At 32.7% G+C, this 57,671-nt stretch carries 57 protein-coding genes (1 of these 57 running past the window's edge); 35 read left to right on the top strand and 22 right to left on the bottom strand.

Features of this window, described 5'->3' with window-relative positions; genetic code table 11:
• From HNQ03_RS00280 to HNQ03_RS00240, 9 genes are all read right to left on the bottom strand, one after another.
• Positions 1-247: the start of a TonB-dependent receptor domain-containing protein gene (locus tag HNQ03_RS00280; RefSeq protein ID WP_382404965.1), read on the bottom strand. Its footprint begins 2,762 nt before the window's first position; the window shows 247 of its 3,009 coding nt (coding positions 1-247); it begins with the start codon at positions 245-247; the stop codon falls past the left edge of the window.
• Between the two features lie 93 nt (positions 248-340).
• Positions 341-706 (bottom strand): hypothetical protein, encoded by a 366-nt coding sequence (locus HNQ03_RS00275; RefSeq protein WP_173777636.1) that lies wholly within the window; start codon positions 704-706, stop codon positions 341-343.
• A gap of 3 nt (positions 707-709) precedes the next feature.
• Positions 710-1,174, bottom strand: coding sequence for a hypothetical protein (locus tag HNQ03_RS00270; RefSeq protein WP_173777635.1), 465 nt, complete (start codon positions 1,172-1,174; stop codon positions 710-712).
• 68 nt (positions 1,175-1,242) lie between these two features.
• The gene (locus tag HNQ03_RS00265; RefSeq protein WP_173777634.1) at positions 1,243-1,929 is read right to left on the bottom strand and encodes a response regulator transcription factor; all 687 of its coding nucleotides are present in this window, start codon (positions 1,927-1,929) and stop codon (positions 1,243-1,245) included.
• A gap of 96 nt (positions 1,930-2,025) precedes the next feature.
• Positions 2,026-3,570, bottom strand: coding sequence for a sensor histidine kinase (locus HNQ03_RS00260; RefSeq protein WP_173777633.1), 1,545 nt, complete (start codon positions 3,568-3,570; stop codon positions 2,026-2,028).
• A gap of 114 nt (positions 3,571-3,684) precedes the next feature.
• Complete coding sequence (locus tag HNQ03_RS00255; RefSeq protein WP_173777632.1) at positions 3,685-4,053, bottom strand: hypothetical protein; 369 nt, start codon at positions 4,051-4,053, stop codon at positions 3,685-3,687.
• 221 nt (positions 4,054-4,274) lie between these two features.
• Positions 4,275-6,323, bottom strand: a complete 2,049-nt coding sequence (locus HNQ03_RS00250; protein ID WP_173777631.1) for a S9 family peptidase — start codon at positions 6,321-6,323, stop codon at positions 4,275-4,277.
• A gap of 80 nt (positions 6,324-6,403) precedes the next feature.
• Positions 6,404-7,144, bottom strand: a complete 741-nt coding sequence (locus tag HNQ03_RS00245) for a uroporphyrinogen-III synthase (protein ID WP_173777630.1) — start codon at positions 7,142-7,144, stop codon at positions 6,404-6,406.
• A 12-nt stretch (positions 7,145-7,156) separates the two neighbouring features.
• Complete coding sequence (locus tag HNQ03_RS00240; protein WP_226927396.1) at positions 7,157-7,852, bottom strand: DUF4271 domain-containing protein; 696 nt, start codon at positions 7,850-7,852, stop codon at positions 7,157-7,159.
• A gap of 82 nt (positions 7,853-7,934) precedes the next feature.
• Between HNQ03_RS00240 and HNQ03_RS00235 the strand changes: the two genes are divergently transcribed.
• Genes HNQ03_RS00235 through HNQ03_RS00220 form a run of 4 tightly spaced genes read left to right on the top strand, consistent with a single transcriptional unit; the run spans position 7,935 to position 11,300 of the window.
• Positions 7,935-8,651: a polyprenol monophosphomannose synthase gene (locus HNQ03_RS00235; RefSeq protein WP_173777629.1), complete on the top strand. Its 717-nt coding sequence runs from the start codon at positions 7,935-7,937 to the stop codon at positions 8,649-8,651.
• Positions 8,648-9,016: a DUF4296 domain-containing protein gene (locus HNQ03_RS00230; RefSeq protein ID WP_226927395.1), complete on the top strand. Its 369-nt coding sequence runs from the start codon at positions 8,648-8,650 to the stop codon at positions 9,014-9,016. The genes HNQ03_RS00235 and HNQ03_RS00230 overlap by 4 nt, the downstream gene beginning before the upstream one ends.
• Positions 9,017-9,021: 5 nt before the next feature.
• A complete protein-coding gene (tgt, locus tag HNQ03_RS00225) occupies positions 9,022-10,155 on the top strand; it encodes a tRNA guanosine(34) transglycosylase Tgt (RefSeq protein WP_173777627.1) in 1,134 nt (377 codons plus the stop codon).
• A 50-nt stretch (positions 10,156-10,205) separates the two neighbouring features.
• The gene (locus HNQ03_RS00220) at positions 10,206-11,300 is read left to right on the top strand and encodes an LptF/LptG family permease (protein WP_173777626.1); all 1,095 of its coding nucleotides are present in this window, start codon (positions 10,206-10,208) and stop codon (positions 11,298-11,300) included.
• Here the strand turns inward: HNQ03_RS00220 and HNQ03_RS00215 are convergent.
• The gene (locus tag HNQ03_RS00215; RefSeq protein WP_173777625.1) at positions 11,294-12,010 is read right to left on the bottom strand and encodes a biotin--[acetyl-CoA-carboxylase] ligase; all 717 of its coding nucleotides are present in this window, start codon (positions 12,008-12,010) and stop codon (positions 11,294-11,296) included. The two genes, HNQ03_RS00220 and HNQ03_RS00215, sit on opposite strands and share 7 nt — an antisense overlap.
• Positions 12,011-12,089: 79 nt before the next feature.
• Here HNQ03_RS00215 and rsfS point away from each other — a divergent pair, with 79 nt between their 5' ends.
• From rsfS to HNQ03_RS00185, 6 genes are all read left to right on the top strand, one after another.
• Positions 12,090-12,455, top strand: coding sequence for a ribosome silencing factor (gene rsfS / locus HNQ03_RS00210; protein ID WP_173777624.1), 366 nt, complete (start codon positions 12,090-12,092; stop codon positions 12,453-12,455).
• Between the two features lie 21 nt (positions 12,456-12,476).
• Positions 12,477-14,453, top strand: a complete 1,977-nt coding sequence (ftsH, locus tag HNQ03_RS00205) for an ATP-dependent zinc metalloprotease FtsH (protein WP_173777623.1) — start codon at positions 12,477-12,479, stop codon at positions 14,451-14,453.
• A 115-nt stretch (positions 14,454-14,568) separates the two neighbouring features.
• Positions 14,569-15,150: an LUD domain-containing protein gene (locus HNQ03_RS00200; RefSeq protein WP_173777622.1), complete on the top strand. Its 582-nt coding sequence runs from the start codon at positions 14,569-14,571 to the stop codon at positions 15,148-15,150.
• A gap of 26 nt (positions 15,151-15,176) precedes the next feature.
• Positions 15,177-16,049 (top strand): phosphatidate cytidylyltransferase, encoded by an 873-nt coding sequence (locus HNQ03_RS00195; protein WP_173777621.1) that lies wholly within the window; start codon positions 15,177-15,179, stop codon positions 16,047-16,049.
• 8 nt (positions 16,050-16,057) lie between these two features.
• Entirely contained in the window at positions 16,058-16,711 is a 654-nt protein-coding gene (locus HNQ03_RS00190) for a phosphatidylserine decarboxylase family protein (RefSeq protein WP_173777620.1), read from the top strand.
• A complete protein-coding gene (locus tag HNQ03_RS00185) occupies positions 16,708-18,033 on the top strand; it encodes a DUF389 domain-containing protein (RefSeq protein WP_173777619.1) in 1,326 nt (441 codons plus the stop codon). Before HNQ03_RS00190 ends, HNQ03_RS00185 begins: the two co-directional genes overlap by 4 nt.
• Before the next feature lies 1 nt (position 18,034).
• Here the strand turns inward: HNQ03_RS00185 and HNQ03_RS00180 are convergent, their stop codons facing one another.
• A complete protein-coding gene (locus HNQ03_RS00180; RefSeq protein WP_194305138.1) occupies positions 18,035-18,328 on the bottom strand; it encodes a DUF1801 domain-containing protein in 294 nt (97 codons plus the stop codon).
• Between the two features lie 227 nt (positions 18,329-18,555).
• Between HNQ03_RS00180 and HNQ03_RS00175 the strand changes: the two genes are divergently transcribed.
• The 4 genes from HNQ03_RS00175 to HNQ03_RS00160 all read left to right on the top strand — a co-directional run bounded on the left by HNQ03_RS00175 (position 18,556) and on the right by HNQ03_RS00160 (position 22,511).
• Positions 18,556-19,503, top strand: coding sequence for a LysR substrate-binding domain-containing protein (locus HNQ03_RS00175; RefSeq protein WP_173777617.1), 948 nt, complete (start codon positions 18,556-18,558; stop codon positions 19,501-19,503).
• A 189-nt stretch (positions 19,504-19,692) separates the two neighbouring features.
• Positions 19,693-20,973, top strand: coding sequence for a methionine adenosyltransferase (gene metK, locus HNQ03_RS00170; RefSeq protein WP_173777616.1), 1,281 nt, complete (start codon positions 19,693-19,695; stop codon positions 20,971-20,973).
• 201 nt (positions 20,974-21,174) lie between these two features.
• Positions 21,175-21,654, top strand: coding sequence for a hypothetical protein (locus HNQ03_RS00165; RefSeq protein WP_173777615.1), 480 nt, complete (start codon positions 21,175-21,177; stop codon positions 21,652-21,654).
• A gap of 23 nt (positions 21,655-21,677) precedes the next feature.
• Entirely contained in the window at positions 21,678-22,511 is an 834-nt protein-coding gene (locus HNQ03_RS00160; protein WP_173777614.1) for a GLPGLI family protein, read from the top strand.
• Between the two features lie 799 nt (positions 22,512-23,310).
• Here the strand turns inward: HNQ03_RS00160 and HNQ03_RS00155 are convergent.
• Positions 23,311-23,694 (bottom strand): DUF3037 domain-containing protein, encoded by a 384-nt coding sequence (locus HNQ03_RS00155; RefSeq protein ID WP_173777613.1) that lies wholly within the window; start codon positions 23,692-23,694, stop codon positions 23,311-23,313.
• Complete coding sequence (locus tag HNQ03_RS00150; RefSeq protein WP_173777612.1) at positions 23,681-24,460, bottom strand: HipA family kinase; 780 nt, start codon at positions 24,458-24,460, stop codon at positions 23,681-23,683. The genes HNQ03_RS00155 and HNQ03_RS00150 overlap by 14 nt, the downstream gene beginning before the upstream one ends.
• A gap of 298 nt (positions 24,461-24,758) precedes the next feature.
• On the opposite strand from HNQ03_RS00150, the gene HNQ03_RS00145 reads away from it, so the two are divergent.
• The 3 genes from HNQ03_RS00145 to HNQ03_RS00140 all read left to right on the top strand — a co-directional run bounded on the left by HNQ03_RS00145 (position 24,759) and on the right by HNQ03_RS00140 (position 26,293).
• Entirely contained in the window at positions 24,759-25,349 is a 591-nt protein-coding gene (locus HNQ03_RS00145; protein WP_173777611.1) for an RNA polymerase sigma factor, read from the top strand.
• 43 nt (positions 25,350-25,392) lie between these two features.
• Entirely contained in the window at positions 25,393-25,527 is a 135-nt protein-coding gene (locus HNQ03_RS16150; protein WP_262888531.1) for a hypothetical protein, read from the top strand.
• Between the two features lie 67 nt (positions 25,528-25,594).
• Positions 25,595-26,293: a YjjG family noncanonical pyrimidine nucleotidase gene (locus HNQ03_RS00140; protein ID WP_173777610.1), complete on the top strand. Its 699-nt coding sequence runs from the start codon at positions 25,595-25,597 to the stop codon at positions 26,291-26,293.
• A 194-nt stretch (positions 26,294-26,487) separates the two neighbouring features.
• Here the strand turns inward: HNQ03_RS00140 and trpS are convergent, their stop codons facing one another.
• The 4 genes from trpS to HNQ03_RS00120 form a co-directional block, all read right to left on the bottom strand.
• Entirely contained in the window at positions 26,488-27,456 is a 969-nt protein-coding gene (gene trpS / locus HNQ03_RS00135; RefSeq protein ID WP_173777609.1) for a tryptophan--tRNA ligase, read from the bottom strand.
• Between the two features lie 66 nt (positions 27,457-27,522).
• Complete coding sequence (locus HNQ03_RS00130) at positions 27,523-28,164, bottom strand: SanA/YdcF family protein (RefSeq protein WP_173777608.1); 642 nt, start codon at positions 28,162-28,164, stop codon at positions 27,523-27,525.
• Positions 28,165-28,445: 281 nt separating this feature from the next.
• Entirely contained in the window at positions 28,446-28,694 is a 249-nt protein-coding gene (locus tag HNQ03_RS00125; protein WP_173777607.1) for a hypothetical protein, read from the bottom strand.
• Positions 28,695-28,713: 19 nt separating this feature from the next.
• Positions 28,714-29,043, bottom strand: coding sequence for a DUF2085 domain-containing protein (locus HNQ03_RS00120; protein ID WP_317170334.1), 330 nt, complete (start codon positions 29,041-29,043; stop codon positions 28,714-28,716).
• A gap of 68 nt (positions 29,044-29,111) precedes the next feature.
• Between HNQ03_RS00120 and HNQ03_RS00115 the strand changes: the two genes are divergently transcribed.
• Both HNQ03_RS00115 and HNQ03_RS00110 read left to right on the top strand, forming a co-directional pair.
• Complete coding sequence (locus tag HNQ03_RS00115) at positions 29,112-29,399, top strand: transposase (protein ID WP_173777606.1); 288 nt, start codon at positions 29,112-29,114, stop codon at positions 29,397-29,399.
• Entirely contained in the window at positions 29,396-30,220 is an 825-nt protein-coding gene (locus tag HNQ03_RS00110; protein WP_173777605.1) for an IS3 family transposase, read from the top strand. Before HNQ03_RS00115 ends, HNQ03_RS00110 begins: the two co-directional genes overlap by 4 nt.
• A gap of 108 nt (positions 30,221-30,328) precedes the next feature.
• Here the strand turns inward: HNQ03_RS00110 and HNQ03_RS00105 are convergent, their stop codons facing one another.
• The 5 genes from HNQ03_RS00105 to ileS form a co-directional block, all read right to left on the bottom strand.
• A complete protein-coding gene (locus tag HNQ03_RS00105; RefSeq protein ID WP_173777604.1) occupies positions 30,329-30,976 on the bottom strand; it encodes a lipoprotein signal peptidase in 648 nt (215 codons plus the stop codon).
• 80 nt (positions 30,977-31,056) lie between these two features.
• Positions 31,057-31,236, bottom strand: a complete 180-nt coding sequence (locus HNQ03_RS00100) for a hypothetical protein (protein ID WP_173777603.1) — start codon at positions 31,234-31,236, stop codon at positions 31,057-31,059.
• A gap of 8 nt (positions 31,237-31,244) precedes the next feature.
• A complete protein-coding gene (locus HNQ03_RS00095; protein ID WP_173777602.1) occupies positions 31,245-31,487 on the bottom strand; it encodes a DUF6576 domain-containing protein in 243 nt (80 codons plus the stop codon).
• Between the two features lie 56 nt (positions 31,488-31,543).
• Complete coding sequence (locus tag HNQ03_RS00090) at positions 31,544-31,924, bottom strand: TraR/DksA family transcriptional regulator (RefSeq protein ID WP_173777601.1); 381 nt, start codon at positions 31,922-31,924, stop codon at positions 31,544-31,546.
• 64 nt (positions 31,925-31,988) lie between these two features.
• Positions 31,989-35,498 (bottom strand): isoleucine--tRNA ligase, encoded by a 3,510-nt coding sequence (gene ileS / locus HNQ03_RS00085; protein ID WP_173777600.1) that lies wholly within the window; start codon positions 35,496-35,498, stop codon positions 31,989-31,991.
• Between the two features lie 394 nt (positions 35,499-35,892).
• Here ileS and topA point away from each other — a divergent pair, with 394 nt between their 5' ends.
• The 16 genes from topA (at position 35,893) to HNQ03_RS00005 (ending at position 57,359) form a co-directional block, all read left to right on the top strand.
• A complete protein-coding gene (topA, locus tag HNQ03_RS00080; RefSeq protein ID WP_173777599.1) occupies positions 35,893-38,469 on the top strand; it encodes a type I DNA topoisomerase in 2,577 nt (858 codons plus the stop codon).
• 86 nt (positions 38,470-38,555) lie between these two features.
• Positions 38,556-39,638, top strand: coding sequence for an arginase family protein (locus HNQ03_RS00075; protein WP_173777598.1), 1,083 nt, complete (start codon positions 38,556-38,558; stop codon positions 39,636-39,638).
• A complete protein-coding gene (locus tag HNQ03_RS00070) occupies positions 39,635-40,624 on the top strand; it encodes a glycosyltransferase family 2 protein (RefSeq protein WP_173777597.1) in 990 nt (329 codons plus the stop codon). Before HNQ03_RS00075 ends, HNQ03_RS00070 begins: the two co-directional genes overlap by 4 nt.
• A gap of 42 nt (positions 40,625-40,666) precedes the next feature.
• Positions 40,667-43,954 carry a T9SS type A sorting domain-containing protein gene (locus tag HNQ03_RS00065; RefSeq protein WP_173777596.1) on the top strand — a complete coding sequence of 1,096 codons (3,288 nt, stop codon included), beginning with the start codon at positions 40,667-40,669 and terminating at the stop codon, positions 43,952-43,954.
• A 165-nt stretch (positions 43,955-44,119) separates the two neighbouring features.
• Positions 44,120-45,250, top strand: a complete 1,131-nt coding sequence (locus tag HNQ03_RS00060; protein WP_173777595.1) for an EpsG family protein — start codon at positions 44,120-44,122, stop codon at positions 45,248-45,250.
• Positions 45,251-45,252: 2 nt separating this feature from the next.
• Entirely contained in the window at positions 45,253-46,371 is a 1,119-nt protein-coding gene (locus tag HNQ03_RS00055; protein ID WP_173777594.1) for a glycosyltransferase family 4 protein, read from the top strand.
• 30 nt (positions 46,372-46,401) lie between these two features.
• Complete coding sequence (locus HNQ03_RS00050) at positions 46,402-47,229, top strand: polysaccharide biosynthesis/export family protein (RefSeq protein WP_173777593.1); 828 nt, start codon at positions 46,402-46,404, stop codon at positions 47,227-47,229.
• 3 nt (positions 47,230-47,232) lie between these two features.
• Entirely contained in the window at positions 47,233-49,737 is a 2,505-nt protein-coding gene (locus HNQ03_RS00045; protein WP_173777592.1) for an exopolysaccharide transport family protein, read from the top strand.
• A 169-nt stretch (positions 49,738-49,906) separates the two neighbouring features.
• Complete coding sequence (porG, locus tag HNQ03_RS00040) at positions 49,907-50,797, top strand: type IX secretion system protein PorG (protein ID WP_173777591.1); 891 nt, start codon at positions 49,907-49,909, stop codon at positions 50,795-50,797.
• A 1-nt stretch (position 50,798) separates the two neighbouring features.
• The gene (uppS, locus tag HNQ03_RS00035; RefSeq protein ID WP_173777590.1) at positions 50,799-51,554 is read left to right on the top strand and encodes a polyprenyl diphosphate synthase; all 756 of its coding nucleotides are present in this window, start codon (positions 50,799-50,801) and stop codon (positions 51,552-51,554) included.
• Positions 51,555-51,572: 18 nt separating this feature from the next.
• Positions 51,573-54,128, top strand: a complete 2,556-nt coding sequence (gene bamA, locus HNQ03_RS00030) for an outer membrane protein assembly factor BamA (protein WP_173777589.1) — start codon at positions 51,573-51,575, stop codon at positions 54,126-54,128.
• Positions 54,129-54,131: 3 nt separating this feature from the next.
• The gene (locus HNQ03_RS00025) at positions 54,132-54,689 is read left to right on the top strand and encodes an OmpH family outer membrane protein (RefSeq protein ID WP_173777588.1); all 558 of its coding nucleotides are present in this window, start codon (positions 54,132-54,134) and stop codon (positions 54,687-54,689) included.
• A 46-nt stretch (positions 54,690-54,735) separates the two neighbouring features.
• Positions 54,736-55,233 carry an OmpH family outer membrane protein gene (locus tag HNQ03_RS00020; RefSeq protein WP_173777587.1) on the top strand — a complete coding sequence of 166 codons (498 nt, stop codon included), beginning with the start codon at positions 54,736-54,738 and terminating at the stop codon, positions 55,231-55,233.
• Between the two features lie 63 nt (positions 55,234-55,296).
• Entirely contained in the window at positions 55,297-55,791 is a 495-nt protein-coding gene (locus HNQ03_RS00015; RefSeq protein WP_173777586.1) for an acyl-CoA thioesterase, read from the top strand.
• Between the two features lie 9 nt (positions 55,792-55,800).
• Positions 55,801-56,664, top strand: a complete 864-nt coding sequence (gene rfbD, locus HNQ03_RS00010; RefSeq protein ID WP_173777585.1) for a dTDP-4-dehydrorhamnose reductase — start codon at positions 55,801-55,803, stop codon at positions 56,662-56,664.
• A 2-nt stretch (positions 56,665-56,666) separates the two neighbouring features.
• Positions 56,667-57,359, top strand: coding sequence for a hypothetical protein (locus HNQ03_RS00005; protein WP_173777584.1), 693 nt, complete (start codon positions 56,667-56,669; stop codon positions 57,357-57,359).
• The last annotated feature ends 312 nt before the right edge of the window (positions 57,360-57,671 follow it).

The raw sequence follows: 57,671 nt of genomic DNA, 5'->3' as shown, positions 1-57,671 counted from the left end.
CGGCTATTTTTTGTAAAATTTTGGATTCGGAAGTTTTGGATGGATCAAATTCCATCTTGAGTTTTTGAGTTTCTGCGCTCCAATTTGCCATTTTCGCACCAGCATCTTTTGCTGCAGTTTCTATTCTAGCTTTGCACATTCCGCAATTTCCTTTCACCATTGCAGTTTCAGAAGTTGTTTTTTGGGCGAAAAGTAAATAGGTAAAGCACAGAGAAAAGAGAAGAATACTTTTTTGTAATATATTCATTATTAATAATTTAATTTAAAATTTTGTCTAAATAATTCATTTTCTACAAACTAAAAATAGCGTAGAAAAATAAACAATAATCGAAAATGATAATTAAATTATTTTGGGCGGTTGCCAAATCTTCGAAGCGAAATCTGAAAATTCTGGCGTGATATAAAATGAGATTTTTTGAGAAGAATTTTTAATTAAAATATTTTCTTCTAAGAAATTATCTTTTTGCAGATCTGCAAAGAAACCAACAGATGCGCAAGAATGACAATCTTGACAATCTTTGCTACTTTCTTTTTTGTCTTTGGAATGGCAAGGATCTTCTTTTTTACCAGATTCTCCGCCACAACTTTCTAGAGACATTTGTGAACAACAAGAATTTTTTAAAATAGGAGCAGCATTAAAATTTTTAGGAATTAAAAAAATTCCTAAAAATAGTATTAATGTTGATATTTTAAAAAATTGATGCATTTTTTATTTGAATGGAGCTCCAACTGCAATTGCACAACTATGTCCAGCTTCACCATGAGCAGGATTTACAGCCAAATTCATTGGGTTTGCAACGGGTGCAGATTGTGGTGTAGGATTTACAGTTTGTGGCATTACTTGTGGTGCAGCAGCAGGTGTTGCAACGGGAGAATTTAGAGGTGCTCCTACAGAAATATCACATCTATGTCCTGGTTCGCCGTGTGCGGGATTCATTCCTGGTGCCACTTTTTGTGGTTGAGGATTTGCTGCAGCAACGGGTGCGCTTACTTGTCCACCATTCACAACTGCTTCTGGATTAGTTGCAACTATCGATGGGGAGTTGGGCGCAACTTCTTGCGTATTTGCTGAAGCTTCTTCTATATATGTAGGTTTAATTTCCTTGTTCTGTGAGCAAGAAACTGCCAAAATAGATATAACTGCCGCTGAAAATATTTTAAATTGATTGATCATTTTGCGAATTTACGAAATATAAAATTTATCGTTTTGCACGAAACTTATGCGTTAGTTTTTAAAAAAAATTAGTTTTTCACCAACAATCTAAACCCTTCCCCGTGAACATTGATAATTTCTAAACCTTCGTCTTCTTTCAAATATTTACGCAATTTTGCGATGTAAACATCCATACTTCTTGCGGTAAAATAGTTTTCTTTTTTCCAGATTTTTCTTAAAGCTAAATCTCTTGGCATAAAATCATTTCTATGCTGACAAAGCAATTTCAATAATTCGTTTTCTTTTGGGGAAAGTTTGTAATTTTCATCATGTACTTTCAATTGACGAAGCATAGAATCAAAATAAATATTGCTCATTTTAAATTGCTCTTGCTCATCATCTTCAATAGTTGTGCTTCGCTGAAGAATTGCTTTTATTTTGTATAAAAGTAACTCTGTATCAAATGGTTTGGTGATGTAATCATCTGCTCCAAGCTGATAACCTTTCAAAATATCTTCGCGCATATTTCTTGCAGTTAAGAAAATAATTGGCGCATTCTTGTCAATTTTTTTCACATCTTCTGCTAGAGAAAATCCGTCTTTTTTTGGCATCATTACATCAAAAATACAAATATCGAAATCGTTTTCTGTAAATTCTTTCAAACCTTGTTCTCCATCTGTAGCAAGCGTAACTTCAAAGTTATTAATGCTTAAATAATCCTTTAAAACCGCACCAAAACTTTGATCGTCTTCTACTAATAATATTCTATTGCTCATGTTTTTTATTTTAATAATTTAATAATTGATTATAGATGATAGATTAAATTTAGCGCTCAATTTATCGCTTCTTGATAATCATTCATCATTTATATTTTAAGACATTGGTAATTTTACAATAAATTTACTTCCTTTTCCTTTTTCAGATTCTACAAAAATTTGTCCTTTATGGAGTTCTGTTATTTTTTTTACGTAAGATAATCCCAATCCTTGTCCTTTCGCATTGTGGATATTCCCCGTTTCTTCTCGGAAAAACTTCTCGAAAATTCTGGTTTTATTTTCAAGTTCCATTCCCATTCCCTTGTCTTCCACAGAAATTACATACCAATTCCCTTCGTTTTTTGTAGAAATTACAATTTCTGGCGATTCTGGCGAATATTTGTTGGCATTATCCAAAAGGTTGATCAGTAAATTTGAAATATGAAATTCATCAATTTTGAATTTGTACTTCTCCGCATTAAATTCTTGAACTAAAGAACCATTTCTTTGCGATAAAATTAAACTAAAAGAGGCACAAACTTCTTTTATTAAATCTCGTACGTTGGCTTCTTTTAAAAATAATTTTACCTCATTCCTCTCTAGTTTAGACATGTTTAGCACGTTTTCTACCTGCTTTTTCATGCGTAAATTTTCTTGTTTGATGAGGCCAGAATAGTATTTCACTTTCTCTGGGTTGGTCGCAATTTTATCATTCGCAAGAGAATCTGTAGCTACAGAAATTGTGGCGAGTGGAGTTTTAAATTCATGCGACATATTATTGATGAAATCCGTTTTCACTTCTGCAATTTTTTTCTGGCGCATCATATAATTGATGGAGATAATATAAATTCCCAAAATCGTGAGCAAAGACATAAAAGTTCCTAGCAACATTGGTAAATTTGTTTTTGCTAAAGAAGTGTCTTTACGTGGAAAAACGAGCGCCAAAGTATATAAGGTTTTGTCTTTATTGTCTACAAAAAGAGGGTAAGAATATTTTTCATTATCGCTTTCTTCCCGAAATAATTTATTGGAGACCTTAGTTTTCTTATTGTCTTTTCCGAAAACCCCAAATCCAAACCTCGTTTCTATACCAGCTAATTTTAGTTCCTTTTGCAAGATAGAGTCCAATACTTTTGAATCTACACGTTCTTCTGCAGACAAAGAAGAAGATAAGAAGTTCGCAAACTCTCGCGTTTGAAATTCACCACTTTCTATATCATTGCTAATTTCTGCCGTTAATGGTTCTGGTGTTTCTTTGTTTCTTTTAATATTAAAAAGCGCTTCATCTGTGAAAATTTTTGTCAATTTCAAACTATCACCTTTTTTAGAAACTGGAATATCTTTTTGATCTACAATGCTTTTATAGGCAGATATTTGTCTTTTTATACCAGAATCTACAACAGTTTGCATCATTGTAGATGAAGTCTTTTCTTTATTATTGATAAAATCTTTGTCAAAACCTCCGTATTTTGCGTAGTATTTTTCAACTTCTATAATACCTACTTTTTTAGCAGTATTTTCTAGAGCCTTGTGCACATTATTATTAAAATCTTGTTCTAATGCACCGTAATATCCCTTCAACCAATAGAATTGAAGTGCAACGAAAACGATTAGAGAAATCGTCATAAAAACGGAAATGACAGGAATAAATCTATTATTCATTTAAGGAAATATATTTGAATTGTTAAAATTAGTCATTTTAAGAATATAAAAACAAAAGATGCACCAAAAAATTGTGCATCTTTAACTAAAATCAATAAGTTTAACTAAAATTTATCATTCTAAAGCCTCCAAAACTTCATTGGAAAACATTTTTTCGTCTACAAAATATTGGATAATGGCTTTCTGCATTAAGATTTGCTGCTCATTGGGTTTTAATTCTGGCATTTCTTCTTCTACTTTAAAATGCGGATAACCTTCATCATCATAATGCGAAAAAGAAAAATATCCAAATGGTTGCAAAAGTCTGCAAACTGCGATGTGTAGAATGTTCAGTTTGTCGTCTTTTGTATATTTCTGTTTTCCACTTCCTAATTCTTGTAACCCAATTAGAAATAAAATAGTGTCTATATTGGGATTTTTTTCGGTATCAAATCTTTCTACAAAAAATTCTCCTATTAATTTCCAAAGTTCTGCGTCTTTCATATATTTATTATTGATAAATGATTATTATTAAATGATTTTGAAAATCATGTATTTTTTCCAACCACAAAAGGAACAAAGGTAAGGGTTTAAGTAGCTCTTCTTAAAAAGAAAATAAAATTTGAAAATGTTATTTTATCTTTAAACTGAATTAAATTTTCTTCTACTTTTGTTTATTTTGACTTCGTAGAATTTTCAATTTGTGGTTAAAATTTTATTAGATATTATTTAGTGATATTCTCCAATTTAAACAAAAACGCAAACTCCAAAGCGTCTTCTTTCAAACTTTCAAATCTTCCGGAAGCACCGCCATGTCCGGATGTCATGTCTGTTTTGAATAATAGTAAATTATTGTCTGTTTTTAATTCTCGCAATTTTGCGGTCCATTTTGCAGGTTCCCAATATTGCACTTGAGAATCATGAAAACCTGTGGTGATCAACATATTTGGATAATTTTTTGCTTCCACATTATCATACGGCGAATAAGATTTTATATAATGATAATATTCTTCATCATTCGGGTTTCCCCATTCGTCGTATTCTCCCGTTGTTAAAGGAATTGTATCATCCAACATTGTAGAAACTACATCTACGAAGGGAACTTGTGCTACAATTCCATTGTATAAATCTGGTGCCATATTTACAATTCCACCCATCAAAAGTCCACCTGCACTTCCTCCCATCGCGTAAAGATGAGGTTTTGACGTGTAATTTTCATCAATTAAAAACAGAGAAGCATCTATAAAATCGTAAAAGGTGTTTTTCTTTTCCAGCATTCTGCCTTCTTCATACCAATGTCTGCCCAAATATTCTCCACCGCGAATGTGCGCAATTGCATATATGAAGCCACGATCCAAAAGCGACAATCTTACATTAGAAAAGCTAGCATCTATCGTATGTCCGTAGCTTCCGTAACCATATATTAATAACGGTGTTTCTGCAGATTTTTTCGTGTTTTTGTGATAAACCAAAGAAATAGGAATTTCCGAATTTCCATCTCTGGATTTTGCCCATATTCTTTCGCTTATGTAGTTTTCTCTCGCGAATTTTCCTCCTAAAACGGGTTGTTCTTTTAATAATTCAGAAGATTTGTCCTTCATATTATATTCGAAAGTAGAACTTGGTTGTACCAATGAAGTGTAGCCAAAACGCAAAATTTCTGTGTTGAATTCTAAATTTACACCAATAAATGCGCTATAAGTTGGCTCTGAGAAATTTAAATAATGCGATGTTCTATCTAGATTGTTAATGATGTTTATCTGCAGAAGTCCTTCTTTTCGCTCTTCTACAACTAGAAAATTTTTAAAAATTTCAAATCCTTCAATCAAAACATCTTCTCTATGTGGAATTAAATCTACCCAATTTTCTACGCTGCAATTTATCACTTTCGTGGTGGAAATTTTAAAATTAAAAGCATCGTCTGTATTATTAATGATATAGAATTCATCTTCAAAATGTTCTACGGCATATTCTAAATCTTCGGTTCTGGGTTGAATTATTTTCCAATCTGCAAAAACATTGTTTGATGGTATAAATCTGTGCTCATCTGTATTGGTAGTAGAGCTAGAAATAAAAATAAAATCTTGAGATTTGCTTTTAGAAATGTCTACATCAAAAGTATCATCATCTTCATGAAAAACCAAAATATCTAGATCAGAGTTTGTTCCTAATTGATGTCTGTAAACTTGAAATGCTCGAAGATTAATGTCTTTTCTTATATAAAATATGTGCATATTGTCATTTGCCCACACTGTTTTGCCTGTCGTATTTGAAATAACGTCTTGAAAAAGCTCGCCAGTTTTCAAATTTTTGAAAAATATTGAATAAATTCTTCTGCTAACTAAGTCTGTTGAGAAAGATAGTAATTCGTTGTTTGGAGATACAGAAACACTTCCTATTTCTAGAAATTCCTGACCTTCTGCAAGTACGTTTACGTTCAGCATTATTTCTTCTTCTGCTTCTAAAGAGAGGTGTTTTCTACAAAAAATAGGGTATTCTTTCCCCTTTTCATACCGCACGATATACCAATATTCATTAAAAAAATAAGGTAGAGATTCATCGTCTTTTTTGTAACGCCCTTTCATTTCTTCATAGAGCATATTTTGCAGATCTTCTGTATCTTCCAACATGAAATCGCAAAATTTATTTTCGGCTTCTAGATGAGATATTACTTCGGGATTTTCTTTTTCATTCATCCAGAAATAAGGATCTACTCTTGTATCGTTGTGTACGGTTAATGTTTTATCTATTTTATTTGCAATTGGAGCGTTCATTAATTATAATTTTCATTTAAACTAAAAAAACCATCTTTTCAACTATAGAAAAGACGGTTTTGTTATAAATTTTTGGAATTTTATTTATTTAAATTCCGGATGTATTTCTCTATAGCCATCGTCATAGAAGGTGTTTCTTTACTTGGCGCCATAATATCTATACGAAATCCAGCTTCTTCTGCTGCTTTTTGTGTGGTGTTCCCAAAAACTGCAATTTTTATATCATTCTGTTTGAAATCAACAAAGTTTTCTTGCACGGATTTAATACCATTTGGCGAGAAAAAAACCAACATATTGTAATCTGCAATAGCGATATCAGATATATTAGAAGATACCGTTCTGTACATTACAGCTCTTTGCCATTCTACTTCAGATTTTGCCATAGTTTCTATAATGTCTGAACTAATGACTTCCGAAGATGGTAAAAGGTATTTTTCCGTTGGATATTTCTTGAATAATGGTAAAAGATCAGAAAATAGCTTATCTCCGAAACTTATTTTTCTTTTTCTGTAGATGATGTGTTTCTGCAAATAATTGGCAATAGCTTCCGATTGGCAGATGTACCGCATTGAATCTGGTACAGAGAATCGCATCTCTTCTGCTAATCTAAAATAATGATCTACTGCATTTCTGCTGGTAAAAATGATGCCAGAAAAATGAGAAAGATCTATTTTCTGTGTTCTCAATTCTTTACCGTCAACAGCTTCTACATGAATAAAAGGGCGGAAATCTATTTTTATTTTTTCCTTTCTTGCCATCTCCAAATAGGGAGAAGATTCATTAGGTGCCGGTTGAGAAACTAAAATTGACTTTATTTTCATAGAAATTTGTGCTTATATAAATAGTAGTTTCCAAAGAGCCAAAACAGGTGCAATTTGAAGGGTGCAAATATACAAAATTTTATAATACCATGGGAGGCCTAAAATATTGCTTTTGTGAAATAAATAGTAGATGTTCTTGAAAAGCAAGATTATAAAACCTATCAATACATAGATTGGAAATGATTCTTCAGAATTGATTTTATAGAAATTTCCTTTGTAATTTAACCCAAATAGGTAGTGTGCAAAATTTAAAACTACCAACAATAGCGTAACCAAGAAATAAAATTTCGTAGCAGAAAAGCAAAATAATTTCCACTTTCTACCTGCACCCAAACTTTGAAAAAATAGATACGAAATTGCAGATTTAAATAAATAAAAGATAGAAATTGAGAGCAAAGTGAACCCAAATTTATTTAATTCTAATCCAAAAATTTGTAGATTGCTGATGAATTTCGGGACTACAGGAATGTACTGTGATATTAATGTAGAAAGTAAAAAAGTATTGATAATACCTACAACCATCCAACTTTGAAAAACATTATTAGTTTCTGAATATTCTTGCAGTAAATAAGATTTCAAATTGGCATCTCTTTGCAAAGTATTCATTAAAAATAAATACAGAACTGTGCAGCCGAGAAGTACAAAAACAATCCAATCTTTGTTTTCGGTTAGCCTGATGTCATTAATGAAAAGTAGAGCGGGAAGCAATATTTATTTTTTTTGCAAAAGTAAAGAATATTTTAAAGATTTATAGAGCAATCAACAAATAAACTATCTTTGCAAATTATAAATGAAAAATCTAGTAATCATACCAACCTACAACGAAAAAGAGAACATAGAAATGATTATTTCTGCTGTTTTTCAACTGGAAGAAGGTTACCACATTCTTGTTGTAGACGATAGTTCGCCTGATGGAACTTCAGAAATTGTGAAAAGAATGCAAGCCGAATATCCACACTATTTGCATTTGAGTATTCGGAAAATAAAAGATGGTTTGGGCAAAGCTTATTTGCATGGTTTCCAATGGGCATTGCAAAATGGATACGATCGAATAATAGAAATGGATGCAGATTTTTCTCACAACCCGCAAGATTTGCCCAAGCTAGTAGAAGCATGTAAAAATGCAGACATAAGTATTGGTTCTAGATATTCTAGAGGTGTAAATGTTGTGAATTGGCCAATGGGAAGAGTTTTACTTTCTTATTTCGCATCAAAATATGTGCGCTTCATTTTAGGAGTGAATATTAGTGATACAACCGCAGGTTTTGTTTGTTTTAATAAACAAGTTTTGGAAGAAATAGGCTTGGAAAGAGTAAAACTTAAAGGATACGGTTTTCAAGTTGAAATGAAGTATCGTGCTTTCAAAAAAGGTTTTAAAATAGTAGAAGTACCTATTATTTTCACCAATAGAGAAAAAGGCGTGAGCAAAATGCATGGCGGAATAATAGGTGAAGCTATTTTTGGAGTATTAAATTTGCGTTGGAAATCTTTTATCAATAGATTATGAAGAAATTCTTTTTATTAATAATTTTAATGCTAGCTTTTTCTTGTGAAAATTACATCGACAAGCCAGAAAACCTATTGTCTGAAAACAAGATGGCAGAAATAATGGCAGATATGGCATTGAATGATTACTCTACCTACCTAAATCCGACGTCTAATGTAGAAATAGGAACTAGATTTATCTTAAAAAAGCACAATGTGAAAGCAGACAATTTTATGAGTAGTTACAAATATTATGTAGTGAAAAAAGAAATGTCGGCTATTACGGTAAAATCTCAGAATATTTTAAAAGAAAAAAATCCAGAAGCGGAAAACTTCATTAATAAAAAAATGAAAGAAAACACTCCACTTCCCACAACTACTGAATAAAAAATATGCAGCAATTTTTTGAAATAGAAAAAGTCAGCGAAGGAAAAGCTAGAGCAGGCCATTTATATACAGACCACGGGAGAATAGAAACTCCAATATTTATGCCTGTAGGAACTGTAGCTTCCGTAAAAACTGTGCATCAACATGAGCTGAAAGATGATATAAAAGCCCAAATAATACTTGGAAATACTTATCATCTCTATCTAAGACCTGGGATGGAAGTGATGCAAAATGCTGGTGGTCTGCACAAATTTATGAATTGGGATTTGCCAATACTCACAGATTCTGGTGGCTATCAAGTATTTTCTTTAGCCAAAACCAGAAAAATGTCTGAAGAAGGCGTGAAGTTTAAATCTCATATAGATGGTAGTTTTCACATGTTCTCGCCAGAAAAATCTATGGAAATTCAACGTCAGATTGGGGCAGATATTTTCATGGCTTTTGATGAGTGTACACCTTATCCTTGCGATTATAGATTGGCAAAAAAATCTATGAATCTTACGCACAGATGGCTAAAAAGATGCATCACTTGGTGCAACGAAAATGAAGAATTGTATGGTTACAAACAACATCTTTTCCCAATTGTACAAGGTTCTTGTTATTCAGATTTAAGAAAAATTTCTGCAGAAGTTATCGCAGAGTCCAATTGTGTAGGCAATGCAATCGGTGGTCTTTCTGTAGGAGAACCAGAAGATGAAATGTATAGAATTACCGATGAGGTTACGGATTTTCTACCTAAAGATAAACCGAGGTATTTAATGGGAGTAGGAACACCTTGGAATATTTTGGAAACAATAGGTTTGGGTATAGATATGCTAGATTGTGTGATGCCTACGAGAAATGCCAGAAATGGAATGCTCTTCACGTGGAATGGAGTGATGAACATGAAAAACGAAAAATGGAAACAAGATTTTTCACCGTTGGATGAGTTTGGGACGAGCTATGTAGATGCAGAATATTCTAAAGCTTATGTTCGCCATCTTTTTATTTCTAGAGAATATCTAGGCAAGCAAATTGCATCCATTCACAATCTTGCATTTTATCTAGATTTGGTAAAAGTTGCTAGAGAGCATATATTGAAAGGGGATTTTTATGAATGGAAAAAATCTATCGTTCCAATTCTAAAACAACGTTTGTAAATATTTGATTCTGATACTTTTAAATAAAAACTAAACTCGTAAATTTTTCTATGAAAATTCTGGATAAATATATTATCAAAAAGTATTTCGGCACTTTTTTATTTATGCTTTTGCTGCTCACTTTAGTAGTATTGGTAATAGATGTGCAAGCGAAAGCTCCCAGAATAAAAGAAAATGGTTTCACGGTTCTTTATGCGCTTTATGCCTATTATCCTTTTTGGATTATTTATTTAATCATGACATTCATGTCTATTCTGGTATTTATATCTGTTATATATTTCACTTCTAGGATGGCAAATAATACAGAAATTGTATCAATAATTAGTAGTGGTGCAAGTTTTCATCGGTTTGCAAAACCTTATTTTTTCGCCTCTTTATTTATCGCGATTGTTTCTTTGGGCGTCAATCATTATGTTTTGCCTTGGGCAAATATCCAAAAAAATGAATTTGAACCTTATACCTACAATGCCGGAAATAGAGAGAAAATTCTTGGTAGCAGTAGCGTTTCTGCGCAGCTTTCTCCGCTAGAATATATTTTTATATCCAGTTATAATAAAAAAGAAAGACGAGGTTCAGGCTTTAGCTATCAAAAATATGATAAAAATAAACGCCTGATTTATCTTCTAAATGCCACAGAAATTTCTTGGGATGCGAAAAAGAAAACCTTTATTTTTAATAATTTCTACGAAAAAACGATCTTAAAAGATGATACGGAAATTCTAAAAAATGGAGTAACGCTTAATAAAAGTTTTGGTCTACCGCCAGAAGAATTATTTCCAAGTGAACTTCTTGGCCAAAATAAGATAACTCCAGAGTTAATTTATTTTATCAAAAGAGAAAAAGAAAAGGGGAACTCGCACCTCAATATTTATTTAAATGATCTTCATCAACGTACTGCAATGCCAGTATCAATTGTTATTCTCACGTTTTTGGCGCTATCTTTATCTTCTCAAAAAAGACGTGGAGGTTTAGGTGCAAATCTCGCCATAGGAATATCGTTGGCGTTTGTATTCGTATTTTCTTTTGAAGCCTTAAAAGTAGTTTCAGAAAATCAAACTTTGCCGCCATTACTTGCGATGTGGTTGCCAAATTTGGTTTTTGGTCCACTTGCGGCTATTTTATATTTTAAAAGAGCTAATCAGTAAAGCAATTTTATTTCCTTGTTATTAAATTTTTTCAGACCATCCATTTCTAGATCAATTTCTAGAAATCCTTGAGCATCTACAGATTTTATAATGCCATTTTGTCGCATTTCATTAATTTCAAAAACGCTTATGGCATTTTTTCGAAACAGATGACTTTCATATTGTTGAAGCAGAGGTTTTCCCTCAATATTAGAAACGATATTTTCTAGCAAATAATCAAATAGATTTTCAGAAAGGCTATGCAAATCATAGTGAATAGCCGTTTCTTTTATCAAAGAACTTGCATTTGGAAAAGAATCAAAATCTTTTTGCAGCACATTCAAGCCAAAACCGATGATAAAATAATTTTCAGATTGATGAATGATTTTCTCGATTAAAATCCCTGCAATTTTTTTTTTGTTCAATATAAGATCGTTCGGCCATTTTATCATAACCGTATCCTTTGTCAAAGTGGCTATAAAATCTCGCAATTGAAGAGCGGTATAAAAATTGAATAACGAATCTGGAATATTTATAAAATTCGAAGGTACCGCAATTGAAAATGCAATATTTAAGTTCTTTTTACTTTCCCAAGAATTTCCATATTGTCCGCGTCCTTTTTTTTGATCAAAAGTATAGGCAGCAATTATTTTTTGCTTATCTTTTTTCAAAAGAAGCAAAATATCGTCATTCGTAGAGAAGCTTTCTTGTAAATAAGTGAGATTCTTCAAAATTGGTATATGATTTAAGTTTTATAGTCCCGTGAAAGTAAAGAAAAAAGAATAAATTTGCATATTATATTTAAAATTAATGAACAACAACGTAGATAAACAAGTTTTAATAGATCAAATAGTATCTTCTATACAAGATGTAAAAGGAGAAGACATCATGATTTTCGACCTTTCTGAAATAGAAAACTCCGTAGCAGAAACCTTCATCATTTGTACTGGTAACTCTAATACCCAAGTAAATGCAATCTCTGGTAGCGTAGAAAAAAAGGTGAGAAATGAACTTGGTGAAAGACCATGGCATGTGGAAGGTACAGAAAATGCCGTATGGATTTTGGTAGATTATATTTCTGTAGTATTACACATTTTTCAAAGAGACGTAAGATCATTTTATGATCTAGAAGAACTTTGGGGAGATGCAAAAATTACGGTTATAGAAAATCAATAACAATTTTTTTAAAAAAATTAAATGAATAATAAAGGATTCAACTGGTTTTTTCCAGTTATCATAATTTGTTTGATACTTTTTTTCGTATCAAATATTTTCATGTCATCTCAAAAAAAAGAAATTAGCGAAGATAAATTTTTCGCATTATTAGCACAAGAGAAAATTGAAGATGTGATGGTTTATAGAGATAACTTCTCTGCAGATGTATTTTTAAATCAATCTGCAAAAGCTGTAGCAAAAACCACCGAAAAGGAAAATAGCAATCCCTTTTCTTCTATAGATTCTGGTCCAAAGGCAGATTATACCATGAAATATGGTGAATTGCAACTTTTTCTTCAAAAAATTGATATTGAAAAAGCGAAAAACCCAAAAATTACAGCAACAGTTGATGTGGGGAATGCAACAAATGTTTTTGAGTCTATCTTAATTCAAATATTGATAGGATTGGTAATACTTTCCGTTATTTATTTCTTTTTGTTTAGAAAAATGGGATCTGGTGGAGGTCCTGGTGGACAAATATTTTCCATTGGAAAATCTAAAGCCAAACTTTTTGACGAGAAAGATAAGATGAACGTTACCTTTAAAGACGTTGCAGGTTTAGAAGGAGCAAAAGAAGAAGTACAAGAGGTTGTAGATTTCTTGAAGAATTCTGAAAAATACACAAAATTAGGTGGTAAAATTCCTAAAGGTGTACTTTTAGTAGGTCCTCCAGGAACGGGGAAAACTTTGCTAGCAAAAGCTGTAGCAGGTGAAGCAAAAGTACCATTCTTTTCACTTTCTGGTTCAGACTTTGTAGAGATGTTTGTAGGTGTTGGTGCAAGTAGAGTACGAGATTTATTTGCGCAAGCAAAGGCGAAATCTCCTGCAATTATTTTCATTGATGAGATAGATGCAATAGGTAGAGCAAGAGGAAAAGGCGGAATGCAAGGTGGAAATGATGAGAGAGAAAATACTCTTAACCAATTACTTACAGAAATGGACGGTTTTGGTACAGATGTAAATGTAATCATAATGGCAGCTACAAACAGAGCAGATATCCTAGATAAAGCTTTGATGAGAGCCGGAAGATTTGATCGTTCCATACACGTAGATTTACCAGAATTGCATGAAAGAAGAGCCATCTTTGATGTGCATCTTTCAAAAATAAAATTGGAAGAAAATATAGATAGAGAATTTCTTGCGAAGCAAACACCTGGTTTCAGTGGAGCAGATATTGCAAATTTGTGCAACGAAGCAGCCTTAATTGCAGCGAGAAACAGCCACGAATCTGTAATGAAACAAGATTTCTTGGATGCTGTAGATAGAATAATAGGTGGATTAGAAAAGAAAAATAGAGCCATAAAACCTTCTGAAAAGAAAAGAGTTGCCTATCATGAAGCAGGTCATGCTGCAATTTCTTGGTTGGTAGAGCATGCTGCACCACTTTTGAAAGTTACGATCGTACCAAGAGGTAGATCTTTGGGAGCTGCATGGTATTTGCCAGAAGAAAGACAATTGACGACTACAGACCAAATGTACGACGAACTTTGCGCCCTTCTTGGTGGTAGAGCTGCAGAACAAACCATGTTTGGCAACGTTTCTACAGGTGCACTATCAGATTTAGAAAGAGTAACAAAACAAGCGCAAGCGATGGTTACAATCTATGGTTTGAATGAAAAAGTAGGTAATATATCTTATTATGATAGTTCTGGCCAATCAGAATATAGTTTTAACAAACCGTATTCCGAAGAAACGGCGAAAATGATAGATCAGGAAATTTCTAAAATTGTAGAAGGTCAATATCAAAGAGCTTTGCATATTTTGCACGAAAATAGAGACAAGCTAGATGCTTTGGCAGGAAAACTGTTAGAAAAAGAAGTAATCTTCCGAGAAGATCTTGAAGATATTTTTGGAAAAAGAGCTTGGGATCCAGAATTAACAGAAAAACCTGTTAGTAATGCAACAAACGCAGTGGTAGAAGAGGTTGTACAAGCGCCAGACTCTGCAACACAACTTTAAATAATAAAATAGAAACCGACCAATAGATAAAGTTTTATCAATTGGTCGGTTTTTTTGTGCTATAAAAATTTATTTGTAGTATTAATTTTCTATTTTTGTAAAATATACAAAATAATTGAGCATTTTTAAAAAATTTGTAAACAAGTTAATGAACCAATCTGAAGACAGTCATCTTCAGAGTTTGGAGAAGTTGGGAGATTCGCTGAAAAATGCTGATCTAGACTACAAGTTTGCCCAATTGTTCACACATTCTGGCGGTATATTTAATTATTGTGCAGATGAAAGTGAAGCATTGCAAACATTAAATAAAATTGTAAAGATCGAAGGAATATCTAGTGCATTTTGCTGTGATCCGGATTTACAAAAATTCCTAGATGTTATCAATGTATCTTATGATGAAAATCTAGAATTATTTCATGATGTTGCATTTATTACCTGCGAATATTTGATTGCTTATGATGGCAGGATAATGCTATCGCATAACAATATAAAACATTTCCACTCCTCTAGATTGCCGGAGAAAGTAATCATCATGGCAAATCTTTCGCAAATTGCAACTAATTTGAACGAAGCAATGGCAAAAATTAAACGTAATGGAAATTTTAAAAATCTTACGTCCATTAGTGGTAGCCAAAATAAGCTAGACAGCAGTAGTGGAAACGCTACAAAACTTTTTCTTCTGCTTATCGAAGATTAATTTCTTTAAATTATTAATATAATATCTTGGACAAAAACCTCCTTTTAAGAAGCATTTCCGGTCTCGTTTATGTATTTGTGATACTATTTTGCACCCATCCAATTGGTGCGGAAACCATCAATAGAATATCTCCCAATCTTGTTCAGCAACAATATCTTTACTTTGGATTGATTGTTTTTTTAGCATTTATGGGTGCAAAAGAATGCTTTTCTATAATGAAATTTGGGATAGGTTACGAAAAATGGGTTGTATTTCCTTTAATAGGCTTTGTTTTTTACATCTACACAAAAAGATATTTCAACCACGATTTCTATTTTAATTACAGACTTACAGAAATTCTTGCATTATCTTTAATAGTGATCGCAGTGGTAACACTGTTTAAATTCACGAGTGAATTATATGCAGATAGCGGAAAGCTAATATTTACAGTTATTTATATTGCGCTTCCGTTTGGTTTTGCACTCGGTTTGCCCAAATATTCTAGAATAGAACACACTTTTTCTCTAGAAGTTTTTTTCTTATTTGTATTAATTTGGAGCAGTGATACTTTCGCTTATATTTGCGGTAGGCTTTTTGGAAAGCACAAAATGGCACCCAAAATTTCTCCGAAGAAAACTTGGGAAGGTCTTGCAGGAGGCATAATTTGTACGGTTATTTTGGGTTATTTCATAGAGATGTACAATCCAAGTATGCGCGGAAATTGGATGGTGGTTGGCTTTTTAGTTTCTATATTTGCGCCACTTGGAGATTTGGTAGAAAGCCAATTGAAAAGAAGTTTTGGCGTGAAGGATAGCGGAAACATCATCCCAGGACACGGTGGAGTATTAGATAGATTGGATAGTTTTATCATCTGCGTTCCCGCCGTTTATTTATATTTTATTTTAGATAAATTTATTTAATCAAAATTATGAAATTACACAAAGAATCTACAGGAACTATAATCGTTGCCAGCGTTTTATTTGTAATTATTGCGGCGCTTTCAGTTTATTTTTTAGAAATGTGGGCGTTATTGATTTTAATTCCAATATTAATTATTTATGGTTTGGTATTCTGGTTTTTTCGTGTGCCAACTAGAGATATTTTGGATCATGTAGAAAACGTAATTGCTCCAGTGGATGGTAAAGTAGTGATGATAAAAGAAGTTGAAGAAGATGAATTTTTGAAAGAAAAATGCATTCAAGTTTCTATATTTATGTCTCCTTTAAATGTGCACATCTGTAGATTTCCTGTTTCTGGTAAAGTTATTTACAAAAAATACCACCCTGGAAAATATTTGGTTGCTTGGCATGAAAAATCTTCCACAGAAAACGAAAGAACGAGTATTGCTGTAGAAAGTGCTACCAATCATAAAATTTTGTTTCGTCAGATAGCTGGTTATGTTGCCAGAAGAATTGTTTTCTACTGCAATGAAGGCGATGTGGCAAAAGCTGGACATGAATTTGGCTTTATTAAATTCGGGTCTAGAATGGATGTTTTTCTACCATTGGATACAGAAATTATCTGCAAAATTGGCGATAAAACAAAAGGTGGAATAGATGTGATTGCCAAAATGAAAGCATGATGGAAAGATTTGTAAAAAAACTAGACAGCGTTTTCAATCTTTTCTCACAGAAAGAAAATTTTGAGGAAGTTTTGGATAGTATCAAAGCAAGTGTACCCTTCAAAGGTACCAATCTTTGGATTTTAATTTTTGCAATTTTCATCGCGAGTCTTGGCTTGAATATCAATTCTACTGCAGTTATTATCGGTGCGATGCTTATATCTCCTTTGATGGGACCAATCATTGGTGTTGGTTTTGCAGTCGGCGTTAATCATCCAGCTTTGCTCAAATTATCTTTAAAAAATTATGCTTTCGCATTTTTTGTAGGTTTAGCTACATCTACTATTTATTTTCTAATTTCGCCATTAAGCGAGGCACATTCAGAAATTTTGGCGAGAACTTCTCCAAATATTTATGATGTTTTTATTGCTTTTTTTGGTGGTGCAGCAGGAATGCTAGCCAACGGAAGCAAACTGAAAGGCAACGTAATACCTGGTGTTGCAATTGCTACAGCTTTGATGCCACCACTTTGCACAGCAGGTTATGGTTTGGCAACAGGGCAATATTCTTATTTTTTCGGCGCAACTTATTTATTTTTAATTAATACCGTATATATTGCGCTTTCTACTTTTCTTGTAGTGAAAGTTCTCAACTTTTCTTCTTACAATTTTATGAAAGATGAAAAATTAGAAAAAAAATCTCAAGTGATCATGTGGGTTTTAGTTGGTCTTACCTTAATTCCAAGTATTTACTTTGGGTATGTAATGATAAAAAAGAACACTTTCGAAACCAATGCGAAATCTTTTATAGCCAATGAAGCTATATTTCCTAATAATTTTCTGCTTCAAAAAGATGTTAATTTTGAAGAAAGCGTCATCACTTTAACGTATGGCGGTCAAAAGTTGGAGAAAAAAGATTTAGAATTACTAAAAAAGCAATCTAGTATTTATCATTTGGAAAATGTAAAGTTAATCGTAAAACAAGGTTTTAATTTTGCCTTGCCCAATAGTAATAATTCAGATAAAGCAAAGTTAACTACCAACGAACAGCCAAGCGTGTCTACAGACAATTTTGCAAAAGTAGTAGCTTTCCAAGACAGCATTACGAAATCGCAAAAGTTATCTGCTCAAGTTTTCAAAGAATTAAAATCTCAAAACCCAAATATTTCAGAATTTTCGATCAGCTACGTGGTGGTCAATACAGATTCAACAAGTGCGAAGCAAAAAATAATTTTTGTGAAAACTGAAGATGAAATGAAAAGTGATGACAAAGAAAAATTGAAAAATTATTTGAGATTGCGTACAGAAAATGATTCTGCAAAAGTAATTATCTACAAAAATTAATTTAATTCAACTCTTTTTTTACTGCTTCAAGGATGGTGAATATCAAATCCATCGGTAAATCTACAGCTTCATTTAGCAATAGAATTCTAAATAGTTTTCTATCTTCCTGTAATAATTCTGGAAAATCTAGTGATACTCCTTTATTAAAACTAATGTAAAATTCTTTGTATTTTTTATGAAAATGAAAATAACAAAGCATTTTCTTTTTGTATTTAAAAAATGGCAATCCAAAACTCAACGTTTCTGTGATTTTTTCGTCAGAATTCAAAATCTTATCCCTTAAAAATACTAACATATTTTTGCAAGGTTCATCATTATTTAAAAAATATTCTTGATTAGGGTTCACAATTCAATAGCTTGATTGAGATCATTTATTTAAAATATTTGAATTAATCCAAGTATTAAGCAATATTATTTATAAATAATATTGGCAATTCGTTTATTCTCCATCTAAATCCGCAGTCTGCCAGTTATTTGAAATACGAATTAATTTGTACATTTGTAATAGATAGCACAAATAACATGAACCTTCAACAACTAGAATATTTAATCGCCGTAGATCGCCACAAGCATTTTGGCAAAGCCGCGCAATCCTGTTTCATCACGCAACCAACATTAAGCGCAATGATTCAAAAATTGGAAGACGAGCTAGATTTGAAAATTTTTGATAGAACCACGCATCCAATCAGAACTACAGATATTGGTATTCAGATTGTAGAACACGCAAAAACCATCACCAATGAAGTAAATGAACTTCGGAATAAAGCAAATCTACTCAACAATATCATTGGTGGGAAAATAAATATCGGCATTATTCCTACGGTTTCTACGTATATTTTGCCTAATGAAATCTTCAAATTTCTAGGCGAGAACCAAGAAATAGAGATGGCAGTGAAAGAAATGACGACTGATAGCATTATCAAAGCTTTAAAATCTGGAGAATTAGACGCAGGAATTATTGCTACACCTTATGAATCTGCAAATGAATTTTATACAGATTTTATTTTCAACGAAGAGTTGATGTTGTATTCTTCAGGAATCAATGAAGACAAAGATTCTTTTGTAAGTCCAGAAGATATCAATACAGATAAAGTTTGGCTTTTGGAAGAAGGCAATTGTTTGAAAACGCAATTTGAAAATATTTGTCAATTAAAAGAAAATTCTTTGAAACCAAAAAATTTAGATTTTCTAGCTTCAAATATGAATACTATTATTCATATGGTAGATGAAGTTGGTGGTATCAGTATTTTACCAGAATTAGCAATAGAACAACTGAATAAAGAACAAAAAAATAAAATTTCTCGTTTTAGAAAACCTCATCCTTACAGAGAAATAAGTCTTATATATTACAAGCCAACATACAAACAAAAAATCATAGATGAATTGAAGACGCACATTCAAGAATCTATGAAACAAAAATTGAATTTTTACCAGGCAACCGAAGATTTTGTGAACATAAAACCACAATAATCTTTATGACAAAAATTTGTTTGTCAGTGTAAAATAATGTGCTTAAATTTGCCAACGATAATTACCCGAGGAATAATTTGAACTGATTGCAACCTCTTGAAAAAAAGCTAAAACAAATTTATCTTTCCGTTTCTATTGCAATCAGTGCCCGTTTTCCCATTATATTTAATAATAAAAAACAATAGAAATATGTCTTATTTATTCACATCAGAATCTGTTTCAGAAGGACATCCAGACAAAATAGCAGATCAAATTTCAGACGCTTTAATTGATAACTTTTTAGCGTATGATAAGAATTCAAAAGTTGCTTGCGAAACTTTAGTTACCACAGGACAAGTTGTTCTTGCTGGGGAAGTAAAATCTGAAGCTTATCTAGATGTACAGCAAATTGCAAGAGACGTCATCAATAAAATTGGCTACACCAAAGGAGAATACATGTTTAATGGAGATTCTTGCGGTGTAATATCTGCAATTCATGAGCAATCTCCAAATATCAACCAAGGTGTTGATAGAAAAACGGAAGATGAATCTTTTGAAGCAAAAGCAAATGCACAAGGTGCAGGAGATCAGGGGATGATGTTTGGTTATGCAACCAACGAAACCGAAAATTATATGCCTTTGGCTTTAGATCTTGCGCATACCATTTTGAAAGAATTGGCAATTTTGAGAAGAGATAATGATGCCATCAAATATCTTCGTCCAGATGCAAAATCTCAAGTTACAATTGAGTATTCTGACGATCATAAACCTGTAAGAATAGATTCTATCGTGGTTTCTACACAGCACGACGATTTTGGAAGTGAAGAAGCAATGCTTGCGAAAATTAGAAAAGATATCGTGGAAATTCTAATTCCAAGAGTTAAAGCACAACAAAAAGAAGAAATCCAAAGATTGTTTAACGATCAAATTCAATTCCACATCAACCCAACAGGAATTTTTGTAATCGGTGGTCCTCACGGAGATACAGGTTTGACGGGTAGAAAAATAATCGTAGATACTTACGGTGGAAAAGGAGCACATGGTGGTGGCGCATTCTCTGGAAAAGATCCATCAAAAGTAGATAGATCTGCTGCTTACGCAACAAGACATATTGCGAAAAACCTAGTTGCGGCAGGAGTTGCAAGCGAAGTTTTGGTGCAAGTTTCTTATGCAATTGGTGTTGCAAAACCATGTGGTTTGTTCGTGAATACCTATGGAACTTCCAAAACAGGATTAAGCGATGGCGAAATTGCTACGAAAGTGATGGAATTATTTGATCTTCGTCCATTTGCAATAGAGCAAAATCTAAAATTGAGAAACCCAATCTATCAAGAAACTGCATCTTACGGACACATGGGAAGAGATTATGTGACTGCAGATAAAACCTTCAACAAAGGGAAAAACAATGAATTGACTTTGAAAGATTTAGAGTTTTTCACGTGGGAAAAATTAGATAGAGTAGAAGATGTGAAAAAAGCGTTTGATTTGTAGATCTCAAGCAAATAATTCACATAAAGTCGCAAAGATTTTACACAATGCACGCAAAAATTTATTTTTGCGTGCATTTTTTTAAACATTGGATTTTAATTTTCTCTTTGCTGCATTGCTTAAAATTTCTTTGAGCTCTTTGCGTAAAAACTTTGCGACTTTGCGTGAAATAAATTTTATCTTTACACTCAAAATTTTATAAAAATGAACTTAAAATACTTTCCTTTATTTATATTATTCTTTTTTGCAAGCATCGGCACAAAAGCTCAATTGACCACACACACTTTGATAACTGCGGGATACGAATACCAAAATTCTAGTTTTGCAGAAGTTGGTGGTAAACTTTTATTCCTAAAAAACGACGATTTTATTTTTAGATTGGGAGCTTCCGGATTGTTTGGAGTCGTCAATGGAAAATTTGCTGCTTTGCCGAAAGTACAAGGAGATATTTTGGTAAATACGCAAAGAAATGTAGATATCAAACATTCTTATTATTTGTTGGCAGGAGCAGAAATCACAAATAAATACATTGCACCAAAAGCCGGCATCAGCATTTTTGGAATAGTAGATTTATCAGCAGGTTACGCTTTTTCTTTTGATAAAAGTGGCATAAATGGTAAAGAATTAAAAGGTTTTAATTTGAATTTTACGTTGAATATGCCCACGGTTGTAATAGCGGATTAGTGCAATTAATTATCAATTTACTTATGCTAAAAATAAATTTCTTCATTTTCTTGCTTTTCGGCTTCCTTTCTTCCGCTCAAACCCAGCGTTTTGTGTATGAATTACAGTTTAAATTAGATTCTACGTCCGCAAATTACGAAAAAATCAATATGGTTTTGGATATCAATCCGGAAGAGGTGAAATTTTATGAGTATGATCTTTTAAGAATGGATTCCATCAACAAAGCGAATGATAATTTTGGCTATCAAACGTGGGGTTTTCAAAATATTGTAACCAGAGAACGCAATACTTTTAAAAATAGAAATTACGAAATGTTGGAAGAGGTTTTTGCCTATAAATCTGATGATCCAATGAAATGGAAACTCACCAACGAAACCAAAACAATTGATAAATACCAACTGCAAAAAGCTACCACAAATTTCGGCGGGAGATTTTGGACGGCATGGTTTTGCAAAGATATTCCCTACAACGAAGGACCCTATAAATTCCGAGGTTTACCCGGTTTAATATTTGAAATTCAAGATTCAAAAGGCCAATATATTTATTCTATGGTAGAATCTAAAACCTTCGCAGAAACTTTTGACACCAAAGGTTTTATAGAAAATTATGGAGGAGAAAAACCATTGGAAGTTAATTTTAAAACCTTTCAAAAGAAGAAATTGGAAGATTATAATGATCCTTTTAAAGAATTTAGGTTAGAATTTGATGACAATCCGAACAGCAGTTATTCTTACAATAATATAAAAATCACGAGCAAAGACCAATTAAAAAGTCTTGAAAAGCAAGATCAGGAAAATGTTCGTAGAGAAAATAATCCTATCGAGATTGATAAAGTGATTCACTATCCTGTGAAATGATTTCTTCGATATTAAATTTCAAACAATTAACTAAATTCCTAAGGATAATAATTTGCGAAAGTCTTTTGCGAACAAATTTTTCACTTCTAGTGCAAGCATCCTACTTTTTTTAATCTCTGCAGCTTTATCAGTCATTGCGAAGAACTACGCAATCCTTTCGAAAATTGATTTTCTATGAATTGATTACCTGGTTCTTCGCAAAAATTACAATCATAAAATCACCTAATAATTTTATGCTGTTTCTAAACTTATTCAAGCCTGCGCAGATTTCAATAAACTTCTGCGTAGGAGTTTGTAAATTCTTACGCAGGAATTGCGAGTTTTCAGCGCAGGTATTTGGTAATTGCTACGCAAGAGGTATAGAGTTTATTATTTTTATTGAAATTCAGCGTGTTTTGTGTATTCTAATGTCGCGACTATGAAATCTGTGATATAATTAAATAATATTGATAACGTTATATATTATTAATAGTGTCAACGTCATTACGATTAAAGAAAATAAATTAAGTGAACGCAAATTGAATTTATCCTTTATTAAAAATATAAGAGATACCAAAGGTATAATGATAAGAGAAACGATACATGGAAGCCAAAGCATTTCATAGATAGCACCCACAATTGCATAATTATAGACATCAATTGTTCTGCTTAAAATCCAAAATAGGCACACCAAAATGCTTGAAATTAATAATATTTTGTTAATTATAGTATTGTGAAATGAAGATGAGGTAGTTTCCATAATTTTATTTTTAAATGATCTCTTTCTATGGTTAATCGATATAAATTTACAAAATATTTATTACCCCACCAATTCCCCAAACAACCGCTCGAAAGTCTTATCCAAATCCTTCGTTTTTCCAGGGTGTGGTCGCGAAGTTTGGATTACAGAACTGCGAACTGCCGTCAACCAACGGAATCTTTCTGGAATTTCTAGTTTTGCTATTTCGCCAGCGTTTTTGTTTCCATTGGCTACATTTTCAAAGTTTTCTGCATTATTTTTAATTTCAGCAAAGCCGATTTTGTTTTGCATCAACGCAAATTTTTTCTCGCAAATATTGAATGCAATGCGAATAAATCTTTCTTTTTTAGAAAATAAAACCAAGCCAATATTAAAAAATTCTTCTCGCTCTACACTTGGTACAAAACGAATCACGGCGTATTCATATAGTTTATCCTCTTGCATTTTCGGCTTCTTTTAAAAATATTGCTGAATTTTTTAACCTTGTTTTCAAAAATTGAAAGTAGATTTCCCGTATTTCTGCGGAATTTTCGTCGGCATCGTTCCATTGCAACCAATCTTCGGGAATTAAATTGACCAATTTTCGGAAAAATTCATCATTTAAAATTCCGTGTGCAAATGTATTTGCCTCTTGCAGATGGCTTGCTTGTGGAAGCAAAACATGGTCTTTTATATATTTAAATGGTGTTTTCGCAGCCGTTTCAAAATTTTGCCAAGAATGATGAAAGTAAAAAGATGCGCCATTATCTATCACCCACAATTCTTTGTGCCACATCAGAAGGTTGGTGTTCTTAAAAGTGCGATCTATATTGGTAATAAATGCATCCAACCAAACAATTTTTGATGCCAACAAAGGATCAACTTTCACCGAAGAGTCATAGGCTAAAGCGCCAGAAAGAAAACTCATCCCGAGATTCAAACCTTCAGAGAATTTGAGCAAGTCTTGTATTTCTTCATCGGCTTCCATTCTGCCAAAATCTACATCCAGATGAGCAAAAACCAATTCTGGTATTGGCAAGCCGAGTTTCTTGGCGATCATTCCGCCCAATAATTCCGAAATTAGCATCTTCACGCCATGTCCTGCACCACGAAATTTTAAAACATATTTGAAATCATCGTCTGCTTCTGCAAGTGCAGGAAGAGAACCGCCTTCTCGCAAAGGCAATATATAACGCATCACTGTGATTGTACGTAGAAATAATTGCTCCATAAGTAGCAAATTTAATCATAAAATTATTTATAATGTAAATTAAATTTTCCGTGATTAAATGTTTCTAATGCTCTTTTCACAGCCGAAATTGCAGTATTTGCTATTTGTAGAATCTGATTATTTTTAATAATTCAATAATATTTTTCAACTTTTAAATTATATTTTATATATTTATCACATAAATTTTTCAAAATATAGAAACATATCTACTTCTTTTACGTAAATAATAATATCGATACTGGGTTTTTGCTTTTGCAAAGGGATTTCTCATCTTTATTAATGATAAATGAAGCACAATATGAACGAATATACTGACAGTAAATTGGTAAATCTTTACCAAAACGGCGACGAAAATGCCTTGGAAATTTTGATTAACCGTCATCAAAGGGAAATTTTTACTTATATTTTTTATAAAATTTTAAATAAAGATCTTGCAAATGATATTTTTCAAGATGCTTTTATGAAAATTATTGTCACCTTGAAAAAAGGAAAGTACAACGAAGAAGGGAAATTTATCCTTTGGGCAAAGAGAATTGCGCACAATCTTGTGATAGATCATTATAGACTGAAGGCAAAAAACAGAAATATTTCTGAAACTACCTATTCCAACGAAGAATTTTCTATTCTAGATATGATTCAAGAAACTTCTGAAAACATAGAAGAATCTTTAATCACCCATCAAATAAACTCGGATTTGGCAAAACTCTTGGTACAATTGCCAGAAAAGCAGCAGGAAGTAATTAAGTTGAGATTTTTTGATAATATGAGCTTTAAGGAAATTGCAGACCATACAGAATGCAGTATCAATACGACTTTGGGAAGAGTGAGATATGCTTTGATTAATTTAAGAAAAATAAAAGATGAGAATAATATTATACTAACAAGATAATATAAATATAATCTTTGCGTTTCTATTAGAAATAAAAGAGCGTATGAAAAAAATCGACTTATTTGGTAGCAATGCTTTACTACCAACAAAAGAAACCATCCAATTTATTCTTGCATTTTCTAAAAATCTATCGGTTTTGGGAAACAAAAAGAAGACTTTTTTGATTTCTAAAAATTAAATTTCTTAAATTTACCAACCAATTGAAGATTGCAAATATTTGCAGTCTTTTTTATTATATACAACTCATGCAAAATATAAAACACATTTTTTTTGATCTTGATAATACACTTTGGGATCACAGAAAAAATGCAAAATTAACGCTGATAAAACTATTTGCAAAGTACGATTGTGCAAATAAATACCAACTGGGTTTTGAAGAATTTCATGTCCAATATGACATTATCAATGAAGAAATGTGGGCAAAGATGCGAGATGAAAAGATTGATAAGGCCTACTTAAGAAAACATCGATTTTACGATACTTTTTTAAAATTTGGTATTGATGATTTTGAATTATCTCAAAATTTTGAAAATCAGTTTTTAGATGATATTGTAGAATTTAATGAATTGGTGGATGGATCTCTAGAAATTTTGGATTATCTGACGGCGAAAGAATACAAACTGCACATCATTACCAATGGTTTTGAAGAAGTGAGCTACAGAAAAATAGAAGGTTCTGGCATGAAAAATTATTTTGAAACCGTAACTTCTGCAGATTCTTTAAACATACGAAAACCCAATCCAAAAATTTTCGAGCATGCTTTACAAATTGCAAATGCAACGAAAGAGGAATCTATTTTGATAGGCGACGATTGGATTGCAGATGTTTTGGGCGCTAAAAACTTTGGTTTAGACGTTATTTTCTTTGATGTTTTTAATGATCAACCTGCGCTTACAGAAATAAAAAGAGTAGAGAAGTTGGTGGAAATTGAGATGTTTTTGTAAAGGAAATTCGGAAATAAAATCTAAATTTCAATATTTTCCATATTCATTTTGCAACCATTAAGTTCAGTTGGTGAGGAAATTGATGATTTCCAAAAAAATGAAAATTTAAGCTAAAAAATCCCTTGATTGTAAGTAATAAAGCTTGAAATTTTCTTTGAACTTAATGGTTAAGTGGTAATGAATAAATTTTATAATTATACTCCCAAACTTGCGCGAACTCTTTTCAAAGTTTCCATTGCAACGAGTTTAGTTTTTTCTGCGCCTTCTTGTAGTTTTTCTTCTAATTCTGGTAGGTTATTCATGTAATAATCAAACAATTCTCTTTCTTTAGAAAACTTTGTAAGAATTAATTGTAAAAGTTCATTTTTCGCATGTCCATATCCAAAATTTCCAGCAAGATATTTTTCTTTCAGTGTTTCGGTTTCTTCTGCGGAAGCGATTAATTTATAGATGGCAAAAACTTTGTCTGTTTCCGGATCTTTTGCTTCTTCCAAAGATTTAGAATCTGTTTCTATAGACATTACTTGCTTTTTCAATTGCTTTTCTGGTAAGAAAATATTGATAAGGTTTCCGCGAGATTTGCTCATTTTTTGTCCATCCGTTCCAGGAACGTATTTCGTGTTTTCTTGTAATTCTGCTTGGGGAAGCACGAAAATTTCTCCCATTTGGTTATTAAATCTCGCTCCCATATCTCTCGCCATTTCTAGATGTTGCAATTGGTCTTTCCCAACGGGAACTACTTCTGCATCATACAACAAAATATCTGCGGCCATCAAAACTGGATAGGTAAAAAGTCCCACATTTACATCGTCCAAACGATCTGCTTTGTCTTTGAAACCATGAGCAAGGGTTAATCTTTGGTAAGGATAAAAGCAGGATAAATACCAAGAAAGTTCTGCAACTTCTGGAATGTCACTTTGTCTGTAGAAAAATGTTTTTTCTGTATCTAAACCACAAGCCAACCAAATAGCTGCAGTTTCGTAAGTGTTTTGTTTGGCTAGTTCTGCATCTTTTATTTGGGTTAATGTATGCAGATTGGCAATAAAAAGGAAAGATTCGTTTTCGGGTTTTTTAGATAATTCTATTGCTGGCAAAATAGCGCCAAGCAAATTTCCTAAATGTGGTGTTCCTGTAGATTGTATTCCGGTGAGTATTCTGGGCATTTTGATATGATTGATAAGTGAATATTGTTGTATGATTTTAAAATCAAACTTATTAATTTGACAAATTTAAGGAATAATAATTTTCTCTCCACCAAATTTTGGTTCTACACCGAAAATTAAATCTACAAAAACCTTTACTCTTGCCAGTTTTTCGCGAACATTGGTAGTGAAACCAAATTGGCTATTCACATCTTTTGCATTGTAGCCAAAAGCATTCATTCCGTTTTTTTGCGCAAGGTAGATGGCTCTTTCATTATGGAATTTTTGAGAAATGATGATTAAACTGTTTTGTCCGAAAATTTCTTTCGCTCTTACGACAGAATCTAAGGTGCGAAATCCAGCAAAATCTTCGAAAATTTTATTTTCGGGAACGCCTTTTTCTATGAGAGCGAACTTCATATCTTCGGTTTCGTTGTAGTGTTTTACGGAATTGTCTCCGCTTACAATGATGTTTTGAATTTTGCCTGCGAGAAATAATTCTGCGGCTGCCTCTATTCTGTATTTAAAATAAGGATTGATGGTTCCGTTTGCCAAATTTTTGCTTGTGCCCAAAAGTAATCCTGCTTTTTCTGCGGGAACTTTTGATATAGATGAAGTTAGAAAGGTTTCTGTATTGCTTTCTATGGTATAATTGCACCACAAGATTGCGAGAATAGAAATAATAATGAAAATGATACTTGTGTAAAATAATTTTTTTAAAACTTTCATAAATTTTTGTTGTGTGCGATGCTTTGCAGCCCGACCTGAGTGAAGCTCTTTTTGTGAGGAGGAACGACGAACAAAAAAGCGGGAACGGAGGGCGGAAAAGCTGCCATAAAAATTAATTTTTTGCTTTTCGGCGAAGTCTAATGTCTGCTATTGATAATAATTGCATTGGTTAAGTTCCAATTGTTGCCCAAAAATAGTAATTATTACACATTTAAACTACTTAAATGTTTTGCAAAAAAAAAGCACCCAAAACTGGATGCTTATTATAAATTTCTTTTTAATTAATTACTTAAGCTTGCAGCGCCAATTCCCATTACTGTTGCTAGTATTTGCAATACAACGCCTAAAGCAAGACCGTAAAGTGCCATATGACATGCTGCTTTAGATTTTTTTGGTGCTTTGTCTTTGTTGATGTACCAAAGAATTGCTCCAGCTAAAGGAATACAGAAAGATAATACTTTCATTATTGTTTCCAAATCCTCATTGTCTTGTGGCTGGTTTACATTTTGGTTTTGATTCAAATCGTTCATAATTTTAGTTTATTTGTTGTTAGTTTATATATTGTAAAATGAGTTTTCCTATTGCTATTCCTGTTATTGATACTAATGACATTGAACCTACTCCAGATATTACACCTGTAATTACGCGTCTGATGTTATTGCTTTCTAGATTAAAAAATGCTTGTATTATGCCGTCTATGTATGTGATGCTCATCATTGCGAGTGTAACCCAAATGTTGATGGAATAAAACCCAAATAGAAATATTGGAAAAGCGAAGTAGCCGAAGTGAATCCCTGTACATCTTGCGCAAACGGGAAATTGTTTGCCTTTCCAGAAGAAAGAACGCTCTGGCTTTCTATGGCATGCTGTAAGATGTATATAATACCCTTGAAAAATTGGACCACTATTTAAGTTGAAATTATTAACTTTAAATAGTCGGAAAAAACATGAGAAAAACGAGAAGAAAATTTGATGGTAGTTTTAAAGCCAAGGTAGTAATCGAAGCTTTAAAAGAAAGAGAAACACTGCAGCAATTGGCATTGAAGTTTGAATTGCACCCCAACCAGATCTCTATCTGGAAACAAGAGTTTTTACAAAATTCTGCATTGATATTTGAAGAAAAAGTGCAAAAAGAGATTCCGGAGACAGATGTTTCAGAGCTTTATGCAAAAATTGGTAAGCTGGAGATGGAGAAAGAATTCTTAAAAAAAAACTTAAAACGCTTCGGTCTATGATAGATTTTAGAGTTTTAATTGAACAAGATTCTGAAATAAGTATTCGGGAACAGTGTGAACTTTTAGAGATCAACAGGTCTAGTTTTTATTACTGTGCTAAAGGTGAAAATCCTGAAAACCTGGAAGCTATGAAACTTATGGATCAGCATATCATGCAGGAACCTACTGCGGGAGTGATTACGATGAAGTGTATGCTGAAAGAAAAAGAAATAAACATGAGCTACGAAAGAGTTCGTCGGTTGATGCGAAAGGCGTCTATCATGCCGATCTATCCTCGAAGGATGCTCACACAAAAAGGGGAGAATAGATATATTTATCCGTATTTATTGAGGAATTTAGAAATTCATAAACCCAATCAGGTGTGGCAAATAGACATTACCTACATTCCTATGAAAAATGGATTTATGTACATGACAGCAGTGATAGACGTGTACAGCAGATATATTGTAGGTTGGGGCATTAGCAATTCTTTGGATGCTTCGGAATCATTAAAAGTGGTTCAGGAAGCAATAAAAATTCATGGAAAGCCAGAAATATTAAACTCCGACCAGGGCACTCAATTTTCTTGCAAGAGTTATGTAGAATATTTGAAAAAAGAAGATATAAAAATATCGATGGACGGGAAAGGCAGATGTTTAGACAATATCTTCATTGAGCGGTTTTGGAGAACATTAAAGTATCAGCATATATTTTTAAATCCTGCGAAAGATGGATTAGAGCTTTATCTGGGAATACAAAAATGGTTATTGAGATATCACAACAGAAGTCACCAAGGAATCGAACTTAAAAAGCCATTTGAAAAGTATAAATTAGCAGCATAAAAACAATTAAGAAACAACTAATTGTGGTCTAAAGAAATGAGGGTAGAATAGTATTTTTGTTTTGGTTATCATATTAGATTGTAAATATAATATAATTTTTAAAATAAATTACAATTGAAATCCATTAGGAAATGCACGCTTTCTGAAAATGAAAAGTAACAATCCACCAACAGTAATTGCAGAATCTGCTACATTGAAAATATATTTAAAAAACTCAATGTGTTTTCCGCCTATTATTGGCCAATTATCTGGTGCCCACCAATCTACCAACGGAAAATGAAACATGTCTACCACGCAACCTTTCATGAAATGGGAATAGCCGTCTCCGAAAGGAACTAATTTTGAAACTCCTCCGTATTGTATCCATCTTCCAACTTCGGTTTCGTAGTGTGTGCCGCTATCGAATATCATCCCGTAGAACATACCATCTATTAAATTTCCTATAGCTCCGGCAAAAATCATTGCCATTGGGATAAATAAATAATTGCTGTGAATTCCTTCTTTCAACCATTTTCTAAAAAGGTAAACCATGCCCGCAATCAGAAAAATTCTTACAATCACGAGGAAATATTTACCAATTAAGCCGCCAAATTGCAAACCATACGCCATTCCTGGGTTTTCTACAAAAGTCAACCTTGCCCAACTTTGTTGTAGAATAGGAATAGAATCGTCTAACTGGAAATTGGTTTTGATGTAAATTTTGGAAGCTTGATCTATAATTAAGATCAAAATGGTAATAAATGCTATTTTTTTCAAGATTTTTATTTTAATGAAAAACTTCGTTTTTTAAGATTAAAACGAAGTTTTGGTTTTGTATTTTTAAAAAGCAGAAACTTTTACTTCTTTGGCTTAAAGAATTTAGCGTCTTTTTTTTCCTGAACTTTTTGCTCTTTTATAGGGTTTTTCTGCGTGTAAGCAGGGTTGTACCTTTCGAATTTAATACCCATATCTCGCAAAGTGCCTTTCAAGGCTTTAAGTTCCATCTCATTTTTTGGGTGAACTACGTATGATTCCATAATTTTTTTTATTTTTTAGAAAGTTCTTCCAATCTATTTTTATCTTTTTTGCTTAAATCTTCTATACCGTTTTTACCCATTTTAGATAAAAGTTCGTCTATTTCTTTTTCCCGATCTCGCTTATCAGAGTTGAATTGATCATCAATTGTATATTGTTTTTCCTTATTTGGAACTATTTTTTCTTTGATGTTTTTTCGAAAAAAATAGATTAAAACAACCGCAAACGCCGAGATTATAAAAAATGTTTGCATAAAAACGTATTTTGCCTAAAGCCTAAAGCCTAAAGCCTAAAGCCTAATTCCTAATTCTATCGTTGCATATTCTTCGCTTCGATACTTAAAGTAGCGTGCGGAACAGCTCTTAATCTGTCTTTCGGAATCAATTTCCCCGTAACTCTACAAATTCCGTAGGTTTTATTTTCAATTCGAATTAATGCATGTTTTAAATCTCGCACAAATTTTTCTTGTCTTCCTGCCAAAATAGAATTTTGCTCTTTGCTCAACGTTTCTGCACCTTCTTCAAAGGCTTTAAAAGTTGGGGAAGTATCATCTGTTCCGTTATTTTTATTGTTCACAAAATTCTCGTTGATCAATCCCAAGTCTTTTTCTGCTTTTGCAATTTTTGCCTGCACCAATTCCTTAAATTCCTGCAAATCTGCATCGCTGTATCTTTGTCTTCCTTCGCTCATATCTTTATTGTATGAAGTTATTTTTAAATTTATTTTTTAATAATTAATACGATTATCGCATCAATTATTGCTCTCCAATCCTTTGGACATTGATTTTGAAAGTTTCCTCATCAATTTCTATATCTTGGAATTTTGCAAGTGAAATTACAATTTCTATTTCATTTGACAATACTTCTGCAGAAATATAATTTTTATTATCTAAAATTTCAGTTTTAAAAGGACAATTTTCTTCAATTTCAATGATGATTCTGTCCGTAAGATCAAAACCTTTTTCTTTTCTAATGTTTTGTACGCGATTCACAAATTCTCTCGCAATTCCTTCTGCCTTCAATTCATCCGTTAAGGTTAAATCCAATGCAACCGTCATTTTACCTTCGCTCGCAACCGTCCAACCTGGAATATCTTTAGTAGAAATTTCTACATCTTCCAGAGAAATTTCATAACCTTGAATTTCTTTTTTACCTTCTTTTTCTAAATTAGCAATATCTTCGGCAGAGAAATTAGTGATTTCATTTGCCACCATTTTCATGTCTTTTCCTAATTTTGCGCCCAAACTTTTGAAATTGGGTTTTATTTGTTTCACAATCAAATGTGAAGCTTCTTCTGTATTGATTAATTGAAGTTCTTTTACATTTACTTCTTGTTTTATCAATTCCGATACTGCTTCTATTTGCGCTTGTATTTTAGCGTCCATTACTGGAATCAAAACTTTCTGCAATGGCTGTCTCACACGTATGTTTTCCTTTTTTCTCAAAGAAAATACCATAGATGTAATTTGCTGCGCTAAGTGCGTTTTTTCTACAAGACTTAGATCAATTAAATTTTCATCAGCCAGAGGAAAATCCGTTAAATGAACAGAATTTGCTTCATTCTTTCCAGAAATTTTATTCAAATCTTGGTATAATTGATCCATGAAAAATGGTGCAATTGGTGCAGAAATTTTCGCTACCGTTTCCAAACATGTATAAAGGATTTGGTAAGCAGAAATTTTATCCTCAGAATAATCGCCTTTCCAGAAACGTCTTCTGCAAAGTCTTACATACCAGTTGCTCAGATTGTCATTCACAAAAGTATTGATCGCTCTTGCAACTTTCGTAGGTTCGTAATCTTCGTAATATGCGGTAACTTCTTTTATTAATAAATTGAGTTCTGCCAAAATCCAGCGGTCTATTTCTGGACGATTTTCTACATCTTTTTCAGAATAATTAAATCCATCTACATTAGCGTATAATGCAAAAAACGAGTAGGTATTGTATAAAGTACCGAAGAATTTTCTACGAACTTCATCAATTCCTTCTAGATCAAATTTTAGATTTTCCCAAGGGTTTGCATTAGAAATCATGTACCAACGTGTTGCATCTGGTCCGTATTTATCCAAAGTGGTGAAAGGATCTACAGCATTTCCTAAACGTTTGGACATTTTTTGTCCATTTTTATCTAGAACCAAACCGTTGCTCATTACATTTTTGTAGGCCACGGAATCAAAAACTGACGTTGCAATGGCATGCAAAGTATAAAACCAACCACGGGTTTGATCTACACCTTCCGCAATAAAATCTGCTGGAAATGCTTTATTAGAATCGATCATTTCCTTGTTTTCAAAAGGATAATGGAGTTGTGCATAAGGCATAGAGCCAGAATCAAACCATACATCAATCAAATCTGTTTCACGAGTCATCGGTTTTCCAGAAGCGGATGATAATATGATTTTATCAACAATATTTTTGTGTAAGTCGATATTTAAGTAATTTTCTACAGACATATTTCCGATTTCAAAATCTGCAAATGGATTTGCAGTCATGAAACCTGCGGAAATAGATTTTTCAATTTCATTCATCAATTCTTCCACAGATCCGATGATTATTTCTTCTTTCAAATCTTCTGTACGCCAAATTGGCAAAGGAATTCCCCAATATCTAGAACGAGATAAATTCCAATCGTTTACGTTTGCGAGCCAATTTGCAAATCTACCTTCTCCAGTAGATTTTGGTTTCCAATTGATGGTTTCATTTAAGGCAACCAAACGGTCTTTTAGAGACGACATTTTTACAAACCAAGAATCCATAGGATAATATAAAACTGGCTTATCAGTTCGCCAACAATGTGGATATGAGTGAGCGTATTTCTCTACCTTAAAGGCTTTGTTTTCAGTTTTTAACAGAATTGCAAGTTCTACATCCCAAGATTTTTCGGGTGCCGTTCCTTGTTCGTAATATTCATTTTTGATGAATTTATCAGCAAATAATTCTGGTACGTTTTCTCCTTTGATGAATTTTCCTTGCAGATTAACTAAAGGAACCAAACTGTCATTTTTATCTTTCACCAAAAGTGGCGAGATATTATTTTCTTTTCCCACTCTTGCATCATCTGCACCAAATGTTGGCGCAATATGCACAATACCAGTTCCATCTTCTGTGGTTACAAAATCACCAATAATTAATCTAAAAGCATTTTCCGGATTTTCTGCTGGCAAAAACCAAGGTATTAACTGTTCGTATTCTATTCCAGCTAAATCTGCTCCAGTAAATTCAGATAGAATTTGATAGGGAATTACTTTTGATTCTGAAGTGTACTTTGCAAAATCTTCATCCGTTCCGACTGCATATTTCTTTCCAAAGTTTTTCTCTAGGAGAACTCTTGCCAAAAGTATATTTATTGGCTCAAAAGTATATTGGTTAAATGTTTTCACCAAAACATATTCTATATCTCTACCAACTGCCAATGCAGTATTAGAAGGTAAAGTCCATGGTGTAGTAGTCCAAGCTAGAAAATAGACATCTGTTTTTGGTTGGTTTTGATCAAATTCTTCCCAATGCAAAGCGCCACCACAAGAAGCACCTGCAATTTCTTCAGTATCCAAACTAGCATCTGCAAAAGCCAATGCAGAAAGTTTTTTCCAAGTTTCGTTGGCGTCTTTTGGTGCTTTTTTTAATTTAAATTGTGCAACAACCGTTGTATCAGATACATCTCTATAAGTTCCTGGTTGATTTAATTCGTGCGAAGAAAGTCCAGTTCCTGCAGCAGGAGAATACGGTTGAATGGTGTAACCTTTATATAAGAGATCTTTTTTATATAATTCTTTCAGAAGCCACCAAACTGTTTCCATGTATTTTGGCTCATAGGTAATGTATGGATCTTTTAAATCTACCCAATAGCCTATTTTTTCTGTAAGATCATTCCACACGTCTGTGTATTTCATCACAGCTTTTCGGCAAGCATCGTTATATTCTTCTACAGAAATTTTTTTGCCGATGTCTTCTTTTGTGATGCCCAATTCTTTTTCTACACCCAATTCTATCGGCAATCCGTGTGTATCCCAACCTGCTTTTCGGAAAACTTGTTTTCCATTTTGTGTTTGGTAACGGCAAAAAATATCTTTCAAAGCTCTTGCCATAACGTGGTGAATTCCAGGCATTCCGTTTGCAGAAGGTGGACCTTCATAAAAAACGTATTCTGGTTTTCCATTGCGAATTTCTACAGATTTTTCGAAAGTGTTGTTTTCTTTCCAAAAATCGGAAATTCTTGTCGCTATTTCAGTAAGATTCAGGCCTTTATATTCGGTAAATTGACTCATCAATTCTAATTTCTTAAGTTAAAAATAAGTTGCGAATATAATAAATTTAAAGCAGATTAATAAATATACTCTTTATATTAGCTATAATGAATTTTTCGCCGAATATAATTTCGTTAATTTATAGATAATTCTAGCAGTTTTTACAAATGTCGAGTTTCTTTAAATATCAATAGATTAAATATTTTTTCGTAAAAGAAAGCTTACTTTTTAAGTAAAATATTTGATTTTAAGGAATTAATAAAAGTCAAGAAAAGCTTCAAAAATTTACCATTTATTAAATTTGCGCAGCAAATTGTTTGGTATATTATGCAATGCAGATATAAATCATAGAAATTTTATATTGGAAATAAATTCGGTCTAAAAAAAAATAATATACTTTTGCAAAAATTCTTTTATGTCAAAAAACCTAGTAATTGTAGAATCACCCGCAAAAGCAAAAACCATTCAGAAATATTTGGGTAGTGATTACGAGGTGAAATCTAGTTTCGGACACATTCGCGATCTCCCTAAAAAAGGGATGGGTATAGATTTGGAAACTTTCACACCGGATTATGAAGTTTCTGTAGACAAAAAGAAAATTGTAACAGAACTAAAAGCCGCAGCAAAAAAAGCGACAATCGTTTGGTTGGCTTCGGATGAGGATCGTGAAGGTGAGGCAATATCTTGGCATTTGGCAGAAGAATTGAAATTGAAAGAAGAAAATACAAGGCGTATTGTTTTTCATGAAATTACAAAAAATGCAATTCTAAAAGCGATAGAAAATCCAAGAAAAATAGATCAAAATTTAGTAAATGCGCAACAAGCAAGAAGAATTTTAGATAGAATTGTAGGTTTTGAAATGTCTCCAGTTCTCTGGAAAAAAGTAAAACCAGGACTTTCCGCAGGTAGAGTTCAATCTGTTGCCGTAAGATTGGTAGTAGAAAGAGAAAAAGAAATAAGACATTTTGAGCCGAAAAGCACCTTCAAAGTAGAAGGAGTTTTCACCAATAAAGAGCAACAGGATATTGCGGCTAAGCTGAAAAAAGATTTTCCCAATGGAGCCGACGCAGAAAATTTCTTGAAACAATCTCAGGAAGTAGATTTTAAAGTTTTAAATGTTGAGAAAAAACCTGGTACAAGAACTGCTTCGGCACCTTTCACCACATCAACCTTACAACAAGAAGCCAGTAATAGATTAGGTTACGGCGTTTCTGGAACGATGAGAGTAGCCCAAAGATTGTACGAAGAAGGTTTCATTACTTATATGAGAACGGATTCTGTGAATCTTTCTCAAGATGCCATCAATGGTGCAGAAGTTCAGATCTTAAAAGAATATGGCAAAGAATACAGCAAACCAAGAAATTATACCACAAAATCTTCTTCTGCACAAGAAGCTCACGAGGCAATTCGCCCAACTGATTTTGGTGTAAAAAATGTTCCGGATGCGCAATTGAATAAATTATACCAATTAATTTACAAGAGAACATTGGCGAGCCAAATGGAAAATGCCAAAATAGAAAAAACCGTTATAGAAATCGGGAATGAAAAATTGCCACAACATTTTGAAGCGCAAGGAGAAGTAATCGTTTTTGATGGATTTTTGAGAGCGTATGGTATTTTCAAAAATGATGAAGACGATGCAGAAGACAACGAAAAATTGTTGCCAAAAGTAAGCGTAGGAGAAATTTTATCCTACAAAAAAATTACGGCTACAGAAAAATTTTCAAAGCCGAGTGCAAGATTTACAGAAGCAGGTTTGGTGAAAAAATTGGAGGAATTAGGCATCGGAAGACCTTCTACTTACGCACCAACTATCCAAACGATACAAAATAGAGAATACGTAGACAAGAGAGAAATAGATCCGCAGGAAAGAGACATCCTAAAAATCACGCTGGCAAAAAATGAAATAAAATCTGAAACATTAATAGATAAATTTGGTGGCGATAAAAATAAATTCGTTCCTACAGATATTGGTGAAGTTGTAAATGATTTTCTAGCCGAAAATTTTGCAGAAGTTCTAGATTATGGTTTCACAGCAAAAGTGGAGCAAGATTTTGATGATATTGCAAACGGACAAGAAAAATGGAAAGATACTTTGCACAATTTCTACAATGATTTTCATCCGAGAATTGAAGATGTGCAAGAAAATGCAGACCGTGCAAATGGAGAAAGAATTTTAGGAAAAGATCCAAAATCGGGCAAAACGCTAATCGCAAGAATCGGAAGATTTGGACCAATGGTGCAAATCGGCGAGCAAGACGATGAAGAAACTCCAAAATTTGCAAGTTTGATGGCGCATCAAAATATTGCGACCATCACTTTTGAGGAAGCTTTAGAACTTTTCAAAATTCCATTTGATCTTACAGAATATGAGGGAAAACCAGTTTTGGTTGGTTTAGGAAGATTTGGACCTTATGTAAAATGGGGAGAAGAATTTATCAGCATCCCAAAAGGTGAAAATCCACTGGCTGTGAATGATGAAAGAGCCCAAGAAATAATAAAAGAAAAGCAAATAGCAGACGCGCCAATAGCTTCTTATAAAGGTGAAGGTGTAACCAAAGGAACAGGGAGATTTGGACCTTTCATTAAATTTAAAGGAATTTTCATCAATGTGCCAAAACGCTATGATTTTGATAATTTAAGCCAGAATGATATTGCAGAATTGATAGATGCAAAATTGGAAAAAGAAGCCAATAGATACATTCAACAATGGGAAGACGAGAAAATTTCCATAGAAAACGCGAGATGGGGACCACTGGTAAAATTGAACAAGAAAATTTTTAAAATCCCTAGAACAAAGGAAGGTGAAAAATATACTCCAGAAGATTTGCTAGAAATTTCTCTAGATGAAGTAAAAGCTTGGATCACGGATCAAGATAAAAATGCCTTCAAAGTTGTGAAGAAAAAGGCGCCAGCAAAAAAGAAAGCAGTTGCGGCAAAAAAGCCAGCCGCGAAAAAAGCACCTGCAAAAAAACCGGCGGCGAAAAAGTAAAATAAATTTAACTACAATCAAAAGGCACAGTTTATAATCTGTGCCTTTTTTCGTTTATTTGCAGAAGTTTTTAAAAAATATTATTAATGAATTTCGAAGATTTCATCTTATTTCCGCAAAAAAAACATTTTGAAAAATGGCAATTGGGCAATTTGCTTGTAGAAGATTTACCCGAAAACGGAATCGCAATTTTGCTTGTTTCAGATTTGCGGGGAGCGGAAAAAGGTGAAGCAAAAGTGGATTTTGAGGGTTTTCGAAAGGAATTGTTTCAACTTTCTGCATCAGATTTTAATTTGCCTATTTTTGATTTTGGAAATCTAATTAGCGGAAAATCTTACCAAGATACGCACTACATTTTGCAAGAAGTACTATCTGCTTGTCATTACAAAAAGACGATCCCTATTATCATTGGTGGAACTTCTGATTTAGGTTTTTCCCTTTTTTCAGCTTTAAATTTTCATCAAAAAAACATCTATTATACTCAAGTTTCTAATAAAGTTGAGCTTGCAGATAATGAAGGAGATTTGAGTGAGAAAAATTATTTATCCAGATTATTTTCTTCCAAAAATTTTTCGCTCAAGCATTATTCGCATTTGGGATATCAAAAACATTTGAATGATGATCATGGAATTAAACTCATCAAAGAAGTCGATTTCGATATAGTTCGTTTGGCAGAAATGATTAAGGATTCTAACGATGTAGAACCATTTTTCCGAAAGGCACATTTGGCAACCGTAAATGCAGATGCGGTAGAAAGTTTTGGAGAAGCATTTTCTCTAAATCCGCAAGTAAATGGCTTGAATAGAAGAGAGGTTTGCACCTACATGAAAGAAATTGGCTTAAGTGAGAATCTGCAATCTCTGGGAATTTTTAATTTGAATTTAGAAACCAGTTCAGTTCTGAATCATCAACTTTTGGCACAGATGATTTGGTATTTTCTAGAAGGTTTGACGATACAAAAAACCCATCCGAAGGAGAAAAAAATGGAATTTTTCTATGTGTTGAGTGATGATGAAAAATTTACCTTCCAAAAAGACACGTTTTCCAATCTGTGGTATTTTGGAGAGGATGAAAATGTAGAAAATTGCATTCCTTGCAGTTTTAATGACTATAAAAATGCAAAAAGTGGAAACATCAACCCAAGATTGCAGAAAGCTTTGCATTTATGATGGTTTCTGTAATTGTTCCCGTTTATAATGTTGAAAAATATCTAGAAAAATGTTTGAATTCATTGGTAAGTCAAACTTTACAAGATTTAGAAATTTTGGTAATAAATGATGGAAGTACAGATTGTTCTCAAAAAATAATTGATGAATTCCAATCCAATTTTCCTTTAAAAATAAAATCTTTTACCAAAGAAAACGGAGGTTTGAGCGATGCTAGGAATTTTGGAATTGATAGAGCGGTTGGAGAATATATTGGTTTTGTAGATTCAGACGATTATATTTCCCAAACAATGTTTGAAGAAATGTACCAGCTCACCAAAAAAAATAAGGCAGAAATGGCAATTTGCAATCTTCAAAAAGTAGATGAGGTTGGAAAAATTATCCAAAAACTCACTCAAATTCCAAATATGCCAGAAGTTATCGATTTGAAAAACAATTTTTCGGTTTTTTCAGATATGAGTTATTTTGCGTGCAACAAACTATTTAAAAAAGAATTATTTGCGGGAAAAAGATTTCAAAAAGGGATGCATTTTGAAGATATAGAACTAATTCCACAATTATTGTTGAGGTGCAAAACGATTGTGCAGACGCAAAACTATCATTATCAATATTTAGAAAGAGCAGATTCTATTTCGAAAACGCATACAGAAAAAGGATTAGATATTTTGAAAGCGGTAGAAAACGTGGAAAAATCTTTTTCAAATTCTGATTTCAAAATTTATACAAGAGAACTTAAAGGGTTTCATATTTTAGAAGGAGTTTATACTTTTTTGGCATATTTAGCTTTCGTGAGGGATGAAGAATCTTTTTTAAAAATGTCTTCCGAATTGAAAAAATTTAGAAATAATCGGAAAATTTCTACAATCGATATTCTCAGATACAAACGTTTTGGTAAAAATTATTTTTTGAGTCTAACTTTAAAAAAAAAGATTTTCTATTTAATGTATTTTTATGTAAATAAACAAATTGTTTTCAGATTGGTTAAATAGTTCCAATATTTTTGATTATATTTAAGTCAGAACAAACTTAATATGAATTATAGATATTTACTAATTTTACTTTTCTTTTCAAATTTTTCCTTTTCGCAAAACATTACTAGCAACGCAATAGCTCCTACAATACTGGATCCCACATTATTAGCAGCTCCAAATAGTTTTATATTTGATAATAGCTTGCCGCAAAATGACGGACTTTACATACCTGTGAAAAAAGCCTATGATATGTGGGAAAATGGCAATTATATGGGAGATGTTAATCAGGTTTTTGCAGGAGTTCAATCTACTTCAGTTTTTTGGGAAGATGTTTCTGGTATAATTAAATCTGTAGTCATAGTACCAGGAGCTACACCAAAAGATGCTAAAATAAAAGTAGAAATAGACAAAGCAAAGGGAAAAGGAAATGCGGTAATTGCATTCCATATTGGCACAAATGGAAACGCCAATGATGATGTATACTGGAGTTGGCATGTTTGGGTGACGGATACACCAACCGTAGCAGAAACCAATACAACGGGCTTAGATTATAAGGTAGATAATACAACTTCATTTATTCCTAAAATAATGGATAGAAATCTAGGCGCTACAAGTGATGATTTTGTAGGAAATGGCTGGGCAAAATCCAACGGATTATATTACCAATGGGGAAGAAAAGATCCTTTCCCTAGTCTAACTACGAAAGATGGACTTTATCAAGAATTATATACGCAGCGATTTGGGATTGTAGATAATGCATTCTATCCGGGTGTAAAAATACCTAAAGCAATAAGGCCGAGTGCCGCTATTTTTGATAATATTCGTTTTTCTGTGCTCAATCCACTCACTTTGATAGAAAGAAGTAATATACAGCAAGGAAGTTTAGACGCATGGTTTTCTTCTTCCATTTTTGAAAACGCCAATACAAAATATTACGATTTATGGGGAGATAATAACAAAGGAAATGTAACACAAATACTTCCTGGACAACTTGGATTTTCTGGCTATCAGATAAAATCTCCTTTTGATCCTTGTCCGTGTAATTTTAGAGTACCGTCTTACAAAAGTGCAAATTCTACACAAAGTAAATTTTCTGTTTGGGGTAGGAATTCTACAAATAATGATGATTTGACGGATGCCTTACTTAATCCTGATGGAAGCAGCACGGCAAACGATCTTTTTCCAGATATAAGAATTTTTCCAGCATTAGGAGTGGATTTCACGAATGTGAATGGAAGAGATATGGGCAAAATGCCTCTTTCTGGAAGAATAATCGCAAATAATGGCTCTAATTCTTTCACCAGTAATAATTTTTTGGATGTGGCTTCAGAAATAAATACTTGGAGTGCAACTCTAGGATTAAATGGAGTAAGATATTTAGGCTTAATAAATGATTTTGCGAGGTTAAACGTAGATCCAAATTTTGGACTTTACAGAATAGATCATACAAACAATAGTGCCATAAATACTTTTGGATTAACCGTAAGATGCATAGAAGACCCGAACAAAAACAGCTTGCCAAATTATGAAACAGAATATTTTTCTAATAATCAATTAAATTACAAAACTGGGCTTTACAATCCTAATTCTTACATTATTGAAGATGCGCAAGTAAATCTTGCAATACCTATCAGTAAGGCTTTCGCAATTTTTAATCAATATCTATCAGATCATCAATTGCCTTCTGGTCCTTTCCAAACTAAAGTGGTGTGGACTACCAATCAGAATTTAGTAAAAAAAGTATCCGTTGTAGGAACAGATGAAAATGCTACTATTAATGTAGAATTTGGGAACAATAATCCTAAGGGAAATGCTGTCGTTTCTTTAATAGATGGATTGGGTACTACAATTTGGAGTTGGCATTTATGGGCACCGCAAACTGCACCAATCGCACTTGCAAATTATAAAACAGAGGATATTCTTACCAGTGCTAATAATTTAGTAAACCCTACAAAAAGCGGTTTGCCGCCATTGTCTACGGTTTTTATGGATAGAAATTTGGGCGCTTTGCAAAGTTTTCCTAGTATTTCTACTACTCCAAATGCTGCAGAAATTCAGCAAATAAGAAATTCTGGGGGTATGTTTTATCAATGGGGAAGAAAAGATCCTCTTCCAGCTTTTTTCAATCCTGTAATTCCTGCTGGAGCAACAAGTGGAGTTGGAGATGACTCTTATGTTGTTTTTTTAGAAAGTGGAAAAGATGCAAATGGGAATTCCCTGTATGCAACTTCGCTATCCTACAGCACACATAAGTCTGCTTCCTATAGTATTCCCTACAATACCTATACAAATGGGCTTAATGCAAATGTGCTACCTACAGATCCAAAATATATTCAAATAAGAAAAGTATTAAAATATTCTGTAGCAAATCCTCTGCATTTATTATATAATACAAATTTCACCACTGTTTCTGGGAATTTACAAAACAATATTGATTGGATTTCTAACAAAAGCAATTCTTTCCAAGAAAGATGGGGACATGGTGAAAAGAAATCTCCGTTTGATCCTTGTCCGCAAGGTTGGAGAATTCCAGATGTTTCTTTTGCTTACCTTACAGGAAACACCAATGAACTTATAGATGATGGACAATATGGCAATTCACCGTGGTATTTTGGCAATATATTTAGAGAAAATAAAACTTTGCAAGGAGTAAGTGTACTTAGATATGGTTTGAATCAAACTACTGAATATAATATCGGTGGCACCAATACATTGAAATATAATGGGTTTCAAATCTTGAGAAATTCCGAAAATAAGAGATATGGCTGGGTTTTTAATACATTTGATTATAATATCGGGAATTTTCCTGCGACAGGATATAGAGCACTGGGAAACAATCCGAATATGGACTTAATTGGCTACAATACAGCGGTTTGGTCTGCTTCTTTGGGAGATCAAAATTATGGTAGAGCAATTGCTTTGGAGATTTCTACGGGTTCTGCAGCAGCAAATTCAAATTTAAAAACAGGTACGGGCATTATACCACAAGGTGCAATACCTTGCAGGTGCGCAAAAATTCAATACGATGCAGATGGAGAAGAAATAGGAAGATACGATCCAGATGCTATGCCGCAAGGTGGAACTTTAGGTATTGCAACCATCAAAAATTCTATCGAAAGCCCAGAAGAAGATATTACACTATTCCCAAATCCTACGAAGAACATTTTAAAAATTGCCTCCAAAAGTGGTATTAAAAACTTTGATTTCAAAATATTTGATCAAACTGGAAGATTTATTAAAAGTGGAAAACTCATAGATTCTGTTTTAGATGTTTCTTTTCTACCAAAAGGTGTTTACCATTTTATCATTAATAATGACGATGTATCTATCAAAATCATCAAAGAATAAAAATCTAAGACGTCATCATAGATAGTTTAGGCAGGGAAAGAGATATTTACTTTTTGATAAGAAGAAATAATCAATATCTTTGCCGCTGAAAAAGCTGGTTTTTTAAGGTTAATATTCCTTCGGGAAGAAAATTATTTTAATATTGGTTTAAATTATAAGTTATAAATGGCGATTTTACATCCAATTTTTATTGCAATATTTCTTCTGCTCGTTTTTGCGAGTTATCAAGAAGTATTTAAGCTAGAAAAAAAGCAGAAGATTTTTGTTTGGATCGCAGGAATTTTGATTGTAATTGCAGTTGGTTTTAGAATAAATGTAGGTGCAGATTATCCTGTTTACAAGATGCTTTTTGCAGGCTTTTCTCTTTATACAGATTATGGAGATGTGTTTGATAAAGCTTTATTTCGCCCCAATACAGAAGAGATCGAGTGGATATTTGTACTCCTCAATAAAATAATTTTTGATCTTGGGATGCCATTTTATATGGTTACATTCACGATGGCAGCCATCACCATTTCTTTAAAATTTAATTCCATCTACAAAGATGTTGCGTTTCCTGCATTGGCAATGTTGTTTTATTTCATGCCCATTATGTTTTTTGAAGATAGCGGACAGATGAGGCAAGGTTTAGGTATTGCATTTTGTGTATTTTCTTTTCGTTTCATCAAAGAAAGAAATTTACCTTTGTTTTTGGTGTGTATGTATTTTGCACTAGGATTTCATAAGACATCTATTGTTTTTGTACCAGTATATTGGTTGGTAAGAATCCCTTTAAATAGTACAAGAATTTTTTGGATATTAATTTTGGCGGTCATTACATCTCCATTAGAAATTTATAAATTAGGTGGTGGTATTTTTGAAAATATTGCACCCGATGATTTGAGTAGTGCCTACACAGGATACTTGAATGATAAATACTATGGAAACGCTGTAGAATCTGGACTGAATGATGTGGTAAAGCTTTTTTGGATTGCGATATTAATTAGATATGATAAGCAAGGCTGCGAAAAAGTTTGGTATTATGAATACATGCGAAATATCGCAGTTTTTGGTTTAGCACTCTTTTATATTTTCCGGTCTAATGAGATTTTTGCGGTAAGATTGCCTGGTGCTTATATGTTTTTTGTAACCATGTTTTGTTTGCCCAATCTTGTGTATGCTGTAGAAGCAAGAAGCAAGCAATTTTTGTATTTAGGCTTTATGACGTATTTAACGATGATGTTTTTCTACTTCGGATCTGGAAATGGACATAAGGGAAGTTTTACGATAGATAGATATCAAAATGAACTTTGGTAAATATGAATAATATAGACTTACTTATCAACTACACTGGCTTACCATTATTTTGGGTGAAGCTAATTTTGAGTTTTATATTTTCTTTCATCATTACTTTTTACTCAATTCCTGCAATTATCAAAATTTCTAGAAGGAAAAATTTAATGGATGAGCCAGGAATAAGAAGCTCTCACCTGCGGAAAATTCCCAATTTGGGAGGAATTGCCATTTTTGCTTCTATTGGGTTTTGCGCGCCAATTTTCGCATACGAACTTTTTGATTCTTATAAATTTCTCTTTGCATCACTGGTTATTTTATTATACATCGGCGTGATGGATGATATAGTTGTGGTGAGAGCATACAAAAAATTACTTGCGCAGATAATCGTTACTATTTTGATGGTTTTGGGTTCTGATGTGAGGATTACGAGTTTCTTCGGTCTTTTTGGCATCTACGAAATCACCTATTTTGTGAGCGTTTTGGTAAGCAGTATTATTTTTATAATTTTAATAAATGCGTTTAATTTAATAGATGGGATCGACGGACTTTCAGGTGGTTTTGCCATTATTTGCAGCGTCGTTTTTGGATTAAGTTATTTCAGATTAGGAGAATACAGTTATCCTTTGGTAGTGCTTTGCATGATTATTATTGCTTCGGTTTTGGCATTTTTGTACTACAATTTGTCAAATTATAGGATGAATAAAATTTTCATGGGAGATACAGGGTCATTGTTGATAGGCTTTCTATTGGCTTTCACAGCTATCATTTTTATCAATTTATTTGTAGACAAAGCAAATCCAAATATCCCTAAATACCATTTGCAAAGTGCACCAGTAATAGCTGTTGCAATTTTGATATTGCCAATAGTAGACACTTTGAACGTGATTGTAATTAGAATTTTGAAGAGAAAATCTCCTTTAAGTCCAGACAAAAATCACATCCATCACAAGTTATTAAAATTAGACCTTACCCATAGAAGAAGCTCATTCTATATTATTTGCTACTATGTAATTGTAGTGGCAATTGCCTACTATCTTCGGCATTTAAATATAAATTTACTATTTGTAATCGTCATGTCTATCGGCTTTTTTGGTTGCTATTTACCAGATATTATTTTAAAATTAAAGAAAAGTAATATTTAAATATTATTTTTGCAAATTATACAACACGAAATGAAAAAAATTAAATTATTAATCCTCCTTGTTATTTCTTTAGCTTTTACATCCTGTATTAGTACTAAGGAAATAAAATACGCACAGCCAAGCGAGAGTTTAGTTATAAACGAAGAAGGTCTTGTGCCATATAACATCCAAGAATATAGAGTTACAAAAAATGATATTTTAAAATTAGATATTGTAACCACTCCAAAAGGGGATGCTGCACAATTTTATTCAAGTTTGAATGCAAATAGTGCAGGTGTGACAGTAGTTTCCGGAGAAAGTGGAACTGGAAACGCAACCTTGTATTTTTCTGGTTTAAAAGTAGATTCTAAAGGAGATATTAATGTTTTTGGCATAGGATATTTAAAAGCAGAAGGTAAAACACTAGAAGAAATTGCTGCGGTATTGCAAGGAAAAGTGAATGAAAATTTTGTAGAAGGAAAATCTGAAGTAAGGTTAAATCTTAATGGAATTACCTACTATATTCTAGGAGATATAGAAAGCACAGGTCTTACCGGAGAAAAAGTTTCTCATACACAAACGCTCAATTTGTATGAAGCTATAGCACAAAACGGAGGTTTAAATAGAACTATTGATAGAAAATCTGTTACCATAAAAAGAAAATTACCAGAAGGTATAAAAACCGTGAAATTAGATCTCACTAGAGAAGATATCATGAATTCTCCATATTTTTATATTCAAAATGGCGACATGATATTTTTAAACACAAGCCCGAAAGCTTTCTTTGGATTTGGAAATACACCTATTCAATCTATTACTACCGCAGTTTCTGCTATCACTACGGCGCTTTCAATTTATTTAATTTTATCTAGATTATAAAATATGCTGCCAGGAAAAGAACATAAAACAACAGCGCTAGGTTTGCCTCAAAAGGAGAAAATAGGAACTTTTGCATTTTTCGATATAGAACACTTCATCAGAAGACTCCTGAAAAACTGGTATTGGTTTGCCTTGATGGCAATTCTCGCTTACGGTATTTCTTATATTTACGAAAAATACTATGCGCAAAGAGTCTATCAATCTAGCCTTTCTTTAAGTATATCAAACAATACAGCTGCTTACTTTACGCCAAACCAATCCATCAATTTTATTTGGGGACAAAGTGGAAATCAAGATGGTTTGTTCCTCAAAAAAATGTTGCTTTCTAGAACGCACAATGAATTTTTAGTTAATCAACTAAATCTGTATACAAATTATTCCACAAAAGGTTTGATAAAGCAAACCTACCTAGATAGAAGTGATTCACCAGTATCTCTAGAGGTTGATAGAACTCATTTACAGCAATTAAACTATGCCATCACGCTTATACCAAAAGGTGGAGACAAATATGAAGTCGTGCTTCCAGAAGAAGGTCAGTCTACAAATTTATATAATTATCAAATTGAAGGATTTAAATCTATTGGCTCTTTTGCTCGCCCGAATAATAAGATAATCTCTATAGGACAATGGTTTGAATCTCCTAATTTAAAATTCAAACTTGTAAAAAACACCGTAGAATCTGGGATAAAATTAGATAATATCATTATTAAACTCTCATCTGTCAACGATTCCGTAAACCAAATTATAGGTACTCTAACGGTAGATTTTGATAAAGAGATTGCAACTATTATGAATATTAGTAAATCTGGCTATAATCTAAATGGTACCGTAAATTTTTTAAATACATCTATTGAAGAATTAAAAACCAAAAGATTAAAAGACAATAATACGGTAGACAAAAACACCCAAATATATCTTACACAAAATATAGAAGGAATTAAGAAAAAACTAGATTCCAGCGCAAGATATATGAATGATCTAAAGGTGACAGAAAAACTATATGATATAGAAAATCTTGATACCAGATCTTTAGAAAGAATAAAAACATTAGAGGCTAAAAAAGCGGGATTGATGGTAAGCATCAATTCTTTAAATCAAATAAAAAATACACTCGCTTCTCAAAATTTAGACAAATTAATAAGCACAAATGCAGCTGGTATTAATGATGGAATCTTTGATGCTACTGTTTCTGAATTAAAAGCGCTTTATTTAAAACGCAGAGAAATGGCAACAATCTACACGCCAGATTCTGAACCGATGAGGGAAATAAATAGATTGATAAATGAAGCAAGAACAGGATCAAACGGTTCTATCAAAAATTATTATTCTGGTTACTACACGGAAATTCAAAGAATAAATAACGAAATTGCAGGCCTAAACGGAGATTTATCTACCTACCCAGAAAAGCAAAGGAAATATTTGGACGCAGAGCGTGGCTACAATATGATACAAGCTGCCTACAATACTTTGATGACCAAACAAAACGAAACGGACATAAGAATACAAAGTGCTAAATCTGATATTACCATCATAGATGAAGCGAAAAATCTTGGTCAAGGTCCTATTGGTCCAAACATAGGAGGTACAAAATATAGTATTTTTGGAGGTTTTCTATTGCTTCCGCTTCTTATTTTATTATTCACAGAAGCATTAGATAGTAAAATCAGAAATATAAAAGAATTAGTTTCTGCAACCAAAATCCCTTTATTAGGCGTGATAGGAAGCAGTACTCATGAAAATAATCTTACCGTACTAGAAACTCCACAATCTTCCATATCGGAAGCTTTCCGTGGAATACGTGCCAATCTTCGTTTTCTATCGAATGATGATGGCAAAAGCAAGGTGATTCTTGTAACTTCCTCCGTTGGTGGAGAAGGAAAAACATTTATCTCCATCAATATTGCATCAGTTTTGGGCTTAAGCGGTAAAAAAACCATATTGCTTGGGATGGATCTTCGTAAACCAAAAATATTTGGAGATTTTAATATTAATAACAAATACGGTATTTCTAATTATCTAACAGGGGAAGTATCCTTAGACGAAATTATAAACAAAACAAAAATCGAAGGTTTAGATGTAGCTACAGCTGGACCAATACCACCAAATCCATCAGAATTATTGATGAGTGCAAAGAATTTTGGTTTAATAGAAGAACTAAAAAAATCTTATGATTATATTATTATAGATTCCCCACCAGTTGGTCTTGTAGCAGATTCTTTTGAGTTGATGAAGCATTCTGATGCCAATATTTATGTAGTTAGACATGAATATACAGAAAAATATATGTTGAAGATGATTACAGAAAAATATTACAATGATGAGGTAGAAAATCTTGGTATTGTATATAATGATTTCTCTGTGAAACAAGGCTATGGCTACGGTTATGGCTACGGTTATGGCTATGGTTACGGCTATGGTTACGGCTATTTTGATGAAGATAAAAACTATGAAGAACCAACATTAATCAAAATAAAAAATCTTGTAAAAAGGATATTTAATAGAAAGTAATATTCTTCGGAAATTTAATTTTTAATACTATTTTGCAGTTTATTAGCGTTTCGTATTAAAAATTATGTTTTATTTGTCTAAATTTAACGTATCATTAATAATTTCTGTAATGTAAAATTGTTTTATATTTGCAACAATTAAAAATAATAACCATCAACTATATTGTCCTATGAGTAAAAAATTATTTTTTAGCTTATTTCTAATCGTAAGTAGCGTTGCAAGTTTGCAAGCACAAAGACATGAATTGGGCATTCGGTTTGGTACAAGCAATCTTGTAGGAGATATCGGTAAAACTAGTTACCTACTCCAGTCACCAAACACAGATAATATACAAGATTTTGGTCTGCCAGCTTATGCAGGTATTACCTATAGAATGAATTTTAATCCTTACCAAACATTAAGATTTGATTTGGGATACAGCCACATTCAATTTGATGATAGAGATGCTAAAGAAGAATACCGTAGAAACAGAAAATTATTTGGCACAAATAATATTTTAGAAGCTAGTGCTATTTTTGAATATTATTTCTTCCCAGTGAACAATGAGCAAAAAGGAATGTTGAGCCCATACATATTTGCAGGAGCAGGAGCAATGATGTTCGATGTTACACAAGCACAGCTCAAGCATGATTTTCGAAGAGATGTAAATGGAGTTGCACAATCTCCAGTCAACGAATTAGATTATGTAACCTCAGTAGAATATAGTTCAGGTAAAAAAGTAAATGCATACATACCATTTGGTGCAGGTTTGAAATATAAATTTAATCATAACTGGGCAATTTCTGGAGAATTAATGTTCAGGCCTACGTTTACAGATCAATTAGATTATAGTGATATTAAAGAGAAAGATATCAGCTCTTCTTACAATGCAGATATTTTGGCACCATCTACCACTACATCATTATTGCAAACGGGAGTTTATTTTGCCGTTTCCAAAGAAAGAGAAGCAGAATTGCTAAAAAACAGACAAGTAGGAGATAAAAACGTGAAAGATTGGGTAAATAGTGTTACAGTTGGTATCACTTATTCATTCGGACGTCCTCCTTGCTATTGCGAATAAAATGCCCTTGATAAAAGATAAAATACATCCTGAAAATTTGCCCAAACACGTAGCCATCATCATGGATGGTAACGGAAGATGGGCTAAATATAGAGGAGAAGACAGAACTTTTGGTCATAGAAACGCCATTACAGCAGTTCGCAACGCTATCAACGCTTGCAATGAACTAGAAATTCCATATCTTACATTATATACGTTCTCTTCAGAAAACTGGAGCAGACCAAATGAGGAGGTAAATACTTTAATGAATTTGCTCTCCGTTACATTATTACAAGAAGCAGAAGAAATTTTTTCTAAAGGTTTGCGTTTACATGTAATAGGAGATTTAGAAAGATTGCCAGATTTAGTGAAAGAACAATTGCTAAATGTACAAAGTCTTACCAAAGATAATGATAAAGGCAATTTAATATTAGCATTAAGCTACGGCTCGCAAAGAGAAATCTTGAACGCTGTGAAAATGATAAGCCAAGAGGTAAAAGACGGAAACTTGAATATTGAAGACATCAATGAAAAAGTATTCGAAAATCATCTCTATACAAAAGATTTTCCTCCAGTAGATCTTTTGATAAGAACCAGCGGAGAAGTGAGAGTAAGTAATTTTCTATTGTGGCAAATAGCCTATGCAGAAATGCAGTTTTTAGATGTGCTTTGGCCAGATTTTGATAAAGATACATTCTTTCAATGCATCTACGATTATCAAAATAAAGAAAGAAGATACGGCAAAACAAGCGAGCAAATAGAAGAAGATAAAATTTAAAGTTAGTAAAAATATACAATGAAGTTAAAATTCATCCCCATCATCATGTTCGTTTCATCAGCATATTTGTATGGTCAAGTTACACCAACAGACACTATCAAAGCGCCAGAAAATGCAGCTATGAACGCAGAAATTCAAAACAAAACCTATGTTTTGAAAGATATTGTTGTAGATGGTGTCAAAAAATATTCTCCTGCACAAATCTTTAGATTTACAGGTCTTTCCAAAGGCGAGGTTGTAGATATTCCTGGGCAGAAAATTAGCAATGCTATAAAAAAACTTTGGGAAACGAATTCGTTCTCAGTTGTAGAAGTTTATGTAGAAAGCGTAGAAGGAGATAATGTAGTTTTAAAATTTAAACTAGAAGACCTAAAAGAATTAGGAGAAGTAAAATTTGACGGAAAAGGAATTGGAAAATCTAAAAACGAAAAACTAGCAAAAGACAATGGCTTAAAGCCAGGGACAAAAATTACAGAAAATCTAGTATCTTCTCTTAAAACAAATGTACCAAAAGAGTATGTGAAAAAAGGCTTTGCAGATGCAAAAATAACCATAGAAGATAAAGTAAATGCCAAAGATCCTGGTCTTGTAGATTGGACAATCAATATCCAAAAAGGCAAGCGCATCAAAATTGACCATATAGATTTTGATGGAAATGAGCAGATTTCTGACAAAAAATTAAGAAAAAAAGCTTTTAAAAATACCAAGCAAAAGAGATTTAGCATTGGTGGTATTTTAAATCCCTCAAAATTTATAGAAGAAAAATACATCGAAGACAAAGAAAGTCTTTTGAATTATTACAACTCTTTAGGATATAGAGATGCTACAATTATTGATGATTCCGTTGTTAGAAACGAAAAGAATAACTTCGATATCAACGTAAAATTAAGCGAAGGAAAGCAATACTACGTGGGAAATATTTCTTTCACGGGTAATACTGCATTTTCTACAGATTATTTAGAACAAAAGCTGGGCTACAAAAGCGGTGATATCTATGATGCTGTTGGTTTCAATAAAAAAGTAGGTGAAGATGGTGGAAAAGAAGACGATTCCGACATTAAATCACTTTACATGAACAGTGGTTATTTATTTTCCAATGTTGTGCCGGTAGAAAAATCTGTGAAAGGAGATTCTATAGATTTAGAAATTAGAATAAACGAAGGCGAAAAAGCCATGTGGAACAAGGTTACTTGGAGTGGAAATACTACAACGCACGATCATGTTGTATTAAGATCTCTGCGTACAAAACCAGGCGACCTTTTTAGCAAGAGTAATATAAAAAGAACGTACTACGATTTGGGATCTATGCAATTTTTTGATCCTCAACAAATTGGACAAGATATACAACCAAATCAAGCAGATAATACTGTAGATGTACATTGGAAATTAGTAGAAAAAGGATCTTCTCAAGTTCAGCTGCAAGCAGGATATGGTGGAAGTTCTTTTATTGGAACACTTGGTCTTACTTTTAATAATTTTTCTTTGAAAAATTTCTTAAAATTTAAAGATTTCAAACCTGTACCACAAGGAGATGGACAAACACTATCAATACAAGCGCAAGCTGGGCAAAATTTCCAAAATTATGGAATTTCCTTCACAGAGCCTTGGTTGTTTGGTACAAGACCAACTGCTTTGTCTGTGGGTGTAAATCAATCTTATGTTAATTATACAGTTACAAATGCACCAAATCAAAAGTTGAAAATATTCTCTGCAAATGCAGGTTTGAATAGACTTCTATCTTGGCCAGATGATTATTTTTCTTTGTACACGGGAGTTCAATTTCAAAAATATACCTTTGATAATTATCCGTTCCAATTTGGTGACACAGCGGTTAATAATGGATCTGCAACCAATTTTAATTTTAATATCGGTTTAAGTAGAAACTCCGCAGGTATAGATCCTATCTTCCCAACATCAGGTTCCAATATAGAAACTTCTATTAAATTTACTCCGCCGTATTCTTTATTTAATAAAAAAGATTACTCCGCATTATCCCCAGAAGAAAAATATAAAACGCTAGAATTTTTCAAAGTTAAATTTAAGTCTGAGACTTTTAACGAAATTTTCGGTAAATTAGTTTTGAGAACTACTGCAGAGATGGGCTTCATGGATGGTTACAATAGCGAACTGGGCGCACCACCATTTGAAAGATTTTATGTAGGAGGTACCGCAATAAATGGAGGTAGATTTGATGGTAGAGAATTAATTCCTTTAAGAGGTTATGATGATGCAAGTTCTTACGGTGGTCAAAATGGAACTGTAGAAGACGTTACCCCATTAGGTGGTGGTACAATCTACAATAGGTTTGCAATGGAATTAAGATATCCAATATCCCTAAACCAAACTGCAAAAATATATGCGCTTACATTTGCAGAAGGTGGAAACGTTTGGAATAAATTTTCTGCTTACAATCCTTTTCAATTAAAAAGATCTATAGGAGTTGGTATCAGAGTATATATGGGAGCATTTGGGCTGATTGGTTTTGATTTTGCTTATGGATTTGATAAAGCAAATGCAAGTAGCACAGAAGTTGCAGGTAATAATAGACACTTCCTTCTTAACCAATCTCTATAAAGCATGAAAAATCTATTATTTAAAATAAAAATACTTACCGCTTTTTTTGGATTAATTATTTTTGCCAATGCACAAAAAGTTGGAGTAGTAGATACAGACTATATTTTAGATAAAATGCCGCTCTATAAAGAGGCAGAAGCAAGATTGAATGCGCAAGTAGCTACTTGGCAAACAGATATACAAAACCTACAGTCAGACTACGAAAAAAAAAGATCCGCATTTGAAAATGAAAAAGTTCTTTTAATCGGAGATCAATTAAGGTTGAGAGAAAAAGAAGTTACAGATCTAGAAAAAAATATAAAAACAACCATCAGTTTAAGATTTGGTACCAATGGAGAAATAGAAACTTTAAGGAAAAATCTTACACAACCATTTCAAGATCAAATATTCAATGCTATTACCACAATTTCAGAAAAAAATGGTTTGGGCATAATGTTTGATAAAAGCAATAACATTAGTGTAATATTCCTCAATAATAGATTTGATTATACAGAAAAGGTTCTCAATCTATTATTAAAAGGTACAGATGCTGATCCAAAAAAAGCAAGAAATAAAAAGTAATTCAATTTAAAATATAACAACAATCAATTATTATTCAACATTTATTATGAAAAAATTAAGCGTACTATTTGCAGCCATTATTATGTTTGCATCTATGGGATTAAAAGCACAAAAAACTGCAACTTTAGACGTTACAGGTATTTTGAACGCAATGCCAGAAAAAAAGAAAGCTGATACCCAGTTAGAAGCTTTTCAAACTGCAAAAGCTGCAGAAATCAAGAAAAAAACTGATGCTGTACAAGCTGTCTATGAAAGATATCAAAAAGAATCTGCGGCACAAAGTGCAGAAGTTAACAAAACTAGACAAGACGAGCTTCAAAAAATGTTTGAAGAAGTGAAAAAACTAGAAGCTGCTGCTCAAAAAGAATTGTATGAGAAACAAGACGCTGCATTTGCACCTATTGAAGCAAAATTTAATGCTGCAGTGAAAAAAGCGGCACTTGCAAATAATTGGGAATATGTAATGGATGCAAATAGTACATCTTTAGTGTACAAAGCAGGTCCAGATGCAACACCAGCTGTGAAAAAAGAACTAGGTCTTTAAAATTTTACTAAATTTTTAACCACAAACCATCCCAAATCGGGGTGGTTTTTTTATTTTTGTCTTATGGAAAAAGAAATAGCTTCATCAGCTAAAATTAGATTCAGTGATTGCGATCCTATCGGTCATCTGAATAATGTGAAATATATAGAATACATGCTCAATGCAAGAGAAGATCATGTAGAATCTTTTTATGGATTCACCTATGAAGAATATTCTAGAAAAACTGGTTGCACTTGGATCACCATTCAAAACGAAATCGCTTATCTTAAAGAAGTTCGCTACAATGCAAAAGTAGTAATCACCAGCAAAACTATAGAAGTTTCTGATAGAATTTCTAAAATAGAAATTCTAATGAAATCTGAAGACGAGAAAACAATCAATGCTGTTTTGTGGATCAATGTGATCTATTTTAACATGAAAACCCGGGCTTCGGAGATTCAACCAGAAGACGTAAAAGAACTTTTTAAGAAATATCTTGTTTCTTTGGATCAAAAAGATTTCAAAACCAGATCAGAATTCCTGCGTAGACAAAATAAATCCGTTATTCAAACCAAATAAATTAAATTCATGTCAGAAAAAATTATAGTATTTGGAGGTAATGGTCAATTGGGACATTGTTTCCAAAAATTGGCAGATGATTATCAATGGGATTACGAATTTATATTCGCAGATTCTCAAACGGTAGATATCACAGATAGAGATGCAGTTTTCAATTTTGTGGATGAAAATAAACCACAGTTTTGTATCAACGCTGCAGCATATACAGCAGTAGATTTAGCGGAAAAAGAAGAAGAGAAAGCATACGCAGTAAATGCAGATGGTCCAAAAAATATTGCAGAAGCATGTAAAGCGAACGGCGCTATATTAATTCATATCTCAACGGATTATGTATTTGATGGGGAAACCAATATTTCTTATGACGAAGATAATTTTACAAACCCCCAAGGTATTTACGGAAAATCCAAATTACAAGGCGAAAATTTTGTTTTAGAGTATAATCCGCAATCTATTATAATAAGAACTTCTTGGTTGTATTCAGAATTTAACAAAAATTTTGTAAAAACCATGCTTCATTTATTTAAAGACAAATCCGAATTGAATGTGGTTGCAGATCAATTTGGTCAGCCTACAAATGCAAACGATTTGGCAGAATGCATTATGCAAATTATACGATTCAAAAATAAAAAGTTTGGAGTGTACCATTTTTCAAATTTTCCAGAAACAAACTGGAGTAGTTTTGCGAAGAAAATCGCGGAATTTTCTGGTTCTCAAATTAAGATTAATGAAATCTCAACTTTGGAATATCCAACGCCAGCAAAAAGGCCAGTTAGAAGCACGATGGATTTAAGCAAAATTGAGAAAGATTATAGTATAGAATTGCATCATTGGGAAAATAGCTTAGAAAAATGTTTAGAAAATTTAAATAACTAAAAATGAAAATCAGAATCCTATTTATTCTTTTCCTTTTTATTGATCTTTTTTCTGCACAAAATGTAGTTTTTAATAAAATTGAAAGTACATTTAAGAATACAGATCAATTTTTATATAAAATAGACAACGGAAATCAAGACGCAAAATTTCTTGCAGAAATAGAAATTCAAGGGTATTCTAGTAATTATGTAGAAACTTTTAAAAAGATATTGTCCAAAGCGAAAGAAGTTGGTGCAAATGCATTTGCATATCAGCCTTTCTTGAAAATAGATGAGAATGACACAAAAATAAATGTGTCAAATTATAAGTTAAATCTTTATCATTTAGATAAAGCATTATTTCACACTCAAGAAAATGAAGTCATTTTGATAGCGTCTTCTGCACAAGATCAAAAAATAAGATGGAACGATGAAAATATTCTATTAAAAGAAAATAGCTTTTTAAGGTTAGAAATGTTACCTGGAGAAATTTATTCATTATCTACTAGAGGTCTTTTCGGCTCTACGGTTAAATTATCTTACAATCAAAATCAAAAAAAACAATATTTTTTAATCTCATCTCTGAAAGTTAAAAGTGATAAAAGTGGAGTTGGAGGGTTAAATTTAAAGACTGGGGACATAATTTCTGTAGATTCATCATATGGAGATTTTTTGACCATTATTTTGCAAGAGCTTGAAATTCAGAAGATTAATTAATTATAGTGCGATTATGGATCAATTTTTATAATATTTTGTTTAGTTTACAACTTAGGTTAACATACTGTTTTTTAGTTGATTGATAATTGTATTGAAAATATATTAAATTATATGAGATTTTAAGTTGCAGAACCAAAAAGTCGTTTTATATTTGCAGTCCCGAAAGGGGAGTAGGAGTATACGTGAGGGTAGATATATTTTATAATATTTTTTTCAGAAACATTTTGTAGGATAGAAAATATATGTATCTTTGCAGTCCCAAATAATCAGAGATGTTTTATTGGGAAAGCGTAGAAGTTTTGGGTTTATTTA

The organism is Frigoriflavimonas asaccharolytica (assembly GCF_013294015.1).
GTDB classification, from domain to species: domain Bacteria; phylum Bacteroidota; class Bacteroidia; order Flavobacteriales; family Weeksellaceae; genus Frigoriflavimonas; species Frigoriflavimonas asaccharolytica.
Note: the sequence above shows the minus strand (reverse complement) of the source record. Positions and strands in the feature narration are given on the sequence as shown.

Coding starts and splice junctions, on each gene's coding strand:
- HNQ03_RS00275 (WP_173777636.1), bottom strand. CDS start 706: ATGCATCAATTTTTTAAAATATCAACATTAATACTATTTTTAGGAATT.
- HNQ03_RS00270 (WP_173777635.1), bottom strand. CDS start 1,174: ATGATCAATCAATTTAAAATATTTTCAGCGGCAGTTATATCTATTTTG.
- HNQ03_RS00265 (WP_173777634.1), bottom strand. CDS start 1,929: ATGAGCAATAGAATATTATTAGTAGAAGACGATCAAAGTTTTGGTGCG.
- HNQ03_RS00260 (WP_173777633.1), bottom strand. CDS start 3,570: ATGAATAATAGATTTATTCCTGTCATTTCCGTTTTTATGACGATTTCT.
- HNQ03_RS00255 (WP_173777632.1), bottom strand. CDS start 4,053: ATGAAAGACGCAGAACTTTGGAAATTAATAGGAGAATTTTTTGTAGAA.
- HNQ03_RS00250 (WP_173777631.1), bottom strand. CDS start 6,323: ATGAACGCTCCAATTGCAAATAAAATAGATAAAACATTAACCGTACAC.
- HNQ03_RS00245 (WP_173777630.1), bottom strand. CDS start 7,144: ATGAAAATAAAGTCAATTTTAGTTTCTCAACCGGCACCTAATGAATCT.
- HNQ03_RS00235 (WP_173777629.1), top strand. CDS start 7,935: ATGAAAAATCTAGTAATCATACCAACCTACAACGAAAAAGAGAACATA.
- HNQ03_RS00230 (WP_226927395.1), top strand. CDS start 8,648: ATGAAGAAATTCTTTTTATTAATAATTTTAATGCTAGCTTTTTCTTGT.
- tgt (WP_173777627.1), top strand. CDS start 9,022: ATGCAGCAATTTTTTGAAATAGAAAAAGTCAGCGAAGGAAAAGCTAGA.
- HNQ03_RS00220 (WP_173777626.1), top strand. CDS start 10,206: ATGAAAATTCTGGATAAATATATTATCAAAAAGTATTTCGGCACTTTT.
- rsfS (WP_173777624.1), top strand. CDS start 12,090: ATGAACAACAACGTAGATAAACAAGTTTTAATAGATCAAATAGTATCT.
- ftsH (WP_173777623.1), top strand. CDS start 12,477: ATGAATAATAAAGGATTCAACTGGTTTTTTCCAGTTATCATAATTTGT.
- HNQ03_RS00190 (WP_173777620.1), top strand. CDS start 16,058: ATGAAATTACACAAAGAATCTACAGGAACTATAATCGTTGCCAGCGTT.
- HNQ03_RS00185 (WP_173777619.1), top strand. CDS start 16,708: ATGATGGAAAGATTTGTAAAAAAACTAGACAGCGTTTTCAATCTTTTC.
- HNQ03_RS00180 (WP_194305138.1), bottom strand. CDS start 18,328: ATGTTAGTATTTTTAAGGGATAAGATTTTGAATTCTGACGAAAAAATC.
- HNQ03_RS00175 (WP_173777617.1), top strand. CDS start 18,556: ATGAACCTTCAACAACTAGAATATTTAATCGCCGTAGATCGCCACAAG.
- metK (WP_173777616.1), top strand. CDS start 19,693: ATGTCTTATTTATTCACATCAGAATCTGTTTCAGAAGGACATCCAGAC.
- HNQ03_RS00165 (WP_173777615.1), top strand. CDS start 21,175: ATGAACTTAAAATACTTTCCTTTATTTATATTATTCTTTTTTGCAAGC.
- HNQ03_RS00160 (WP_173777614.1), top strand. CDS start 21,678: ATGCTAAAAATAAATTTCTTCATTTTCTTGCTTTTCGGCTTCCTTTCT.
- HNQ03_RS00155 (WP_173777613.1), bottom strand. CDS start 23,694: ATGCAAGAGGATAAACTATATGAATACGCCGTGATTCGTTTTGTACCA.
- HNQ03_RS00150 (WP_173777612.1), bottom strand. CDS start 24,460: ATGGAGCAATTATTTCTACGTACAATCACAGTGATGCGTTATATATTG.
- HNQ03_RS00145 (WP_173777611.1), top strand. CDS start 24,759: ATGAACGAATATACTGACAGTAAATTGGTAAATCTTTACCAAAACGGC.
- HNQ03_RS16150 (WP_262888531.1), top strand. CDS start 25,393: ATGAAAAAAATCGACTTATTTGGTAGCAATGCTTTACTACCAACAAAA.
- HNQ03_RS00140 (WP_173777610.1), top strand. CDS start 25,595: ATGCAAAATATAAAACACATTTTTTTTGATCTTGATAATACACTTTGG.
- trpS (WP_173777609.1), bottom strand. CDS start 27,456: ATGCCCAGAATACTCACCGGAATACAATCTACAGGAACACCACATTTA.
- HNQ03_RS00130 (WP_173777608.1), bottom strand. CDS start 28,164: ATGAAAGTTTTAAAAAAATTATTTTACACAAGTATCATTTTCATTATT.
- HNQ03_RS00125 (WP_173777607.1), bottom strand. CDS start 28,694: ATGAACGATTTGAATCAAAACCAAAATGTAAACCAGCCACAAGACAAT.
- HNQ03_RS00115 (WP_173777606.1), top strand. CDS start 29,112: ATGAGAAAAACGAGAAGAAAATTTGATGGTAGTTTTAAAGCCAAGGTA.
- HNQ03_RS00110 (WP_173777605.1), top strand. CDS start 29,396: ATGATAGATTTTAGAGTTTTAATTGAACAAGATTCTGAAATAAGTATT.
- HNQ03_RS00100 (WP_173777603.1), bottom strand. CDS start 31,236: ATGGAATCATACGTAGTTCACCCAAAAAATGAGATGGAACTTAAAGCC.
- HNQ03_RS00095 (WP_173777602.1), bottom strand. CDS start 31,487: ATGCAAACATTTTTTATAATCTCGGCGTTTGCGGTTGTTTTAATCTAT.
- HNQ03_RS00090 (WP_173777601.1), bottom strand. CDS start 31,924: ATGAGCGAAGGAAGACAAAGATACAGCGATGCAGATTTGCAGGAATTT.
- ileS (WP_173777600.1), bottom strand. CDS start 35,498: ATGAGTCAATTTACCGAATATAAAGGCCTGAATCTTACTGAAATAGCG.
- topA (WP_173777599.1), top strand. CDS start 35,893: ATGTCAAAAAACCTAGTAATTGTAGAATCACCCGCAAAAGCAAAAACC.
- HNQ03_RS00075 (WP_173777598.1), top strand. CDS start 38,556: ATGAATTTCGAAGATTTCATCTTATTTCCGCAAAAAAAACATTTTGAA.
- HNQ03_RS00070 (WP_173777597.1), top strand. CDS start 39,635: ATGATGGTTTCTGTAATTGTTCCCGTTTATAATGTTGAAAAATATCTA.
- HNQ03_RS00065 (WP_173777596.1), top strand. CDS start 40,667: ATGAATTATAGATATTTACTAATTTTACTTTTCTTTTCAAATTTTTCC.
- HNQ03_RS00060 (WP_173777595.1), top strand. CDS start 44,120: ATGGCGATTTTACATCCAATTTTTATTGCAATATTTCTTCTGCTCGTT.
- HNQ03_RS00055 (WP_173777594.1), top strand. CDS start 45,253: ATGAATAATATAGACTTACTTATCAACTACACTGGCTTACCATTATTT.
- HNQ03_RS00050 (WP_173777593.1), top strand. CDS start 46,402: ATGAAAAAAATTAAATTATTAATCCTCCTTGTTATTTCTTTAGCTTTT.
- HNQ03_RS00045 (WP_173777592.1), top strand. CDS start 47,233: ATGCTGCCAGGAAAAGAACATAAAACAACAGCGCTAGGTTTGCCTCAA.
- porG (WP_173777591.1), top strand. CDS start 49,907: ATGAGTAAAAAATTATTTTTTAGCTTATTTCTAATCGTAAGTAGCGTT.
- uppS (WP_173777590.1), top strand. CDS start 50,799: ATGCCCTTGATAAAAGATAAAATACATCCTGAAAATTTGCCCAAACAC.
- bamA (WP_173777589.1), top strand. CDS start 51,573: ATGAAGTTAAAATTCATCCCCATCATCATGTTCGTTTCATCAGCATAT.
- HNQ03_RS00025 (WP_173777588.1), top strand. CDS start 54,132: ATGAAAAATCTATTATTTAAAATAAAAATACTTACCGCTTTTTTTGGA.
- HNQ03_RS00020 (WP_173777587.1), top strand. CDS start 54,736: ATGAAAAAATTAAGCGTACTATTTGCAGCCATTATTATGTTTGCATCT.
- HNQ03_RS00015 (WP_173777586.1), top strand. CDS start 55,297: ATGGAAAAAGAAATAGCTTCATCAGCTAAAATTAGATTCAGTGATTGC.
- rfbD (WP_173777585.1), top strand. CDS start 55,801: ATGTCAGAAAAAATTATAGTATTTGGAGGTAATGGTCAATTGGGACAT.
- HNQ03_RS00005 (WP_173777584.1), top strand. CDS start 56,667: ATGAAAATCAGAATCCTATTTATTCTTTTCCTTTTTATTGATCTTTTT.